This is a genomic window from Streptomyces sp. NPDC051576, from assembly GCF_040681835.1.
Lineage (GTDB): Bacteria > Actinomycetota > Actinomycetes > Streptomycetales > Streptomycetaceae > Streptomyces.
The window spans coordinates 112,333-170,003 of the sequence record NZ_JBFAZO010000006.1 but is presented as its reverse complement, the minus strand read 5'-3'; the positions used below and the strand labels follow the sequence as shown (position 1 = coordinate 170,003).

44 protein-coding genes (2 of these 44 only partly in view) are annotated in these 57,671 nt (G+C 71.2%); 24 read left to right on the top strand and 20 right to left on the bottom strand.

Features of this window, described 5'->3' with window-relative positions:
• A protein-coding gene (locus tag AB0M63_RS21425) for an ABC transporter ATP-binding protein (RefSeq protein WP_355914191.1) crosses the window boundary here: on the top strand, positions 1-1,834 show its 3' portion. 95 nt of this gene lie to the left of the window's left edge; the window shows 1,834 of its 1,929 coding nt (coding positions 96-1,929); the start codon falls outside the window, past its left edge; its stop codon occupies positions 1,832-1,834.
• Positions 1,835-1,892: 58 nt separating this feature from the next.
• Here the strand turns inward: AB0M63_RS21425 and AB0M63_RS21420 are convergent, their stop codons facing one another.
• From AB0M63_RS21420 to AB0M63_RS21400, 5 genes are all read right to left on the bottom strand, one after another.
• Positions 1,893-3,203, bottom strand: coding sequence for a sigma-70 family RNA polymerase sigma factor (locus AB0M63_RS21420; protein ID WP_366020477.1), 1,311 nt, complete (start codon positions 3,201-3,203; stop codon positions 1,893-1,895).
• Positions 3,204-3,284: 81 nt separating this feature from the next.
• Positions 3,285-5,186 carry a DNA primase gene (gene dnaG, locus AB0M63_RS21415; protein WP_355914185.1) on the bottom strand — a complete coding sequence of 634 codons (1,902 nt, stop codon included), beginning with the start codon at positions 5,184-5,186 and terminating at the stop codon, positions 3,285-3,287.
• Positions 5,187-5,221: 35 nt separating this feature from the next.
• Positions 5,222-6,499, bottom strand: coding sequence for an FAD-dependent oxidoreductase (locus tag AB0M63_RS21410; RefSeq protein WP_355914183.1), 1,278 nt, complete (start codon positions 6,497-6,499; stop codon positions 5,222-5,224).
• 93 nt (positions 6,500-6,592) lie between these two features.
• The gene (locus AB0M63_RS21405) at positions 6,593-7,894 is read right to left on the bottom strand and encodes a deoxyguanosinetriphosphate triphosphohydrolase (RefSeq protein WP_366020476.1); all 1,302 of its coding nucleotides are present in this window, start codon (positions 7,892-7,894) and stop codon (positions 6,593-6,595) included.
• Between the two features lie 145 nt (positions 7,895-8,039).
• Positions 8,040-8,795, bottom strand: a complete 756-nt coding sequence (locus AB0M63_RS21400; RefSeq protein WP_366020475.1) for a sirohydrochlorin chelatase — start codon at positions 8,793-8,795, stop codon at positions 8,040-8,042.
• A 232-nt stretch (positions 8,796-9,027) separates the two neighbouring features.
• Here AB0M63_RS21400 and AB0M63_RS21395 point away from each other — a divergent pair, with 232 nt between their 5' ends.
• Positions 9,028-9,714 (top strand): ElyC/SanA/YdcF family protein, encoded by a 687-nt coding sequence (locus tag AB0M63_RS21395; RefSeq protein WP_366020474.1) that lies wholly within the window; start codon positions 9,028-9,030, stop codon positions 9,712-9,714.
• An 18-nt stretch (positions 9,715-9,732) separates the two neighbouring features.
• On the opposite strand, the gene AB0M63_RS21390 is transcribed toward AB0M63_RS21395, so the two are convergent.
• Positions 9,733-10,149, bottom strand: coding sequence for a gamma-glutamylcyclotransferase family protein (locus AB0M63_RS21390; RefSeq protein WP_366020473.1), 417 nt, complete (start codon positions 10,147-10,149; stop codon positions 9,733-9,735).
• A gap of 170 nt (positions 10,150-10,319) precedes the next feature.
• Here AB0M63_RS21390 and AB0M63_RS21385 point away from each other — a divergent pair, with 170 nt between their 5' ends.
• Positions 10,320-11,963, top strand: a complete 1,644-nt coding sequence (locus AB0M63_RS21385) for a M4 family metallopeptidase (RefSeq protein WP_366020472.1) — start codon at positions 10,320-10,322, stop codon at positions 11,961-11,963.
• Between the two features lie 134 nt (positions 11,964-12,097).
• Complete coding sequence (locus AB0M63_RS21380) at positions 12,098-13,267, top strand: acyltransferase (protein ID WP_366020471.1); 1,170 nt, start codon at positions 12,098-12,100, stop codon at positions 13,265-13,267.
• 89 nt (positions 13,268-13,356) lie between these two features.
• Here AB0M63_RS21380 and AB0M63_RS21375 read toward each other — a convergent pair whose 3' ends face one another.
• Positions 13,357-14,874, bottom strand: coding sequence for an MFS transporter (locus AB0M63_RS21375; protein ID WP_366020470.1), 1,518 nt, complete (start codon positions 14,872-14,874; stop codon positions 13,357-13,359).
• A gap of 152 nt (positions 14,875-15,026) precedes the next feature.
• Here AB0M63_RS21375 and AB0M63_RS21370 point away from each other — a divergent pair, with 152 nt between their 5' ends.
• A complete protein-coding gene (locus AB0M63_RS21370) occupies positions 15,027-15,758 on the top strand; it encodes a TetR/AcrR family transcriptional regulator C-terminal domain-containing protein (RefSeq protein ID WP_366020469.1) in 732 nt (243 codons plus the stop codon).
• A gap of 182 nt (positions 15,759-15,940) precedes the next feature.
• Here AB0M63_RS21370 and AB0M63_RS21365 read toward each other — a convergent pair whose 3' ends face one another.
• On the bottom strand, positions 15,941-16,537 hold the full coding sequence (locus AB0M63_RS21365; RefSeq protein ID WP_366020468.1) for an NAD(P)H-dependent oxidoreductase: 597 nt from the start codon (positions 16,535-16,537) through the stop codon (positions 15,941-15,943).
• A gap of 265 nt (positions 16,538-16,802) precedes the next feature.
• On the opposite strand from AB0M63_RS21365, the gene AB0M63_RS21360 reads away from it, so the two are divergent.
• Together AB0M63_RS21360 and AB0M63_RS21355 are read left to right on the top strand one after the other, a co-directional pair.
• Positions 16,803-17,321, top strand: coding sequence for a hypothetical protein (locus tag AB0M63_RS21360; RefSeq protein WP_355914153.1), 519 nt, complete (start codon positions 16,803-16,805; stop codon positions 17,319-17,321).
• Positions 17,322-17,445: 124 nt separating this feature from the next.
• Entirely contained in the window at positions 17,446-18,063 is a 618-nt protein-coding gene (locus AB0M63_RS21355) for a class F sortase (RefSeq protein WP_366020467.1), read from the top strand.
• Positions 18,064-18,091: 28 nt separating this feature from the next.
• Here AB0M63_RS21355 and AB0M63_RS21350 read toward each other — a convergent pair whose 3' ends face one another.
• Genes AB0M63_RS21350 through AB0M63_RS21335 form a run of 4 tightly spaced genes read right to left on the bottom strand, consistent with a single transcriptional unit; the run spans position 18,092 to position 21,411 of the window.
• On the bottom strand, positions 18,092-18,874 hold the full coding sequence (locus AB0M63_RS21350; RefSeq protein WP_366020466.1) for a TSUP family transporter: 783 nt from the start codon (positions 18,872-18,874) through the stop codon (positions 18,092-18,094).
• A gap of 60 nt (positions 18,875-18,934) precedes the next feature.
• Positions 18,935-19,582, bottom strand: a complete 648-nt coding sequence (locus AB0M63_RS21345) for a response regulator transcription factor (protein ID WP_366020465.1) — start codon at positions 19,580-19,582, stop codon at positions 18,935-18,937.
• A 32-nt stretch (positions 19,583-19,614) separates the two neighbouring features.
• Positions 19,615-20,898, bottom strand: a complete 1,284-nt coding sequence (locus AB0M63_RS21340; protein WP_366020464.1) for a sensor domain-containing protein — start codon at positions 20,896-20,898, stop codon at positions 19,615-19,617.
• Positions 20,899-20,907: 9 nt separating this feature from the next.
• A complete protein-coding gene (locus AB0M63_RS21335; RefSeq protein ID WP_366020463.1) occupies positions 20,908-21,411 on the bottom strand; it encodes a hypothetical protein in 504 nt (167 codons plus the stop codon).
• A 278-nt stretch (positions 21,412-21,689) separates the two neighbouring features.
• Between AB0M63_RS21335 and nirB the strand changes: the two genes are divergently transcribed.
• From nirB to AB0M63_RS21310, 5 genes are all read left to right on the top strand, one after another.
• Complete coding sequence (nirB, locus tag AB0M63_RS21330; protein WP_366020462.1) at positions 21,690-24,305, top strand: nitrite reductase large subunit NirB; 2,616 nt, start codon at positions 21,690-21,692, stop codon at positions 24,303-24,305.
• A complete protein-coding gene (gene nirD, locus AB0M63_RS21325) occupies positions 24,302-24,661 on the top strand; it encodes a nitrite reductase small subunit NirD (RefSeq protein WP_366020461.1) in 360 nt (119 codons plus the stop codon). Before nirB ends, nirD begins: the two co-directional genes overlap by 4 nt.
• 111 nt (positions 24,662-24,772) lie before the next feature.
• Positions 24,773-25,717 carry a hypothetical protein gene (locus AB0M63_RS21320; RefSeq protein ID WP_355914131.1) on the top strand — a complete coding sequence of 315 codons (945 nt, stop codon included), beginning with the start codon at positions 24,773-24,775 and terminating at the stop codon, positions 25,715-25,717.
• Between the two features lie 30 nt (positions 25,718-25,747).
• On the top strand, positions 25,748-26,437 hold the full coding sequence (locus AB0M63_RS21315; protein ID WP_355914128.1) for a hypothetical protein: 690 nt from the start codon (positions 25,748-25,750) through the stop codon (positions 26,435-26,437).
• Positions 26,421-27,311, top strand: a complete 891-nt coding sequence (locus AB0M63_RS21310) for an inositol monophosphatase (protein WP_355914125.1) — start codon at positions 26,421-26,423, stop codon at positions 27,309-27,311. The genes AB0M63_RS21315 and AB0M63_RS21310 overlap by 17 nt, the downstream gene beginning before the upstream one ends.
• Here AB0M63_RS21310 and AB0M63_RS21305 read toward each other — a convergent pair.
• Positions 27,308-28,600 carry an SLC13 family permease gene (locus AB0M63_RS21305; protein WP_366020460.1) on the bottom strand — a complete coding sequence of 431 codons (1,293 nt, stop codon included), beginning with the start codon at positions 28,598-28,600 and terminating at the stop codon, positions 27,308-27,310. The two genes, AB0M63_RS21310 and AB0M63_RS21305, sit on opposite strands and share 4 nt — an antisense overlap.
• Before the next feature lie 101 nt (positions 28,601-28,701).
• On the opposite strand from AB0M63_RS21305, the gene AB0M63_RS21300 reads away from it, so the two are divergent.
• From AB0M63_RS21300 to AB0M63_RS21290, 3 genes are all read left to right on the top strand, one after another.
• Positions 28,702-34,590: a TIR domain-containing protein gene (locus AB0M63_RS21300; RefSeq protein WP_366020459.1), complete on the top strand. Its 5,889-nt coding sequence runs from the start codon at positions 28,702-28,704 to the stop codon at positions 34,588-34,590.
• A 61-nt stretch (positions 34,591-34,651) separates the two neighbouring features.
• Positions 34,652-35,236: a TetR/AcrR family transcriptional regulator gene (locus AB0M63_RS21295; RefSeq protein WP_366020458.1), complete on the top strand. Its 585-nt coding sequence runs from the start codon at positions 34,652-34,654 to the stop codon at positions 35,234-35,236.
• A 78-nt stretch (positions 35,237-35,314) separates the two neighbouring features.
• Positions 35,315-36,085, top strand: coding sequence for a glucose 1-dehydrogenase (locus AB0M63_RS21290; RefSeq protein ID WP_366020457.1), 771 nt, complete (start codon positions 35,315-35,317; stop codon positions 36,083-36,085).
• A 10-nt stretch (positions 36,086-36,095) separates the two neighbouring features.
• Here AB0M63_RS21290 and AB0M63_RS21285 read toward each other — a convergent pair whose 3' ends face one another.
• Positions 36,096-37,028: an oxidoreductase gene (locus tag AB0M63_RS21285; protein ID WP_366020699.1), complete on the bottom strand. Its 933-nt coding sequence runs from the start codon at positions 37,026-37,028 to the stop codon at positions 36,096-36,098.
• 91 nt (positions 37,029-37,119) lie between these two features.
• On the opposite strand from AB0M63_RS21285, the gene AB0M63_RS21280 reads away from it, so the two are divergent.
• A complete protein-coding gene (locus AB0M63_RS21280; RefSeq protein WP_366020456.1) occupies positions 37,120-37,590 on the top strand; it encodes an excalibur calcium-binding domain-containing protein in 471 nt (156 codons plus the stop codon).
• 90 nt (positions 37,591-37,680) lie between these two features.
• Here the strand turns inward: AB0M63_RS21280 and AB0M63_RS21275 are convergent, their stop codons facing one another.
• The 3 genes from AB0M63_RS21275 to AB0M63_RS21265 form a co-directional block, all read right to left on the bottom strand.
• Positions 37,681-38,472, bottom strand: coding sequence for a hypothetical protein (locus AB0M63_RS21275; protein ID WP_366020455.1), 792 nt, complete (start codon positions 38,470-38,472; stop codon positions 37,681-37,683).
• Positions 38,473-38,747: 275 nt separating this feature from the next.
• Positions 38,748-41,468 (bottom strand): pyruvate, phosphate dikinase, encoded by a 2,721-nt coding sequence (gene ppdK / locus AB0M63_RS21270; protein ID WP_366020454.1) that lies wholly within the window; start codon positions 41,466-41,468, stop codon positions 38,748-38,750.
• Positions 41,469-41,885: 417 nt separating this feature from the next.
• The gene (locus AB0M63_RS21265; protein WP_366020453.1) at positions 41,886-43,088 is read right to left on the bottom strand and encodes an ROK family protein; all 1,203 of its coding nucleotides are present in this window, start codon (positions 43,086-43,088) and stop codon (positions 41,886-41,888) included.
• Between the two features lie 120 nt (positions 43,089-43,208).
• Here AB0M63_RS21265 and AB0M63_RS21260 point away from each other — a divergent pair, with 120 nt between their 5' ends.
• The 3 genes from AB0M63_RS21260 to AB0M63_RS21250 all read left to right on the top strand — a co-directional run bounded on the left by AB0M63_RS21260 (position 43,209) and on the right by AB0M63_RS21250 (position 49,471).
• The gene (locus AB0M63_RS21260) at positions 43,209-44,690 is read left to right on the top strand and encodes a hypothetical protein (protein ID WP_355914101.1); all 1,482 of its coding nucleotides are present in this window, start codon (positions 43,209-43,211) and stop codon (positions 44,688-44,690) included.
• Positions 44,687-46,624 (top strand): glycogen debranching N-terminal domain-containing protein, encoded by a 1,938-nt coding sequence (locus AB0M63_RS21255; RefSeq protein ID WP_366020452.1) that lies wholly within the window; start codon positions 44,687-44,689, stop codon positions 46,622-46,624. Before AB0M63_RS21260 ends, AB0M63_RS21255 begins: the two co-directional genes overlap by 4 nt.
• Before the next feature lie 1,278 nt (positions 46,625-47,902).
• Positions 47,903-49,471, top strand: a complete 1,569-nt coding sequence (locus AB0M63_RS21250) for a sulfatase-like hydrolase/transferase (RefSeq protein ID WP_366020698.1) — start codon at positions 47,903-47,905, stop codon at positions 49,469-49,471.
• Positions 49,472-49,485: 14 nt separating this feature from the next.
• On the opposite strand, the gene dusB is transcribed toward AB0M63_RS21250, so the two are convergent.
• Positions 49,486-50,664, bottom strand: a complete 1,179-nt coding sequence (dusB, locus tag AB0M63_RS21245) for a tRNA dihydrouridine synthase DusB (protein ID WP_366020451.1) — start codon at positions 50,662-50,664, stop codon at positions 49,486-49,488.
• Positions 50,665-50,772: 108 nt separating this feature from the next.
• Here dusB and AB0M63_RS21240 point away from each other — a divergent pair, with 108 nt between their 5' ends.
• On the top strand, positions 50,773-52,218 hold the full coding sequence (locus AB0M63_RS21240; RefSeq protein ID WP_366020450.1) for an MFS transporter: 1,446 nt from the start codon (positions 50,773-50,775) through the stop codon (positions 52,216-52,218).
• 88 nt (positions 52,219-52,306) lie between these two features.
• Here the strand turns inward: AB0M63_RS21240 and AB0M63_RS21235 are convergent, their stop codons facing one another.
• Entirely contained in the window at positions 52,307-53,194 is an 888-nt protein-coding gene (locus AB0M63_RS21235) for a helix-turn-helix transcriptional regulator (protein ID WP_366020449.1), read from the bottom strand.
• A 101-nt stretch (positions 53,195-53,295) separates the two neighbouring features.
• Between AB0M63_RS21235 and AB0M63_RS21230 the strand changes: the two genes are divergently transcribed.
• From AB0M63_RS21230 to AB0M63_RS21215, 4 genes are all read left to right on the top strand, one after another.
• On the top strand, positions 53,296-54,723 hold the full coding sequence (locus tag AB0M63_RS21230) for an MFS transporter (RefSeq protein ID WP_366020448.1): 1,428 nt from the start codon (positions 53,296-53,298) through the stop codon (positions 54,721-54,723).
• Positions 54,724-54,853: 130 nt separating this feature from the next.
• The gene (locus AB0M63_RS21225) at positions 54,854-55,060 is read left to right on the top strand and encodes a hypothetical protein (protein WP_366020447.1); all 207 of its coding nucleotides are present in this window, start codon (positions 54,854-54,856) and stop codon (positions 55,058-55,060) included.
• A gap of 94 nt (positions 55,061-55,154) precedes the next feature.
• Positions 55,155-56,303 carry a serine hydrolase domain-containing protein gene (locus tag AB0M63_RS21220; protein ID WP_366020446.1) on the top strand — a complete coding sequence of 383 codons (1,149 nt, stop codon included), beginning with the start codon at positions 55,155-55,157 and terminating at the stop codon, positions 56,301-56,303.
• Between the two features lie 530 nt (positions 56,304-56,833).
• Complete coding sequence (locus AB0M63_RS21215; RefSeq protein WP_366020445.1) at positions 56,834-57,529, top strand: haloacid dehalogenase type II; 696 nt, start codon at positions 56,834-56,836, stop codon at positions 57,527-57,529.
• Here the strand turns inward: AB0M63_RS21215 and AB0M63_RS21210 are convergent.
• On the bottom strand, positions 57,526-57,671 hold the final stretch of the coding sequence (locus tag AB0M63_RS21210) for a TetR family transcriptional regulator (RefSeq protein ID WP_355914071.1). 439 nt of this gene lie beyond the right edge of the window; only the last 146 of its 585 coding nucleotides appear in the window; the start codon falls outside the window, past its right edge; the stop codon is at positions 57,526-57,528. The genes AB0M63_RS21215 and AB0M63_RS21210 overlap by 4 nt on opposite strands.

Here is a 57,671-nt window from a genome sequence, read left to right as displayed (position 1 = left end):
CAGGCCGGAGCGGCTGACCATCGGCATCCTGCTGGTGTGCGTGGTGTTCAGCGTGGGGCTGAACGTGGTGGGGCCGAAGATCCTCGGCAACGCCACCGACCTGGTCTTCGCGGGCATCATCGGGCGGCAGATGCCGGCCGGGACCACCAAGGCGCAGGCCCTCCAGGCGATGCGCGACCGCGGCCAGGGCTCGATCGCGGACATGCTGAAGAGCACCGACTTCACGCCGGGCAAGGGCATCGACTTCACCTCGGTGGGGCACGTGCTGCTGCTCGCGCTGGGCACGTTCCTGGTGGCGGGTCTGCTGATGGCGGTGGCGACCCGGATGGTCAACCGGGCGGTCAACCGGACCATGTTCCGGCTGCGCGAGAGCGTGCAGACGAAGATGTCGCGGCTCCCGCTGTCGTACTTCGACAAGCGGCAGCGCGGCGAGGTGCTCTCGCGCGCGACCAACGACATCGACAACATCGGGCAGACGCTCCAGCAGTCGATGGGCCAGCTCATCAACTCGCTGCTCACCATCATCGGTGTGCTCGCGATGATGTTCTGGGTGTCGTGGCTGCTCGCGCTGGTCGCGCTGGTGACCGTGCCGCTGTCGTTCCTCGTCGCCACCCGCATCGGCAAGCGGTCGCAGCCGCACTTCGTGCAGCAGTGGCGCACGACCGGCAAGCTCAACGCGCACGTCGAGGAGATGTACACCGGGCACACCCTGGTGAAGGTGTTCGGGCGGCAGGAGGAGTCGGCGCACCTGTTCGCCGAGCAGAACGACGCGCTCTACGAGGCCGGGTTCAAGGCGCAGTTCAACAGCGGGGTCATGCAGCCGCTGATGATGTTCGTCTCGAACCTCAACTACGTGCTGGTGGCGGTCGTCGGCGGTCTGCGGGTCGCCTCGGGCGCCCTGTCCATCGGTGACGTGCAGGCCTTCGTGCAGTACTCGCGCCAGTTCTCGATGCCGCTCACCCAGGTCGCGTCGATGGCGAACCTGGTGCAGTCGGGCGTCGCCTCGGCCGAGCGGATCTTCGAACTCCTCGACGCCGAGGAGCAGCAGGCCGACCCGATGCCGAGCGAGCGCCCCGAGGAACTGCGCGGCCTGGTCGCCCTGGAGCATGTCTCCTTCCGCTACGACCCCGACAAGCCGCTCATCGAGGACCTCTCGCTGACGGTGGAACCGGGCCACACGGTCGCGATCGTCGGCCCGACCGGCGCCGGCAAGACCACGCTGGTCAACCTCCTCATGCGGTTCTACGAGGTGTCCGGCGGCCGCATCACCCTCGACGGCGTCGACATCGCGCGGATGTCCCGCGACGAACTCCGCGCCGGCATCGGCATGGTGCTCCAGGACACCTGGCTGTTCGGCGGCTCGATCGCCGACAACATCGCGTACGGCGCCTCGCGCGAGGTCACGCGCGGCGAGATCGAGGAGGCGGCGCGGGCGGCGCACGCCGACCGGTTCGTCCGTACGCTGCCCGAGGGCTACGACACCGTGATCGACGACGAGGGCACGGGCGTCAGCGCCGGTGAGAAGCAACTGATCACCATCGCGCGGGCGTTCCTGTCCGACCCGACGATCCTGGTGCTCGACGAGGCGACCAGCTCCGTCGACACCCGTACCGAGGTGCTGATCCAGAAGGCGATGGCCAAACTCGCCCACGGACGCACGTCGTTCGTCATCGCGCACCGGCTCTCCACGATCCGGGACGCGGACACGATCCTGGTCATGGAGAACGGCTCGATCGTCGAACAGGGCGCGCACGCCGACCTGTTGGCGGCGGACGGGGCGTATGCCCGGCTGTACAAGGCGCAGTTCGCGCAGGCGGTGGCCGAAGTCGACTAGGGCGGGGTGGAGTTCGGAGGTTCAGAGGGGCGCTCACCTTCGGGTGGGCGCCCCTTTCTCAGTCCAGGTATCCCCTCAACTGGTCCGCGAACGCGTGGTCCCGCAGCTTGTTGAGGGTCTTCGACTCGATCTGCCGGATCCGCTCCCGGGTCACCCCGAAGATGCGGCCGATCTCCTCCAGGGTGCGCGGGCGCCCGTCGGCCAGCCCGTACCTGAGCTGTACGACCTTCCGCTCGCGCTCCCCCAGCGTCGACAGGACGGCGTCCAGGTGCTGGCGCAGCAGCAGGAACGCGGCCGACTCGACGGGGCTGGTGGCGTCGCCGTCCTCGATGAGGTCGCCGAGGGCCACGTCGTCCTCCTCCCCCACCGGTGCGTGCAGGGAGACGGGCTCCTGGGCCAGGCGCAGGACCTCGCTGACGCGTTCCGGGGCGAGGTCGAGGTGGTCGGCCACCTCTTCCGGCGTCGGCTCGTAGCCGCGCTCCTGGAGCATCCGGCGCTGGACGCGGACGACCCGGTTGATCAGCTCGACGACATGCACCGGGACGCGGATGGTGCGGGCCTGGTCGGCGAGGGCACGGGACATGGCCTGGCGGATCCACCAGGTGGCGTAGGTGGAGAACTTGTAGCCGCGGGCGTAGTCGAACTTCTCGACCGCCCTGATCAGCCCGAGGTTGCCCTCCTGCACGAGGTCGAGCATGGTCAGTCCGCGGCCGACGTACCGCTTGGCGACGGACACGACGAGCCGCAGGTTGGCCTCGATGAGCCGGCGCTTGGCCATCCGGCCCATGACGACCAACTTGTCCAGGTCGAGGGCGAGTTGGCTGTCCAGGTCGACGGCGCTGCCGAGCCGCTCCTCGGCGAACAGGCCGGCCTCGACGCGGCGGGCGAGTTCGACCTCCTCGGCCGCGGTGAGCAGCGGGATGCGGCCGATCTCACGCAGGTACTGGCGGAACAGGTCCGAGGAGGGGGCGCCGGTGTCGGCGACCCGGCCGCGGGGCCGTTCGGCGGGCTCGGGGGCCTCGGCGGTCTCCACCGCTTCGGCCGTCGGTTCTTCGAGCTCGGGCGGACTCTCCGGTTCCGCGCTTTCGGGGTGGTGCGCGGCACGGCTCTGCGGGGGGACGGTGGCGAGGACATCGGTCTCCGCCGCCGGTTCCGCCGCGCCGTCCGTCGTGCTGGTCTCGGTCTGGTCGAGGGTCTGGGTCTGCACGGGGGCGACCTCCAGGATGATCGCTGCCAAGGGGTACGGCAGCGGTACTTCGGGGGCGGAGTCGGCGGCCTCACCGCTGTCCGTCCCGTACTCGATGAGCGGAACCGCGGGGGTGTGGGACCCGCTGGGGACGGATCGGCCGCGCTCCGAGGACTCAGGCACCGGAACCCAGTGTGGAGTACGACACATCGCCGCCACGAGGGGCGTGCGGTGACTTTTTGAGTCCGTTCCGTGACTACGTGCTCAGAGCGCGGAGGGGCCTTCGGCTTGCAGGGCCCGTTCGTATCTCGTGAGGATCATCATCTCGTTCTGGATGGCAGCGGCCTGGGCCGGATCAGCGGAACTGAGACGCGTCAGAAGGCTTTGCAGGTCAGCGAGTCGACGAGCCACAGCTCGGCGGCGGACCGTCACCAGTTGCAAACCCGCGTAGTGCTCATCGACCGTCTTGCGCATGATCGTCTCAACTGCCAGTTCCGTCACCATCGCACGCACGGCGTCGTCGGGAGCCGCCTCCCGAACCCTGATCAGGTACTCCTGCGGATCCTGAATGCCGTACTCGGCGCCGCCCGCATCCACGATGGCCTGGCGCACAGCAGCATAGGGAGCCGCCGTGAACTCGTCGGCACCGTAGGCGTCGAACGCTGGAGACACCAACTCCGGGCGTTGGAGCGCAAGTTTGAGGAGTTCCCGCTCGGTGGCGAAGACGGGGTTGCGGAGGGTCAGGGCCGGGCCTCCAGTCGCAGCCCGCGGAGCGCTGTCGTACTGCTGCCCGGCGCCGCCCCGGGCCGGCGCGGGGCCCTTGCCGCCGCGGTCACGGGCCCAACGGGCCAGCTGGGCGACCCGCTTGACCACGAACTGGGTGTCGAGGATGCCGAGCATGCCGGCGAGCTGGACGGCGACCTCGTGCTGGGCGCCGGTGTTCTTGATGCGGGCGACGATGGGGGCGGCCTCGTCCAGGGCGGCGGCGCGGCCGGCGGGGGTGTCGAGGTCGTAGCGGACGACGATCTGGCGGAGCGCGAACTCGAAGAGCGGGGTGCGGGGTTCGACCAGGTCGGCGACCGCCTCGTCGCCCTTGGCGAGGCGCAGCTCGCAGGGGTCCATGTTGTCGGGGGCGATCGCGATGTACGTCTCGGCGGCGAACTTCTGGTCGTCCTCGAAGGCGCGCAGGGCCGCCTTCTGGCCGGCCGCGTCGCCGTCGAAGGTGAAGATCACGCGCGCCGAGCCGTTGTCCATCAGGAGCCTGCGGAGGATCTTGATGTGGTCGCCGCCGAAGGCGGTGCCGCAGGTGGCGATGGCGGTGGTGACGCCGGCGAGATGGCAGGCCATGACGTCGGTGTAGCCCTCGACGACGACCGCGCGGGACGACTTGGCGATGTCCTTCTTGGCGAGGTCGATGCCGTAGAGGACCTGGGACTTCTTGTAGATCGCGGTGTCGGGCGTGTTGAGGTACTTCGGGCCGTTGTCCGACTCGTAGAGCTTGCGGGCGCCGAAGCCGACGACCTCGCCGCCGATGTCGCGGATGGGCCACATCAGGCGGCCGCGGAAGCGGTCGATGGGGCCGCGGCGGCCCTCCTGGGCGAGGCCGGACAGGAGTACTTCCTTGTCGGTGAAGCCCTTGCCGCGGAGGTAGCGGACGAGGTGGTCCCAGCCCTGCGGGCTGTAGCCGACGGAGAAGTGCTCGGCGGCGGACTGGTCGAAGCCGCGCTCGGCGAGGAACTTGCGGCCGGTGTCCGCCTCGGGGCTGACGGCGAGCTGCTCCACGTAGAAGTCGGCGGCGACCTTGTGGGCCTCGACCAGGCGGATGCGCTCGCCGCGCTGGTGGGCGGGGTTGTACCCGCCCTCCTCGTACCGCAGTGTGATGCCGGCCTGGGCGGCGAGGCGCTCGACCGACTCGGAGAACGTGAGGTGGTCGACCTTCATCACGAACGTGATGGTGTCGCCGCCCTCCTGGCAGCCGAAGCAGTGGAAGAGTCCCTTGCTCGGGCTGACCTGGAAGGACGGCGACTTCTCGTCGTGGAAGGGGCAGAGGCCCTTGAGGTTGCCGCCGCCCGCGTTCCGCAGCTGGAGGTACTCGGACACCACGGCGTCGATCGGGACCGCGTCCCGAACCGCCTTCACGTCCTCGTCGTTGATCCTTCCGGCCACGCGTGAATTCTACGGGGCCGGACTGACACCAGTGACTACCTGGACGCGGGGCTGCCCAGGCTGTCCAGTGGAACGTGTGGGTCCGCGAGGGCCTCGGTGTCCACCCGGGTCCGGGAGCGGATGAGTTGCTGGATGGGCTCTGTGACGTCCCACACATTCACGTTCATCCCGGCCAGCACGCGGCCCTCCTTCAGCCAGAAGGCGATGAACTCGCGCTTGCCCGCGTCTCCCCGGATCACCACTTCGTCGTAGGAGCCCGGGGGTGCCCAGCCGGAGTACTCCATACCCAAGTCGTACTGGTCGGAGAAGAAATAGGGCACGCGGTCGTAGGTGACGTCCTTGCCCAGCATCGCGCGGGCCGCCGCCGGGCCGCCGTTGAGGGCGTTGGCCCAGTGCTCCACGCGCAGCCGGGTGTCGAAGAGGGCGTGGTGGAAGGCGGCCACGTCGCCGGCCGCGTAGATGTCGGGGTCGGAGGTGCGCAGCCGTTCGTCGACCGCGATGCCGCCGCCGTGCGCGCGGTCGGCCAGCTCCAGGCCGGCCGCCTCGGCGAGCGCGGTGCGCGGGGCCGCGCCGATGGCCGCGAGGACGTCGTGCGCGGGGTGCTCCTCGCCGTCGTCGCTGCGGGCGGCGAGGACCATGCCGTCCTGGCCGACGATCTCGGTGAGCACGGCGCCGAAGTGGAAGCGGACGCCGTGCTCGGCGTGCAGATCGGCGAAGAGCTGGCCGAGTTCGGGGCCGAGGACGCCGTGCAGCGGGGTCTGGGCGGGCTCGACGACGGTGACCTCGGCGCCGTACTCGCGGGCCGCCGCGGCGACCTCCAGGCCGATCCAGCCGCCGCCGGCGATCACCAGATGGCCGTTGTCCCGGCCCAGGGAGGCGAGGACGCCCTTGAGGCGCTCGGCGTGCGAGAGGCGGCGCAGGTGGTGGACGCCCGCGAGGTCCGTGCCCGGGATGTCGAGGCGGCGGGGCTCGGCGCCGGTGGCGATGAGGAGCTTGTCGTAGTGGACAAGGGTGCCGTCGTCCCCGAAGCGGACCGTCTTCGCGCCGCGGTCGATGGCGTCGACGGTCTGGCCGAGGTGCAGCTCGATGTCGTTGCGCGCGTACCAGGCGGGTTCGTGGACGAAGACGCTGTCGCGCTCCTCCTTGCCGAGGAGGTAGCCCTTGGACAACGGCGGACGCTCGTACGGGTGGTCGCGTTCGTCGCAGATCAGTATCACGCGCCCGGTGAAGCCCTCCGTTCGGAGCGTCTCGGCCGCCTTGGCGCCGGCCAGGCCTCCTCCGACGATGACGAATGTCTGATCCGCGTCGACCACTTGATGCCTCCTCGTAATGGTGCCGCCATATGCGAGCGTCCCGCACGCAGCGTGATGCGGGAAGGGGGTGTGACCCGATCAGGCCACGGAGGGTCACATTCGGGCTTGTTCCGCGTCACTGTGCCCCAGCGATGTGAGATGCGCGTGAAGAGACCGCGCCGACGCGTCGGTCAGCGAGGCGATCTGATCGACGATCACCCGCTTGCGGCCACGGTCGTCCCGCGCCTCGTCGAACTGGGCGCGGAACTGCGGCTCCAGACCGTCGGGCGCGCGCGTCGTGAGCACCTCGGCGAGCTCGGCGACCACGATGCGCTGGTCGGCGCGGATCCGTTCCTGCTCGGCGCGCTGCATGACGTACCGGTCGGCGACCGCCTTGAGGACCGCGCACTCCAGCCGTGCCTCGTGCGGTACGACGAGTTCGGCGTCGTAGCGGGTGAGGCGGCCGGTGCCGTACGCGGCCCGCGTGGCGGTCTCGGCGGCCAGGCAGAAGCGGCCGATGAGCTGGCTGGTGGCGTCCTTGAGGCGGGCCTGCGCCACGGCCGAACCGTCGTAGCCGTGCGGCCACCACTCCTGGTCCTGGAGCCGGTCGAGCGCCTCGGCGAGTTCGGCGGGGTCGGTGTCCGCGGGGACGTAGCGGCCGAGGGCGACGGCGAAGACCGCCTGCCGTTCGGGCTCCGCGTGCAGGTAGTTGGGGTCGATGTGACCGGCGTGCAGACCGTCCTCGACGTCGTGCACCGAGTACGCCACGTCGTCCGACCAGTCCATGACCTGGGCCTCGAAGCACGTGCGCGTGCCGGGGGCGCCCTTGCGGACCCAGTCGAAGACGGGTCTGTCGTCGTCGTAGACACCGAACTTCGGGGATGCGGGGTCGGTGGGGTGCGCTCCGCGCGGCCAGGGGTATTTGGTGGCGGCGTCGAGGGTGGCTCGGGTGAGGTTGAGGCCTACGGAGCCCTCCGGAGTGAACCTTTTGGGCTCGATACGGGTGAGGAGTCTGAGCGACTGGGCGTTGCCCTCGAAGCCGCCGCAGTCGTCCGCGAACTCGTTCAGCGCCTGTTCGCCGTTGTGGCCGAAGGGCGGATGGCCGAGGTCGTGGGAGAGGCAGGCCGCCTCGACGAGGTCGGGGTCGCAGCCGAGGGCGGCGCCGAGTTCGCGGCCGACCTGGGCGCACTCCAGGGAGTGGGTGAGGCGGGTGCGGGGGCTGGCGTCCCAGGCCTGGCTGCGGGTTCCCGGTGTGACCACCTGGGTTTTGCCGGCGAGCCTGCGGAGGGCGGCGGAGTGCAGGATGCGGGCGCGGTCGCGTTGGAAGGCGGTGCGGCCGGGGCGTTTGTCGGGCTCTTGTGCCCAGCGGTCGACTGACGTCGGGTCGTAAGCAGGGGGTTCTGCGGTGCCGTCCATGCTTCGACAGTAAGCGGGGGGAGTGACAAAACGGGAGTTGCGGGGCGCCCAGGGGAGTGCCGGGTTCGGTTTCGTTGGCGGGTGCGGATGCGCTGTGGGTGCGCAGTTCCCCGCGCCCCTGAGCGAGCTAGCCCTTACCGGGGTATCAAGCCGACGCCAGCTCCGGTTCCCTTGCCACCTGGATTGTCAGGCTCTGGTCGTAGCGGTGGAGGATCAGGTGGGCCATCGCGGGGTGGGCTCCCAGGGGGGCCGAGGCGATCCAGGGGGACTGTTCCGCGCACTGGGTGGCGAAGCGGCCGGGGGCCGTGAAGCAGGAGGCGACCGCTACCCGGTGACGGCCCTGGGCCGCGAGGGTGTGTACCGCTTCCTGGACCGTGGGGGTCGCCGCCGAGGCGTATGCGGGGATCACGGGGACGCCCAGGCGGTCGGCGAGGAGGCGGGCCGTGTGGTTGGTGTCCAGTTTGGATTCCGGGTCCCGGGAGCCCGCTGCGGCGAGGACCACGGCGCTGTCCCGGCGGGTGCGCCAACCCGCTTCCAGCAGGCGGTCGTAGAGAGTCTCCACCAGGAGGGGGTGCGGGCCCAGAGGGGCCGCCACGCGCGTGCGTGCCCGCGCCTCGGCCGCCATCTCGGGGATGTCCTGCTTGACGTGGTAGCCGCGGGCCAGGAGGAGGGGGACGAGGACGGCGTCCCCGGTGCCGAGTTCCGCGAGGGTGTCCGGGAGGCGGGGCTCGTTGAGTTCGATGTGGCCCAGGTGGACGGGGAGGCCGGGGCGCAGGGCTTGGACCCGCTCCATGAGGGCTTTCACGGTGCTCAGGGCGCGCGGGTCGCGGCTGCCGTGCGCCACCAGGACCAGGGCGGGCGAGCCCGGGCGCCGCTTGCCGTTCAGGGAGACGAGGTTCATGCAGCGATGGTGGCAAGGGGAGGTTGCCGCCCTGTTGCCCGAGAATCACGGGTGTTTTCCGGGGGTTCACGGTGGGGTGTGGGGGGTGTGTGAGGTGACGTGACCTGCTGTTTCGGGGATTCACCGTGAGGCCGGTCACACCGCGGACGGCGAACCGGAAGGCCTTGCGGCGCGTCTGTGACTCTCGAACCCGGACGGGGAGGGGCCCCCTTTGAAGCGTCTGATGCGTCTGATGCACCACCTGAGACCTCGCCGACTCCGGCTGCCACGCACGCGTGCCGGGTGGCGGCACCTCGTGCAGGGGGTGGCCTTCGGGTGTGTCCTGGCGCTGCTTCCGGCGACCTGGCTGTGGGTGTCGACGGCCGACCGGCTCAGGACGCTTCAGGACGCGCCGCGCACCGATGTGGCCGTGGTGTTCGGTGCCGGGCTGTGGGACGGCGAGCCGTCGCCGTATCTCGCGCACCGGCTGGACGCGGCGGCGACGCTGTACCGGGAGGGCCGGGTGAAGGTCGTCCTGGTGACCGGCGACAACAGCCGCAAGGACTACGACGAGCCGGACGCGATGCGGGTCTATCTGGCGAAGCACGGGGTGCCACGCGCGCGCGTGGTGACCGATTACGCCGGCTTCGACACCTGGGACTCGTGCGTCCGCGCCAAGAAGATCTTCGGCGTCGACCGGGCCGTGCTCATCAGCCAGAGCTTCCACATCCGGCGGGCGGTGGCGCTGTGCGAGGCGGCGGGCGTCGACTCGTACGGCGTGGGTGTCGACGACACGCACGACGCGACCTGGTACTACGGCGGCACCCGCGAGGTGCTCGCGGCGGGCAAGGCGGCGCTGGACGCGGTGTTCCACCCCGATCCGCAGTTCCTGGGGCACAAGGAGACGGGGGTCGCGCGGGCGCTGGTCTCGGGCAAGTAGGGCCCGTGCGGGGGCGGTTCAGCGGCGGTCGAGCCAGTCGCCGCCCTCGATCGGCCTGCCGTGGGCGCGGAGGGCCGCGGTGACGGTGGGGGCGGCGAGGTACACCCAGGCGCGCACGGCCGTGCCGTCGGCGTCGCGGGTCACGCGGCGTTCGACGCGCTCGTAGAGGTTGCGCGGGTCGCCGGGGGCGTAGTCCTCAAGTCGGTCCAGTTCCCGGAGGAGTTGGGGGTAGGCCTCGGGGCGTGCGGTGACGAGTTCGCCGACGACCACCGAGCCGGGGTTCTCGACGGCGTACGGGTAGCCGGGTCCGTCGTAGAGGACGGCGTCGTGGAGTCGGGCCCGCTCCTCCGACCGCGTGCGGCCGCGCAGGAAGAGGTCGTGGTTGGGCTCGCCGGGGCGGAGGGTGCCATAGACGAAGAAGGGGAGGGTCGTCACTCGCTGTCTCCATCTCCTTCGGTCGTCTCTACGGAAGCCTCGCAGAAACGGTTCGCACCCCTCACACCAGGCGATGTGCGCGCTATGGACACGACATGTCATGGCCCCTTAAATCTCAGTCAACATCAACATCGCCCCCACGCCCCCCACTTGTGTTACCGAGGAGACCGATGAGTCGGACACGGCACATCCGAGGTTCCCGTCTCGCCACGGCCGGTGTCGCGGCCGGTGCCGCGACCCTGCTGGCCGCCACGCTCGCCCCCACCGCCCACGCGGCCGACCGGCCGGCCCGGACCACCGCGCTCGCGAACGCCGCGTCCGCGCTCCTTGCACATGCCGCGAGCCTGGGCCTCACGAGCGCGCAGGACACGTCGGTCCGGGACGTGATCGTCGACGCGGACGGCACCCAGCATGTCCGCTACGACCGGACGTACCGTCAACTTCCGGTCCTAGGCGGCGACTTCGTGGTCCATCTGGCCGCGAACGGCAGCTATCGGAGCGCGGACCGCGCGACCCGGAACTCCATATCCCTGTCGTCCGTGACGCCGGACGTGGCCGCGCCGAAGGCGGCGGACCTGGCGGTGAACGCGCTGCGGGCCGCCAATCTGGGTGAGGTGCTGAAGGGAGTGACCGCCAAGCCCCAGTTGGTGGTCGACGCCCTGCACGGCTCCCCGAGACTCGCCTGGCGGACCGACGCGGTCGCCAAGGACTCGCTCGGCAACCCGGTCGCCCGCACGGTGCTGACCGACGCCCGCACCGGCGCCCAGATCGACGCCTGGGACAGCGTGGAGACGGCGACCGGCGACGGGCGTTCGCTGTACAGCGGGACGGTGCCGCTGGAGACGACGCTGTCGGGATCGACGTACCAGCTCAAGGACGCTACGCGCGGCGGGACTTACACCGGTGACGCGGCGAACAAGACCGACCTGTGCGTCCTCGGCATCTGCATCAGCCGCGCCCCGTCCACGCTGTTCACGGACACCGACAACCACTGGGGCACGGGGGCGACTTCGGACCGTTCGTCGGCGGCGGTGGACGCGCAGTACGGCACCGACGAGACCTGGGACTACTACAAGAACGTTCATGGCAGGAACGGCATCGCGGACGACGGCAAGGGGTCGTACAACCGCGTCCACTACGGCAACAGCTACAACAACGCCTTCTGGGACGACAGTTGCTTCTGCATGACGTACGGCGACGGTGACGGGACGCAGCTCGGTCCGCTGGTGGCGCTGGATGTCGCCGGGCACGAGATGACGCACGGTGTCACGTCCAAGACGGCGGCGCTGACCTACACGGGCGAGTCCGGCGGGCTCAACGAGGCGACCTCCGACATCATGGGGACGCTGGTGGAGTGGTACGCCGACAACTCCTCGGATCTCGGCGACTACCTCATCGGCGAGAAGGTCGTCCGCTCGGGCTTCGGCCGGTCGGCGCTGCGGTACATGGACAAGCCGTCCAAGGACGGGAACTCCGCGGACTGCTGGAGTTCGACGGTCGGGAACCTCGACGTCCACTACTCCTCGGGCGTCGCCAACCACTTCGCGTATCTCCTCGCGGAGGGCAGCGGCGCGAAGACCATCAACGGCGTCAGCTACAACTCCCCCACCTGCGACGGCTCTTCGGTGGGCGGCATCGGCCGGGACAAGCTCGGGGCCATCTGGTATCGGGCGTTGACGGTCTACATGACGTCCTCGACGAACTACGCGGGGGCCCGGACGGCGACCCTCAGCGCGGCCAAGGACCTTTACGGGGCGGGCAGTTCGGAGTACGACGCGGTGGCCGCCGCGTGGAGTGCGGTCGACGTGGGGTGAGACGGGGGGTTCTTCGGAATCCGCCTACAACCATCGGCACACCACGCGGGTCTCTTCCTGTGAACCGTGAGACTTCCGATTCGCGTGGGTTTGGCGTGCCTGCTCCCGAACCCCCAGAGCCGATATGGACCGACATGTCTATGTGCGCAGGGGCGACGGAGCAGGCAGCATCGCCATCGAGAAGGCGGCGAGCACCAAGACACGCCTCCCTCATTTTACAGCAACGGCCGCCCTCACAGCGGCGGTTGTACGCCATCGACGGCATGCGGCTGCTCGCCGCCCTGTTCGTGGCCGCTCACCACTACGCCGGGACCTGGCGGGTCAACCAGCCGGACAACGTGATCTGGGACCGGCCGGTGTCCGACATCATGCCCACGGTGTTCCGGTTCTCGGCCTACGGCTGGATCGGCGTCGAGATGTTCTTCGTGATCAGCGGCTTCGTGATCTGCATGTCCTGCTGGGGCCGTACGCCACGGCAGTTCTTCACCTCGCGGGTGATCCGGCTCTACCCGGCGTACTGGTTCTCCATCGCCTTCACCACGGGCGTCCTGGTGACGCTGCCCGGCGTGTGGGACCGGCAGAAGCTGCGCGAGATCCTGCTCAACTTCACGATGCTGCAGTCGGGTTCGGGGGTCTCGAACGTCGACGGCGTGTACTGGACGCTCTGGTCGGAGCTGCGTTTCTACCTCCTCTTCATGGCCGTCGTCGTCACCGGCCTGACCTACCGCAAGGTCGTCCTCTTCTGCTGCTTCTGGGGCGCCGCCGCGATGCTCACCCCGGCCGCCCGCTTCCGCCCGCTGACGCTGCTCGTCAACCCGGAAGGCGCTTGGTACTTCATCGCCGGCCTGGCCCTGTACCTCATCTACCGCTTCGGACCGGACCTGTTGCTGTGGGGCATCCTCGGACTGGCCTGGCTGATGGGCCAGTTGGAACTCGGGCATCGCATAGACACCGTCGAGCATGTCTCCAGTTGGCGGGCGAGTGTGCTTCTCTTCACCGTGTTCCTGCTGGTCATGGCAGCCATCGCGCTCGGCGCGACCGACCGCGTCCGCTGGAAGTGGCTCACCACTGCCGGTGCGCTGACGTACCCCTTCTACCTGATGCACTACCTCGCCGGCACGACACTCATCAACCGCTTCCACGACACCATGGATCCCCGACTCCTGGTCGCCTCCGTGATCACCGGTTTCCTGCTGCTGAGCTGGCTCGTCCACCGGCTGGTGGAGCGGCCGGTGGCCCGACTGCTGAAGAACGGGCTGGACACGTCGTTCGCGCGACTGCGGAACACGGTGAACACGCCGTGATGTCCAGGGGGCCCGGGGGGGAGCCCGGACAACGTCACAAGGCCGTTGCCCGCAGTGGGCAACGGCCTTGTTGTGCAGGTGGGTTGAGGTCAGGCGATCAACTCCCGTTCCTCCGTGGCCTCTTCGGCGGTGATCGGAGCCTCCCCCGCACCCCGCTTCCCGTCCCGCATCACCACGGCCGCCAGTACCGCCGCCGCCACAACCCCAACCGCGCTGACCGTGAAGGTCGTTGACATGGAGTGCGTGAAGGCCTCCCGGGCCGTGCGGACCAACCCCGCGTCCCCGTGCGCCGCCGCCAGCGCCCCGCCGATCGAGTGGCGGGCCTCCTCGGACGTACCGGAGGGCATCTCGTCGGCGAAGCCGCTGGAGAGGAGGGAGCCGAGGATGGCGATGCCCAGGGCCGTACCGGCTTGCTGGATGGTGTCGTTGAGCGCCGAGCCGACGCCTGCCTTGTCCTCGGGAATGGTGCCCATCAGCGCGCCCACCGCCGCCGGCATCGCGAGGCCCGCACCCAGGCCCAGCAGACCGAGGGCGAGGGCCGGGACGGTGAAACCGGTGTCGGCGGTGACCGTCGTCAGCAGGGCGAAGGACGAGGCCATCGCCAGCATCCCGGCCAGGATCAGATAGCGATGGCCGTACCGCGCGGTGAACTTGGCGCCGGCCGCGTTGCCGACCAGTGCGGTGACCGCGAGCGGGACGAAGGCCAGGCCCGCCTTGACGGGTGAGTAGCCGAGCACGAACTGCAGGTACTGGGTGAGGACCAGCAGCAGACCGCCGTTGCCTATCTGGACCAGGGTCAGGGAGAGCGAACCGCCGCTGAAATTGCGGTGCTTGAAGAGGACCAGGGGGACCATCGGGGTCGGCGTGATGTTCTCCCAGGCGACGAAGCCGGCGAGGGAGGCGACGGCCACCACCAGGGTGACCAGCCCGCGGCCCGCGAACGCGCCGTGCTGCGGGATCTCGATGATCCACCAGATCAGCGCCGTCATACCGACCACCGACAGCACCGCGCCCAGCGGATCCGGCTTCTGCCACGGGCCCTTCGACTCCGGCATCAGGGTCACACCGGCGACCAGGGCGAGCGCCACGACCGGGACGTTGAGGACGAAGATGGAGTGCCACGAGAAGTGGTCGATCAGTACGCCGCCCAGCACCGGGCTGCCGACCAGCGCGAGCATCGACACCGAACCCCAGGCCGCCATCGCCTTCCCGCGCTCCTCCGCGTCGAAGACCGTGATCAGGATCGAGAGCGTCGATGGCATGATCAGCGCTCCGCCCACCCCCATCGCCACCCGTACGGCGATCACTTCACCGGGGCTCGTGCAGAAGGTCGCCGCGAGTGACGCGGCTCCGAAGAGCACCAGCCCGATCAGCATCACCCGTCGGCGGCCGAAGCGGTCACCGAGGCTGCCGGAGGTCAGCAGGAGGCCGGCGAAGACCAGGATGTAGGAGTCGAGGATCCACTGGGTGTCCTGGGCGCTCGCCCCGATGCTCTCGGTCATGGACGGGACCGCCACGGTCAGCGCCATGCTGTCGACCACCAGCACCAGCGAGCTGAGGCACAGCACGACGAGGATCCACCAGCGCCGGGGGTTTCGGGTCTCCATGGGGCTTCCCTTCGGGTCGTCGGCGTCATCGGCCGACCGTGTGCGTACACCGTTCCTTCGTTGCGAACACTGTACGCACGACGGAACGGTGTGCGCAACCCTTGAACTCTGTACGCTGGCCGCGAACGTCGTACGCACGAAGGAGCCCCCTCATGGTCGCCAGGGCCGAGCCGAACCCCATCCCCTCCGTGTGGGCCCGTGAGCGGCCCGCGCCCGACCAGCCCGCGCTCAGCCGGGACGCGATCGTCCGCGAGGCGATCGCGATGCTGGACGCGGACGGCATCGAGGCGCTGAGCATGCGCAAGCTCGGCGCCCGCCTCAACGCCGGCGCGACCTCCCTCTACCGGCATGTCGCGACCAAGGACGAGCTGATGGAACTGGCCGTGGACGAGGTCGCCGCCGAGATCCGCGTCCCGGACGCGGACACCCCCGACTGGCGCGCGGCCGTCACCGAGGCCGCCGGCTCCTTCCGTACGACGGCCCTGCGGCACCCCTGGCTGTCGTCGGTGCTCGGGCAGGCGGGGCTCGCCTACCTCGGCCCCAACCTCATGTCCTTCTCCGAGCGGCTGGCCGCGCTGTTCACGGCCGTCGGCTTCCCCGAGCCGAGCGGCGCGATCGACGCCGTCCTGTCGTACACGATCGGCATGAGCACCACGGAGGCCGCCTGGCTCACCACGGTCGCCCGGTCCGGGGAGACCGAGGCCGAGTTCATCGCCCGCCTGATGCCGGCCGCGCAACAGGCCGCGGCCGGCCACGCCCATCTCGCCGGCTCCTACGCGGAGCCGGCCAGCACGACCACGGACCCGGTGGCGCTGCGCGACAGCAAGTTCGCCTACGGCCTTGAGGTGGTCCTTGACGGGCTGGGGCTGCGGTTGGGGCGCTAGGTCTCCTCCGCCGGGTCGGCGGCCGGCTCCGGGCAGACCTCGGTCGGCATCCGCAACTCCGCGCCCGTCGCCGCGAGTTGCCCGCCCGGCCGGTCGGATCGACCGCCGCGCAGGCGCCCTTGTCCCGGCCGCGCGGCAACCCGCCCCAGGGCGCGCCGAGTTGCCGGACCCCGAAACGGGCTCTACGCGGAATACGGCCGCGCCTCCCTCGCCTCCCTCAACGCCCGCCCCCACCACACCAGTTGGTCCAGCATCGCCTTCGCCGCCGCGTCCGGGGCCGTGGGGTCCTTGAGGACGCCCCGGTCGTCGAAGGACGTGCCCGCGTTGTGGAAGGAGACGGTGTCGCGGACCGTGACGGCGTGGAGTTCGGCGAAGACCTGGCGGAGGTGTTCCACCGCGCGCAGGCCGCCCGCGAGGCCGCCGTAGGAGACGAGGGCGACGGGCTTGGCGCGCCACTCGGTGAAGTGCCAGTCGATGAGGTTCTTGAGGCCGGCCGGGAAGGAGTGGTTGTACTCGGGGGTGAGGACGACGAAGGCGTCCGCGCCGGCCAGCTTGGGGGTGATGTCGGCGAGTGCGGCGGTCGTCTCCGGGGTCCGGGCGAGGCTCGTGGGCAGGTGGCCGGTCTCGGCGACGTCGACGACCTGGAGGGTGAGGTCGGCGTGGTCGCGGACGTGGGCGAGGAGCCAGTCGGCGACGACCGGGCCGAAGCGGCCGTGGCGGTTGCTGCCGATGACGACGGTGACGGTCAGGGGGCGCGCGGGAGCGGTGTCGGTGTTCATGCGGGCAGCCTGATACCTCAACCATTCTTGAGGTCAAGCGCGACGGTCGGTCACCCGTTCACCCGCGCGGCTTGCGCTCTTCGGGTTCTTCTCCGGGAGGGGGTCGCCGTACCCCCATGACCTGCTGAAACGGCGGCGGAACGGGCTGCCGTGGCGGCTCCCTGACACCCATTCACCACATTTCTGACGCCCCCTCAGGAAGCGGGCTCGGGCCGGTGCCACTTACCTCGGAAGGGCAGCCAACCACAGCTCGGAGGAGCACCGAATGCGACGTACGGCCCGTCTGCTGACCGGTACCGCGCTCGCCGTCGCCGCCGCGGGTCTCGCGACCGCGCCGGCCTACGGCGGCGAGAGCGGCAGTCTGGAGGTGTTCCCGTCGAGCGCCGTGCCCGGCGGCGACGTCACGGTGAACACGGCGGCATGCGGCGACGACGGTACGGCGGCCGGTGACGCCAGCGCGGTGGGCGCCGGCACGTTCACGCTGGCGCCGAGCGCGCACGAGGACGACGCGATCGGGCAGTTCAAGGTGCCGCCGAGTGCGCAGCCGGGGACGTACGAGATCGTCGCGAAGTGCACGGACGGCCGGCAGGTCTCCGGCGATCTGATGGTGACGCTGGCCTCGATGCGGCAGCAGGTGCAGCCGCACGGAAGTGTGAAGACGGGGGTCGGTGGTGCCCTGGGCCCCGACCCCGTACAGACCGCGGCCGGTGTGGCGGCTCTCGCCGTCGCCGCCGCGGGCGGTACCTGGCTCCTGCATCGCCGGGCGAGAGGCGACAGGATCTGACGGACACCCTCCGCTGTCCGTCCGCCGGTACCGCAAGTCCCCTCCCCCTCCGGGTCCGACGCCCCTCGTGGCCCGGAGGGGGCGCGGGGCAGCAAGGCCCTGGTCACTGGGAGAGGGGTGCGCAATGCGTTTCGGCAACACCGCGATAGGGGCCGTCACCGTGGTCGCCCTGTGCACGGGCGCGTGGCTGCTGACCAACGGCAGCGAGACGCATGCCCCGCCGCAGCCGTCCGCCGCCGAGGGCCGCCCCGATCCGTCCGCCGGGCACACCGCGGCCCGTGCGCTGCCGCCATCGCCGCCGGACCGCATCCGTATCCCGGCCATCCATGTGAACGCCCCGCTGATGGGCCTCAAGCTGACGAGCGCCGGCAGCCTGGACGTGCCCCCGGCCGCGAGGAAGAACCTCGCCGGCTGGTACGAGGCCGGCACCACCCCCGGTGAGACCGGCACGGCGGTCGTCGCGGGCCATGTCGACAACGCCGACGGGCCCGCGGTCTTCTACGACCTCGGCGCCCTGAAGAAGGGCAACAGCATCGAGCTGGACCGGCTGGACGGCAGCGTCGCGCTGTTCACGGTCGACGCGGTGGAGGTCTACCAGGCCAGCCACTTCCCCGACCAGAAGGTGTACGGCGCCGCGCGGCGGCCGGAGTTGCGGGTGATCACGTGCGGGGGCGGGTACTCGCGGTCGACCGGCTACCAGGGGAACGTGGTCGTGTTCGCGCACCTGAGCGGCAGCCGCTAGACCCTGGCCCAGGCCTTAGGCCCAAGCCTTAGGCCAGCCACTGTTCGTACGCCAGGTTCGTCACGAGGGCGAAGACGACTGTCAGCAGGACGACCCGGACGAACCCGCTGCCCTGCTTCAGTGCCGTGTGCGCGCCGAGCATTCCGCCCGCGAGGTTGAACACCGCCATCAGCGCGGCGAGTTGCCACAGGACCGCGCCCTGCCAGGCGAACATCGCGAGGGCGCCCGCGTTGGTGCAGCAGTTGACGATCTTCGCGGTGGCCGAGGCGGTGACGAGGTCCAGGTGGAGCACGGCGGTGAGGGCGAGGACCAGGAACGTGCCCGTGCCGGGGCCGACGAGGCCGTCGTAGAAGCCGATGCCCAGGCCCGCGAGGCCGATCGCGGCGAGGACGCGGCGGCGGGTGACCGGGCCGGGGGCGGGGGCCGTGCCGAAGGCGGGGCGGAGGATGACGAAGGTGGCGACCGCGAGCAGGACGACCATGATGACCGGCTTCAGTACGTCGGTGCTCATGCCGGCCGCGAAGAAGGCGCCGGCCGAGGAGCCTGCCAGCGCCGCCAGGCCGATGCGGACGGCGAGGGCGATGTTCACGGGTGCCTTGCGGGCGTAGGTCACCGCGGCGCCGGACGTGCCGACGATGGCGACGGCCTTGTTGGTGCCGAGTGCGGTGGCGGCCGGGGTGCCTGCGGGGAGGCCGAGCAGCAGGACCGGGAGCAGGAGGAGTCCGCCGCCGCCGACCACGGCGTCGATCCAGCCTGCCGCGAGGGCGGTGACACACAGGACGGCGACCATGGTCAGCGATATGTCGGGCATGATCGCGACCCTAGGGACGGGATGCGTGTGCCGTCCAACCACTTGTGGGGATGCCGAGCCTCAGCGGCCGTTCTCCAGATAGCGGAGTACCGCCAGCACACGGCGGTTTCCGGTCTCCGAGGGGGGCAGGTCGAGCTTCGCGAAGATATTGGCGACGTGCTTCTCGACCGCGCGCTCGGAGACGGTGAACGCGGTGGCGATGGCGTGGTTCGTGCGGCCCTCCGCCATCAGCGCGAGGACCTCGCGTTCGCGGGGCGTGAGGGTGTCGAGGACGGTGGATCGGCGGCTGGCGCCGAAGAGTTGGGCGACCACCTCGGGGTCGAGCGCGGTACCGCCGGCCGCCACCCGTTCCAGTGCGCCTACGAACTCGCCGATGTCCACGACCCGTTCCTTCAGCAAATACCCGAACCCGGCGGGGTTGCCCAGGAGTTGGGCCGCGTGGGTCGTCTCGACGTACTGCGAGAACAACAGCACGCCGGTCGTGGGGTGTTGCCGCCGAAGTCGTACGGCCGCCTGTACGCCCTCGTCGGTCTGGGTGGGCGGGAGGCGGATGTCGACGACCGCCACGTCGGGGGCGTGGGCCGCCACTGCGGTGAGGAGCTCTTCCGCGTCGCCCACCGCCGCCACCACCTCCACGCCCCGCAGCTGGAGCAGTTGGACCAGGCCGTCGCGCAGCAGGGCCGAGTCCTCGGCGATGACGACGCGCATACCGCTCCGTTCGGGTCCGTGCAGGTGGGGAGTCACGTGTGGGGCAGTTCGACCGTGACCACCGTAGGGCCTCCGGGTGGGCTGTCGCAGGTCAGTGTGCCGTCGACGGTACGGATCCGGGCCAGCAGGCCGGTGAGCCCGGACCCGGCGCCCAGCACCGCGCCGCCCTGCCCGTCGTCGCTGACCCGCAGGCGCAGGAGTCCGTCGCGGGCGGTGACGTCGACGGCGGCAGCCGTGGCGCGGGCGTGTTTCGTGGCGTTGGCGAGGAGTTCGGCGGCGCAGAAGTAGGCGATGGTCTCGACGGCCGGAGTGGGGCGGGTGCCTATGTCGGTGGTGAGGGTGACGGGGAGCGCGCTGTCGGCGGCGAGGGTGGTGAGGGCGGCGTGCAGACCCTCGTCGAGTACGGGCGGATGGATGCCCTTGACGAGGTGGCGCAGGTCGGTGATGGCCTGGGTGGCATTGCCCCGGGCGGTGTCGACGACGGAGAGGACGCGGTCGGGGGCGGCGCCGGTGGTGATCAGTTCGCGGATCGCGGTGAGGTGCATGGCGAGGGCGACCAGGCGGGCCTGGGTGCCGTCGTGCAGATCGCGTTCGATACGGCGGAGGGTCTGGGCGGCGTCGTCGACGGCTCGGGCGCGGGTCTCCTCCAGGGTGCGGATACGGCGGGTCGCGGGATCGGGGCCGAGCAGCACGGTCACCAGGGCGCGGTGCGGGCCGAGGGCGAAACCGAGGAGCCGGGGTGCGCAGGCCAGAAACAGCAGTCCGACCGCCAACGGGATCAACCAGCGCGGCCAGGAGTCGACCTGGTAACCGAAGAACGCCAGTGACACATGGTGCCCGGAGCCGTCGGCGCTGTGCACCGTGTTGTAGTTCCAGCGCTTGAGCAGCGGGTGCAGGGTGAGCAGGATGCCGTAGACGTATCCGATGACCACGGCGGAGAACGCGGGAATGGCCGTGAACAGCGTCAGCAGCGCGCAGCCGACGGCCCGCCAGCCCGCTCGGTCCAGCAGTACGCCCCGCCGCCACCCGAGTACCCCGCTGCCCCCGTCCGCCGCGCTCGGCGGTTCGATCTCCAGGCCGAGCAGCCGCCGCGCGAGCCCCCGCTGCACCGCCCCCAGCGCCAGCGCGCCCCGCACGGTGACGGCCAGCAGCCACAGCCCCAGCGTGGTGACCGACAGCGCGCCGCCGAACGCCAGCCCTACGAGGGTGAGGAAGAAGCCGACCAGGGCGAGCGGGAGGGCGAGCACGCCGTAGAGCACGGCGGCCAGGGCGCGGAGGCCGAAGGTGGCGGTGGCCAGGGAGCGGAGGCGCGGCATGGGTTCAACCTAGGAGAGGAGCGACCTGGCGACACGGAGCTGGACGGCGGTCAGGCCCCGCACCACCCACGGCATCAGCAGCAGGAAGCCGATGCCGCCCACTATCGCGTGGAAGGCCCAGGCACCGGCGAAGGTCGGGCCGCCCCACGCTCCGGAGTAGTCGGAGCCGACGCGCAGTGGCCAGCCGATGTTCAGCGGGACGATCGCCCAGCCGTACAGGGTGATGAAGGCGGTGACGAGATTGAGGAGGACGGTGAGCAGGGCGTGGCGCAGGCCGCCGCCGCGGGCGGTGCCCGGCACCTCCGTGTGCAGGAAGCGGCGGACGAGATTCCGCTGCCAGCGGGCCGTGGGGGCGCCGAGGAGGGAGAGCGGGACGCAGATCAGGCCCAGCGGGAGGGCGAGCAGGGCGTAAGCGGTGCGGCGCCGTGTCTCCGCGGTGAAGGGCGCCCGTAGGACCTGCTGGACCGGCCCCGCCCCGATGGAGCGATCCTGTACATTCCGGACACTGTCCATCGTGCTTCCTCCCGGCCGTGAACTGGTGTGAGCTGCTGCGAGCCGCCATGAACCCGATGCCTCCAGCCTTCCGCCGCCGCCCGCCGTACACGATGGTGCCTGCACGGAAGTGCGGGGTTCGGTTAACCGAACCGGGCCGTCCCACCCCGGCCTCACACTCCGCCCCGGGCGCGCGCACGGAACCCTCACACCCCCCGCGCGCTTCCGCTGAGGGCAGCGTTCCTCACGGGAAACAGATGCGATGCGGTCGGGTAACACCGACGTCGCAGGCTCCTGGCATGACCTCGAATCCCCGTGCGGTACCCACCATCGTGCTTGTCGGCCACGGCATGGTCGGTCAGCGCTTCCTCGAAGCGCTCGCCGAGCGCGGCCTGACCGCGACACACCGCGTGGTCGTGCTCTGCGAGGAACCACGTCCTGCATACGACCGCGTCCAGCTCACCTCGTACTTCTCGGGCCGTACGCCCGAGGAACTCTCGCTCACGGACGCGGAGTTCATCAAGGACCACGGGATCGAGCTGTATGTCGGCGATCCGGCCGAGAGCATCGACCGGGCCGCGAAGACGGTAACCGCCCGCTCCGGCATGGCCGTCGAGTACGACACCCTCGTCCTCGCCACCGGCTCGTACCCGTTCGTGCCGCCCGTCCCGGGCAAGGACTCCGACGGCTGTTTCGTCTACCGCACGATCGAGGACCTGCTCGCGATCGAGGAGTACGCGAAGTCGCGGGCGACCACGGGTGCCGTGGTCGGCGGCGGACTGCTCGGACTTGAGGCCGCCGGTGCGCTCAAGGGGCTCGGACTGACCACGCACATTGTGGAGTTCGCGCCCCGGCTGATGCCGGTGCAGGTCGACGAGGGCGGTGGCGCGGCCCTGCTGCGCACCATCGAGGACATGGGCCTGAGCGTCCACACCGGGACCGGTACGCAGGAGATCCTGGCGGACGAGTCGGGTGCCGTCACCGGCATGAAGCTGTCGGACGGTTCCGAACTCGCCACGGACATGGTGGTGTTCAGCGCCGGTGTCCGCCCCCGCGACCAACTCGCCCGCGAATCGGGCCTGACGGTCGGCGAGCGCGGCGGTATCACGGTCGACGAGCAGTGCCGTACGGTCGCCGACCCGCACGTCTTCGCGATCGGCGAGTGCGCGCTGGCCGCGGACGGCCGGGTCTACGGCCTGGTGGCCCCCGGTTACGAGCAGGCGGAGACGGTCGCCGCGACCATCGCGCAGGACGAATCGGCTTTCACCGGCGCGGACTTGTCGACCAAGCTGAAGCTGCTCGGCGTGGACGTGGCGTCCTTCGGCGACGCGCACGGCGCGACCGAGGACTGCCTCGACGTCGTCTACTCCGACGCGCGGGCCGGCACGTACAAGAAGCTGGTCATCGGCCGGGGCGGCGAGCTGCTGGGCGGCATCCTGGTCGGCGACGCGGACGCCTACGGCACGCTGCGCGCGTTCACCGGGTCCGTACCGCCCGTCTCCCCCGAGCAGTTGGTGCTGCCGGCCGGTTCCGGAGAGGCCGTCCAGCTCGGCCCGTCCGCGCTGCCCGACGCGGCCGTCGTCTGCTCCTGCCACAACGTCACCAAGGGCGCGATCCGCGGCGCGGTCACCGAGCACTCCTGCACCAGCGTGCCCGAGGTGAAGAAGTGCACCAAGGCCGGTACCGGCTGCGGGAGTTGCGTCAAGGTGCTCGGCCAGCTCGTCACCGCCGAGCTGGAAGCGAACGGCGTCGAGGTCGACAAGGGCCTGTGCGGCTGCTTCGCGCAGACCCGCGAGGAGTTGTACGAGATCGCCCTCGCGCTCCGCATCAACACCTACCAGGAGCTGCTGGACCGCTACGGCCGTGACGAGGCCCGGGGTGGCGACGGCTGCGAGACCTGCAAGCCGACGGTCGCCTCGATCATCGCGTCCCTCGCACCGACGATCGGCGCGAGCGGCTATGTCCTGGACGGCGAGCAGGCGGCTCTGCAGGACAGCAACGACCACTTTCTCGCCAACCTCCAGAAGAACGGCTCCTATTCGATCGTGCCGCGCATCCCCGGCGGCGAGATCACCCCCGAGAAGCTCATCGTGATCGGCGAGGTGGCCCGGGACTTCGGCCTCTACACAAAGATCACCGGCGGCCAGCGCATCGACCTCTTCGGCGCCCGCGTCGAACAACTCCCGCTGATCTGGGCCAGGTTGGTGGACGCCGGCTTCGAGTCCGGCCACGCCTACGGAAAGGCCCTGCGGACCGTCAAGTCCTGCGTGGGCCAGACCTGGTGCCGCTACGGCGTCCAGGACTCGGTCCGGATGGCGATCGACCTGGAGCTGCGCTACCGGGGCCTGAGGTCCCCGCACAAGCTCAAGTCGGCGGTCTCCGGCTGCGCCCGCGAGTGCGCCGAGGCCCAGTCGAAGGACTTCGGCGTCATCGCCACCGCCAACGGCTGGAACCTCTACGTCGGCGGCAACGGCGGCGCGACCCCGCGCCACGCGGACCTGCTGGCGCAGGACCTGAGCGACGCCGAACTGGTGCGCCTGATCGACCGGTTCCTGATGTTCTACATCCGTACGGCCGACCGCCTGGAGCGCACCAGCGTGTGGCTGGAGCGGATCCCGGGCGGCCTGGACCACGTCCGCGAGGTGGTCGTGGAGGACTCGCTCGGCATCTGCGAGGAGCTGGAGTCGCTGATGACCGCGCATGTCGCCGGCTACCGCGACGAGTGGGCCGAGACCATCAACGACCCCGAGAAGCTGGGCCGGTTCGTGTCCTTCGTGAACGCGCCCGACACCCCCGACCCGGTCGTCGGCTTCGTCCCCGAGCGCGACCAGATCAAGCCCGACCTGCCCCTGCTGACCATCGGCATGCGGCCCCAGCAGACCGCAGACGTCCTGGAAGGAAGCGCCCAGCGATGACCCTGGCTCCCGAGACGACCGACCTGAAGGTCCAGATCCGGCTGGACTCCGAAGACGATGCCTGGTTCACGGTCTGCGACCTGACCCAGCTCACCCCCGGCCGCGGAGTGGCGGCCCTGCTGCCCGACGGCCACCAGGTCGCCCTGTTCCGCGACCGCTCCGGCGCCCTCTACGGCATCGACAACCGCGACCCGTTCGGCGGCGCGGCGGTCCTCTCCCGCGGCCTGACGGGCACCCACCAGGGCCGCCCGTTCGTCGCCTCGCCACTGCTGAAGCAGCGGTTCGACCTGGTCTCCGGGGAGTGCCTGGACGACGGGGCGGTGCGGGTGGCGGCGTACGAGGTGCGCACCGCCTAGCGACAGCCTTCACCTGGCCTCAGGACTCGCTCCGGCGCGGCTGGATTTGGCGCATAGCTGGCCAACCCTCCTTTCTCCTACGATGGAAGCCGCTGTCGGGGGAGGGTGGACGTGACGCGCGGCGCATCGCAGGGCACCGGGCATCGGCTGGAGGACGGCATCGCCTGGGCGGTCCGGAACGCGGACGGGATCGTCGGCTTCGCCGTCGCCATCGTCGTCGGGCTGCTGGATGTCCTCAACGAGAACATGGACGACAACATCGTCTCCGGCGCCACCCTGCTCGTACTCGCGGCGCTCGTGCTGGGCACGCTCACCGAGCGCCGCCGCCGGATGGCCGACCTGCGGGCCGCGACCGCCGGGACCGGCCAGGCCATCGCGGATCTGGCGATGGTCCGCACGCTGTCCGGCGCCGAGGTCGCCCTCGCCCACGAGCAGGCCCGGCGCACCACCGCCCGCTGGGTGTTCAAGGGCGGCACCGGCACCTATCTGCGCGCCGTCACGCTGCCCGAATGCGTGCTGGAGGCACAGCGGCAGCGCCGCGCCCTCAGCATGAAGATCGACATCATCAACCCCGCGGACGACCGGGTATGCGCCGCCTACGCGCGCTTCAGAAGCACGTTCGGCGTCGCCGAGTGGACCGTCGAGCGCACCCGCAAGGAGGCGTACGCCACCGTCGTCGCCGCCGTGTGGCACCGGCAGCGACTGGACACGCTGGAGATCGACGTCCATCTGTCCTCGGTCGCCCCGGCGCTGCGCTTCGACCTCTCCGACACCGCCCTGATCATCACGCAGGACGACCCGACGCGGGTGAGCCTGTACGTCGAGCGGGACCGGCCGCTCTACGCCTACTACGTCACCGAGCTGCACCAGAGCCGGGAACAGGCGGTCAAGCTCGATCTGCGCGACGCCGTGCCCCTCGCGGACGACCCGACGGTGGACGAGGTCGGACGCCTGCTCGACGGGCTCGGTCTGCCGCTGCCGTCGGCCTTCACCGACCGTGACGTCGGCGACATCATCGACAAGGCGCTGCACGCGGAGAACCCGTACCGCAGGTGAGCGTCGTGTTCCGGCCAAGGAGGAAGGAACATGGACTATCCGGCCCTGGAACGGGCCGCCCGTCGACACGCCACCGCCGAGTTGATGCGGCACGCCGTATCGGAACTGGACCGGATCGCCTCCGGCCGCCGCGCCCTGCACGCGGTGCGCCATCCACTCGGCTTCGTGTGCCTGCCAGTCCTGCGCGACGGCCACGACGGCGTCTGCGTCCACCTGTTCGGCACACCCGAGCCGCTGCCTCCACCGCCGGCCGAGCCTGACCCCGCCGCGCCCCAAGTGCACTGCCACAGCTGGGACTTGATCAGTACGGTGCTCTACGGCCGACTCGGCAACCAGCGCATCGACGTCGAGGACCTCGAAGGCACCGGCACGGCGGGCGAGCCCACCTACCGGGTCTTCGAGGTGCTCAGCGACCCCTCCGGCGTGGACCGGCTGTGGCCCACCGAGCGGCTGGTCCGGTGCCGACCGGCCGCCGAGCACACCAGTGCGCGCGGCCAGACCTATGCCTTGCCGGCGGGGGAGTTCCACACCACCGTGGTGCCGGACGGACGCCCCACCGCCACCCTGGTGCTGGGCCGGACCCTGCCCGGCCGGCCGGACCTCTCGGTGGGTCCGCTGTCCGCCCCGGGACACCGCATGGTCCGCCGGACCTGCGACTCGACCCAGACCGCCCGGATCGCTCGGGCCGCCCTCAGGAGGATCCATGAGCCCGAACCCTGACGGTTACGCCGACGAGCACCGTACGGCCGTGGCCGCGGCCGAGGAGGCCGGTGCGCTGCTGCGCGCACACTTCCCCGACGGCTTCGTCGCCCGGCCCAAGGGTCAGCTCGGCGATGTCGTGACGGACTTGGACATCGCCGCCGAGGAACTCGTGGTCGGCCGGATCCGGAAGAGGTTCCCGTACGACCGGATCCTCGCCGAGGAGTCCGGCGAGTTGTCCGTCGACGGTGCCGGTTCCGGCAACGGCGGCAGCGGCCGCACCTGGCTCGTCGATCCGCTCGACGGCAGCAACAACATGGTGATCGGGCTGCCCGTCTACGTCGTCGGCGTCGCCCTGTGCGTCGACGACCTGCCCGTGGTCGGTGTCGTGCACGATCCGATGACCGGGCGGACGTGGTCCGCGCTGCGGGGCGGGGGCGCGCACGGCCCGGCCGGACGGTTCGCCGTCGCCCAGAACGGCCGCCCACCCTTCTCCGCCGGACTGCTGCTGGCCTGGACGCAGGGCCACGCGGTCTCCCGCGACGACTCCGTGGCCTGCGCCCTGCGCCACACCCTCGAACGCCGCTCCCGCCGTCTGCTGCAACTCTGGGCACCCCTGGTCGCCTGGGCCATGCTCGCCCGCGGCGACATCGACGGCTTCGTCGGCTACCGCGCGGAGGCCATCGACCTGCCCGCCGGCGCACTCCTCGCCCGCGAGGCCGGGATCGCCCTGCGGCACCTGGACGGCGCCGAATTCGGCGGCGGCTTCGGGGGCCCGGACACGGGCCGCTGCTTCGTCGCCGCCCGCCCGGAGCTACTGCCTCAACTCCTCACCCTGGTCGGCCCGTTCACCCTGGCACCGGGGGTGTCGAGGCCTGACCCCGGCACCCCCTAACGCGTCAGCGCCAGCGCCCCGACCGCCGCGGTCACCGCGCACACCGCGAGGACCGCGCCGGTGCCCAGCAGGCGGGGCACCGGGACCCGGACACCGAAGGCGTGGCAGCGCTCGTACCACAGGAGGGTCGCCAGGGACGCCCACGGCGTGATCACCGGGCCGGCGTTGGTGCCGACCAGCAGGGCAAGAAGCTGGTCGTGGTTGGGCAGCGGCACCGCCGCCTCGCCGGCCAGGTAGACGGGGAGGTTGTTGAGCACGTTGGACAGGCCGCCGCCGACCACCGCCGCGCGGAACAGGCCGAGCGTGCCGCCGTCGTGGCCGACCGCCGAGGCGAGCAGACGGTGCAGCCCGTGCGCGTCGAACGTCTCGACCACCAGAAACATGCCGGGCACCATCACCAGCAGCCGCCACGGCACGAGCGAGAGCCGCAGGGCGGAGCGATCGCGAACCGCGAAGGCGGCCACGGCGACGGCCGCGGCGGTCGCGGACGCCATCCACAGCGGGACGTCGGCCACCAGGATGGCGAGCAGGAAACCGGCGCAGGCGAGCGCGCAGGCACGGAACAGCACCGGGTCGGCGGGGCGGTGGACGAGCGGGGGGACGTAGCGCTCGGCCGCGTCGTCCTGGCGTACGTCCGACGCACGCGCCGCCCCCGGACCCGACACCGCCGCGACGACCAGGCCGGTCCCCTCCGTCGCCGGTGCCCCACGCCTCCCCCGGCGCCAGAAGAACAGCCACAGACAAGCCATCGTCACGGCCAGCGCGGCGAGTTGCGGCGCCCACATCCGGCCCGCGAGCCCCAGCGGCGACAGCGCGACCCGGTCGGCGGCCAGCAGGTTGGTCAGGTTGGACACGGGCAGCAGCAGGCTCGCCGTGTTGGCGAGCCACACCGTGGTCATCGCCAGCGGCACCGGTGCGATGCCCACGCGGGAGGCGAGCGCCAGCATCACCGGCGTCAACAGGACTGCCGTGGTGTCCAGGTTCAGAGCGATCGTCGTGACGGCCGCGAAGGCTACACACAGCAGGAACAGCAGGGGATAACTGCCCCGCCCGGCCCGCGCCACCCGCGCCGCGACCACATCGAACACCTCGGCCCTGCTGGTCAGTTCGGCCAGCACGATCACCGTGCCGAGGAACGGCAGCAGCGGTGCGATGCGGGACATGGCGTCGGACGCGGACGCCATGGGCAGCAACCCCACGGCCACACACAGCAGTCCGGCCACGAGCAGACCGATCGCCACCCGGTCCAGGACATGCAGACGCCAAAGTCGCAGGAATAAGCCACGCACGGTTGGAAGGGTCGCACATTTGTGCCCCGCTGTGACCGGGGCACCGTCGAACGTCTGGAAAGGGGCGGCGCCGGGCTCTCGAGTCACGGCATCATCTATACATGGTGGCTCGTCAGGACTACCCGGGGGACGCCGGGCCATTGGACTTCTTCATCAGCTACTCGCCGGCCGACGAACGCTGGGCGTCCTGGATCGCCTGGACCCTGGAGGAGGCCGGATACCGGACGGTGCTCCAGGCCTGGGACTTCGTGCCGGGCACCAACTTCGTCGACTTCATGGACCGCGGCGTGAGCGAGTCCGCCGCCGTCATCGCCGTACTCTCCCGCAACTACGAACGCTCCCGGTTCGGGCGGATGGAATGGCAGGCCGCGCTGCGCGCCGACCCGGACGCGCCGGAGCGGCGGCTGCTCACCGTGCGGGTCGAGGACATCCCCGTCGAGGGGCTGCTGGCCACCATCACGTACGTGGACCTGGTACCGATCGCCGACCCGTCGGCGGCCAGGGAACTGCTGCTCGTCCGGGTCCGTCAGGCCCTCGACGGGCGGGCCCGGCCCAGCGCCCGGCCGCACTATCCGGGGGCGAACGGCCGTCCCGTGTCCGCCGTTACACCCTCCGCCCCCGTGCCCGCGCGGCCGCTCGGCGGGCCCGGCTGGGCAGGGCGCCGCAGACCGGCCGCCGCGCCCACGTATCCACGGGTGTCCGGGGAGGCGACCGAGCGGGACGCGGTCACCGTGCTCCAGCTGGCCGGTCCCGCCTTCGGGCGCGGCCAGGACCCCGCCGAGCTCCAGTCCGCGATCTACGGCGACCTGATCGAGCTGAACGACGCCGGGGCGCCCGAGCCCGATCTACTCGTCGTCACCGGTGACCTCACCGCCTCCGGCAGCCGACGCGAGTTCGAGCAGGCCCTCACCTTCCTCACCGGGCTGCGCGCGCTGCTCGGGCTCGAACCGCACCGGGTCGCCCTCGTGCCCGGCGGCCAGGACGTCAACCAGGCCGCCTGCCAGGCCTACTTCAGTACCTGCGAGGCCGACGAGATGCCGCCCCGGCCGCCGTACTGGCCCAAGTGGCGGCACTTCGCCCGGCTGTTCCAGGAGCTGTACCAGGGCCTCGACGTCGTCTTCGACAGCGACCAGCCCTGGACCCTCTTCCCCATGCCCGAGCTGCACACCGTGGTGGCCGGCCTCAACTCCTCGATGGCGTACAGCCATCGGCGCGACGACCAGTACGGGCTCGTCGGCCGCGAGCAGGCCGCCTGGTTCGCGCAGGCGTTGCGCCCGCACGAGACAGAGGGATGGCTCAGGATCGGTGTCGTACGGCATGCGCCGGGCGCCCCCCGGCCCGGCTCCGGGCCGGCCGCCGCGGTCCGCCGGGCCGGTGCGCCGGGTACGGCCCCTCTGGACGGTGCCGGGCCGCTGCGGGATACCGACGTGCTGACCCGGCTCACCGCGCCCCGGCTGCATCTGCTGCTGCACGGCCCGGCCGGCCCCGGCGCGCTCCCGGCCCTGGACACCGCCCACGCGGAGGTGCCGGTGATCGGCGCCGCGCCGCCCGGCGGGCACCAACTGCTGCGGGTCTCCCGGGACGGTCTGGCCGTCTGGGAGGGGCCGGACGAGCCACGGCGGCACACGGTCCGGTGGCGGCGGGCCGAGCGGGCCTTCGGGACCGCCCCCGGCTCCGGAACCGCGCCGGGTGGCGAGGGCGCTCCGGATGCCGGGACCACGCCGGACGGCGCCCCCGGTCCGGACCTGGTCGCACCCGAGCCCGAGCCGCGTGCCGTGCAGAGCCCGGCCGAGATACTGCTCGCCCGCGTCGCCGAGGTGTGCCGCACCCGCTACGAGGGTGCCCAGATCCGCCGGGTGGACGGGCCGGTGCCCCAACTGCTCGTCACCTGGACCCAGTCCGGCTTCGTCCGCCAGCAGCGCGTGGCCGTGCACACCGGCACCCCGACCGCCCAGGACATCGACCGGTTCGTCTCCCTCGTGCACGCCGCCGCCGAGACCGAGGCCGAACTCGTCCACGACGGCCCGCCGCCCGCCCGCGAGCTGCGCGACGCGGCCCGCCGCCGGGGCGTGCGGGTGCGCAGCTTCACCGAGTTCCAGGGCCTGCTCGATCTGCGCGGATACGTCGCGGCGCAGAGCGAGCGGCTGCGCACCGACACCCGCTACCCGCCGGGCATGTATCTGCCGCAGCGCTACCGGGAGGTGGAGCGCCTCGACGCCGAGGAGCGCGACGGGCTCGTCGACGAGATGCTGCGGCTGCTCGACTCCGACCAGGGCCGCTTCCTGCTGCTCCTCGGCGACTTCGGGCACGGCAAGACCTTCGCGCTGCGCGAGCTGGCCCGCCGGCTCCCCGCCGAACTCCCGCACCTGGCCCCGCTGCTGATCGAACTGAACGCGCTCGACCGGGCCTACTCCTTCGAGGGTCTGGTCGCCGCCCACCTCGCCGCCCACGGCGTCGACAACATCGATCTGCGCGCCTTTCGCTACATGCTCCACCAGGGCCGCATCGTGCTCCTCTTCGACGGCTTCGACGAACTCGTCAACCAGGTCACCTACGACCGCGCCGCCGAACGCCTCCAGGTGCTGCTGGACTCCGCGGTGGACCACGCCAAGATCGTGGTCTCCAGCCGCACGCAGCACTTCCGCTCCCAGGACCAGGTGCTCACCGCGCTCGGCGAACGCGTGGGCCTGCTCCCGCACCGCCGGGTGCTCGCCGTCCAGGAGTTCACCCCCCAGCAGATCCGCGCCTACCTGGTCAACCGCTACGACGGCGACGAACGCGCCGCCGACCACCGCCTCGCGCTGCTCGACGCCATCCCGGACCTGCTCGCCCTGTGCCGCAACCCCCGCCTGCTCGGTTTCGTCGCCGACCTCGACGACGACCAGCTGCGCGCGGTCGCCGGAGCCGGGCGCGCCCTCAGCCCCGCCGGGCTCTACCAGGAGGTGCTCACCGCCTGGCTGGCCTTCGAGTCACAGCGCGGCAGCGGCAGTCCTGGCCGGGCACCCGGGCTCTCCCTGGACCAGCTGTGGGACGCGGTCACATCGCTCGCCCTGCGGCTGTGGGAGAGCGGGCAGGACTCACTTCGCCTGGACGAGCTGACCGATGTCGCCGAGACACTGAGCGGGCTCGCCGACGCCCGGCTGTCTGTGCCGCAGACCGCCCACGCCATCGGCTCCGGCAGCCTGCTGGTGCGCAGCGACGACGGCGTGTTCCGCTTCATCCACGGCTCGGTGGTGGAGTGGCTCGTCGCCCGCGCGTGCGCCCGCCAGCTCACGGACGGCGACGGCACGCTGCTCGGCCGACGCCAACTCAGCGCGCTGGCCGTGGAGTTCCTCTGCGACCTCGCCGACCGCCGGAGCTGCCAGACCTGGGCCGAGCAGGAGTTGTCCGGCCCCTCCGGGGACACCGGCGCGGACGCCGCCCGCGCCAACGCCGTGAAGATCCTCAGTCGGCTGCGCATGCCCGCCCACACCGATCTGCGCGGCGCGGCCCTCGCCGGGGAGGATCTCTCCCACCGCGACTTCTCCGGGGTCGACCTCAGCAGCGCCGACCTCACCGACGCCCGGCTGATCGGCGCCAACCTCTCCGGTGCCGTGCTGCGCGGCGCCCGGCTGATCGGCGCCCGCCTCGACGGCGCGGACCTGACCGGCGCCGACCTGCGCGGCGCCGACCTCAGACGGGCCCGGCTGATCCGCGCCGACCTGACCGGCGCCCGGGTCGAGGGAGGCCGCTGGCAGCGGGCGGGGCTGATCGCGGCGACCACCGGCACCCTGGCCGGCGCCCCCGAACTCGCCGCCGCCGCGATCGCCCCGGGCATGGCCGTGGACTCCGGCTTCCGGCCCTCCGCCGTCGGCGTCCCCTACGGCTTCGACATGCGCACCAGCCGGCTGCCCGAGCCCATCTCCTACAGCGCCGACGGCGATCTGCTCGCCGTCGGCAGCGAGGACGGCGGCGTCCTGGTCTGCGACGCCGCCACCGGCACCCCGCTGCGCACCCTGCACGGCCACACCGGCCGGGTCTACGCTGTCAAGTTCCGCGCCAGGGTGCTCGCCACCGGCAGCTCCGACGGCACCGTACGGCTGTGGGACCCGGTCTCCGGGCGCTGTCTGCACCGCCTGGAGATCCATCCCCAGGGTGTCTGGCCGGTCGCGCTGGACGCCGACGGCAGCCTGCTGGTCACCGGGGACGCCGACGGCGTGGTCACCGTCTGGGACAGCGCCACGGGCACCGCGCTGCACCGGCTGCCCGGCCACCGCTCGCCCGTCTACACCGTGGCGTTCGCACCGGACAGCACCACCCTCGTCACCGGGGACGCCGTCGGCGCCGTACGGCTGTGGGACCTTGGCACCGGCGAGCGGACCGGCGAACTGTCCGGCCACAGCGGCGCGGTGTTCCGGGCCCGGTTCGCTCCGGACGGCACCCTGCTGGCCACGGCCGACCAGGGCACCGACCGGGAGGGCGGCACGGTGCGGATCTGGGACCCCGCCACCGGCACCCAGCGCCGCGCCTTCACCGGGCACTCCGGACGCGTCTACACCCTCGACTTCCACCCCGGCGGCTCGCTGCTGGTAAGCGGCGACACGCAGGGCGAGGTACGGCTGTGGGACCTGGCCGGTGGACGCTCTGCCGGGCTGCTCGGCGGCTGCCGGGGCGCCGTGTACCAGGTGCTCTTCGACCTCGACGGGACGCTGCTCGCCGCCGGGGACAGCGCCGGGGTGGTCCGGCTGTGGCGGGTCGACCCGCAGGCCGACCCCGTCGCCGCACCTCTGCACCGGCAGCCCGCCGAGCACCGCGGCTCGGTGTGGGTGTGCAAGTTCCGCCCGCACGGCGACCTGCCCGCCCAGGGCCCCGGCGCGCTGCTGGTCACCGGCGGCAACGACGGCGTCGTACGGCTGTGGGAGCCGGTCACCGGCCAGGGCCGGCGCATCCTGCGCGGCCACGGACGCAAGATCGGCACCCTGTCCTTCAGCTCCGACGGATCGCTGCTGGCGGCCGGCGGCAACGACGGCGTGGTCCGCGTGTGGCACGCCGCCTCCGGCCGCCGGATGCGCGAACTGACCGGCCAGAGCGACCGGTTGGTATCAGCGGCGTTCGGGCCCGAGAGCGCGCTGCTGGCCACCGCGAGCAGTGACGGTGACATCTATCTGTGGAACGCGGCCACCGGCGAGTACCAGCGCGAACTGGACGTCGAGACCGACCATGTGTGGGCGGAGGCGTTCAGCGCCGACGGCCGGATCCTCGCCACCGCCAACGACGACGACACCGTACGGCTGTGGTACCGCTCCACCGGAGCCCATGTCGCCACCCTCACCGAGCACTACGGCCGGGTCCGCACGATCGCCTTCCGCGCCGACGGCGCGGCCCTCGCCACCGGCTGCGACGACCGCAAGGTGCGCGTGTGGGACATGGACGGCCACCGCCTCATCGCCGAACTCGGCGGCCACACCGACCGCGTGTACGCCGTCGCCTTCGCCGCCGACGGCTCCTGGCTGGCCAGCGCGTCCTGGGACGGTACGGCGGTGATCTGGCGGGACGGTGAGATCGACCACCGGCTGACCGGGCACACCGGCAAGATCTGGACGGCGGCGGCCCATCCCCGGCGCGCCCTGCTGGCGACGGCGGGCGACGACAGAGCTATCCGCCTGTGGAACCCGGACACCGGCGAGCAGACGGCAGCCCTGACGGGCCACACCGGGCGGGTTCTCGCGGTCGCCTTCAGCCCCGACGGCTCCCTGCTGGCCGGCGCGGGCGAGGACGGCACGGTCCGCCTCTGGGACGTCCCCGCCGACGCCCCCGCCACCCTGCGGGCCACCCTGATCGGCGTCCCCGACGGCTGGGCCGCGCTCTCGCCCTCGGGCGCCTACAAGTACGAGGGCGACGTCACCGGCGAGTTCTGGCACGCGGTGGGCATGTGCCGGTTCGAGCCCGGGGAGTTGGACGGGCATCTGGCGGGGGTGCGGCAGGTACCGCTGGACTCTCCGCTTGGGTGAGCTCCGGGCAGCGCCAGCCATTACTTGACCGATCGTTCCGGATAAACCTAGACTGCGACCCATGGCCAGAACCAAGGAGTTCGACCCGGACGCCGCACTGCAGGCAGCCCTGGAGCTGTTCTGGCGGCGCGGCTACGAGGCGACGTCGATGTCCGACCTGGTCGACCACCTCGGCATCGGGCGCGCCAGCATCTACGCGACCTTCGGCAACAAGCGCGAGCTGTACCTGAAGGCCCTGGAGCGCTACGACCGGGCGGGGCTCACCCCGATGGTGCGCGAGCTGTCCCAGCCGGGCCCCGCGCTGCCACCCGTACGAGCGGTCGTACGGCGGTACGCGACCGAGGCGGCGAACGATCAACTCCGACTGCTGGGCTGCCTGGTGACCAACACGGCGGCCGAACTCGCCCCGCACGACCCGGCCGCGACCCGGCTGGTCGAGCGCAGCTGGGACCAGCTGGAGGCCGTGCTGCGCTCGGCGCTGATCCGGGCCCAGGCGCAGGGCGAGCTGTCCGCCGACCGCGATCCGCTCACCCTCGCCCGCATGCTGCTGGTGCTGATGCAGGGGCTGCGGGTGGTCGGCAGGGCGTCCGGGGATCCGGCGCGGGTACGGGACGCGGCGGAGCAGGTGCTGGCGTTGCTGGACTGACGACACCATCGCACCCGCTTCGGGTGCGTTTTTTCATGGACTCATACTGAACCGATCGGTCAAGAAAGAAGCCCACTCATGAGCAACCGTGCCCGCTTCTCCGGCAGGACCGCCCTCGTCACCGGCGCCGGCTCCGGCATCGGGCGGGCCATCGCCCTCGCGTTCGCCGCCGAGGGGGCGAACGTCGTCGCCGCCGGACGGCGGCGGGAACCGCTCGACGAGACCGTCGCCCTGATCGAGACCGGGGGCGGCAAGGCCCTGGCCGTGAGCGCCGACGTCTCGAAGGCGGCCGACGCGGACGCCCTGGTGCGCGCCGCCGTGGACCGGTACGGCTCGCTCGACGTGGCCGTCAACAACGCGGGGGTCTTCCGGGGCGGGGTCCCCTTCGCCGACCTCACCGAGGACGACTGGCGCACCCAGCTCGACATCAACGTGACCGGCGTCTTCCTGGCCCTGCGTGCCGAGATCGCGCAGATGCGCGCCCAGCCGTCCGGCGGCGCGATCGTCAACGTGGCCTCCACCTTCGGCGTGCACACGAGCAGCCCCGGCGCCGCCGCCTACGCCGCCTCCAAGGCCGCCGTCGCCGTCCTCAGCAAGGGCGCCGCCGTGGACCACATCCGCGAGGGCATCCGTATCAACGTGGTCAGCCCCGGCGCCACCGACACCCCCATGTCCCTGCGCCCCGGCGAGACGGAGGCCGACCGGGCCGAGCGGGTGCGGGCCACGCTTCCGCTCGGCCGCATCTCAGCCACGGCCGAAGTCGCCGCCGCCGTCCTGTACTTGGCTTCGGACGAGGCGGGGTCGGTGGTGGGGACGGATCTGGTGGTGGACAGCGGGGCCACTGCGTGAACTCCGTTTCTCACACCTTGAGTTGGCCGTACACGACTCCCGTCAATTCCTCTGAAGCCCCCCAAAGCCGTTGCCCCATCGCATCGTTGAGGGTCCACGGCGCCCGCCAGGAACGTGCCGGCGCCCCGCGCCACATCGCGAGGCGTGGGCCGTGGAAGGAGTCGGGGCGTACGTCGGGGGCGGTCGCCGCGTAGAGGGAGGGGAGCGCGCCGGCCTCCGCCGACTGGGCGAAGACCCGGTTGCCGAGTTCCGCCATGCGCTCGGCGGACCTGCGGCCCTCCGCCCGAGGCCCCGCCGCCTGGAGGTTGGTGGCCGCGTACCCGGGATGGGCCGCCGCCGCGACCGCGCCCGAACCGGCCGCCGTGAGCCGTCGCGACAACTCGTGGGTGAAGAGGAGGTTGGCGGTCTTGGAGCGGGAGTAGGCGGTCCAACGGTTGTATCGGCGCTCGCTGTTGAGGTCGTCGATGTCGATGTTGGAGAGGAGGTGCATGAAGCTGGAGAGGGTGACGATGCGGGCGTCGGGGGCGTCGAGGAGCGCCGGCAGGAGGAGGCCGGTGAGGGCGAAGTGGCCCAGGTGGTTGATACCGAAGTGCGTTTCGAAGCCGTCCGCCGTCGTGCCGTACGGCATCGCCATGACGCCGGCGTTGTTCACCAGCAGATCGAGCCGCTCGTACGGGAAACCGGCCGCGAACTCCCGTACGGAGGCGAGGTCTCCGAGGTCCAGCCGTCCGAACTCGGCCTCGGCGCCCGGCACTTCGGCCACGATCCGGTCGGCGGCCTCGCTTCCGCGCACCTCGCTGCGGCAGGCGAGCACGACCCGGGCGCCCTTGCGCGCCAGCTCGCGCGCGGTGACGTAGCCGAGTCCGCTGTTGGCTCCGGTGACGACGGCGACGCGACCGCTCTGGTCGGGGATGTCCCGCACGCCCCAACCCGATGAATTCATCACGGAACAGTCACCTTTCCTTCACATGCCACGGCCCGGCCCTACGGTCGTCGTCTACACGTGTCCGCATGACACACCTTGGGGGGAACATATGACCAACCCGTACATGCCACCACCGCTGCCCCAGCCCGTCCGGCCCGCGCCCCGATGGGCCCGGAAACGGTATGTGCTCCCCGCGCTCGGGCTGGCCCTCTTCATCGGCGTCGGTATAGGCGCTTCCGGTCAGGACACCAAGACGGACACGACGGCCGACGCGAAGCCCGCCGCCGCCAAGCCGCAGCCGACGACGACCGTCACCGCGACCGCGACGGAGACCACCGCCCCGTCGCCCGCGCCCACGGTCACCACGACGAAGACGGTGACGAAGACCGTCAAGGTCACCAGAACCGTCACCGCCCAGGCCGCCGCGGGCAGCGGCTCCGGCAGCGGTTCCGACGACAGCAACGTGTATTACACGAACTGCACCGCCGCCCGCGCCGCCGGCGTCACGCCCCTGTACACGGGCGATCCGGGCTACGACTCCCACCTCGACCGCGACGGAGACGGCGTCGCCTGCGAGTGACGGCGGTGGAGGAGCGGGGAGGGGCGGCGGCCCGTAGAGGGGACTCGGGGGCCGCCGCCCCTCAGAGGGCACTCCCAGAGCGCTCCCGGGTCACTTCACATCGATGTAGTCGGCCCAGCCGGTCGTGGCCGTGGTGAGGCTCGTGCCTGCGAAGTCGTAGCGGTACGCGCCGTCCGCCGTCGCCTTCACGGTGGCGGTGGCCCAGCCGTTGCGGTCGGTCTTGAGCTTCTTCAGCGTGACGAAGGGGCCGGTCGTGCCCTTGCGGTACTGGAGCAGCACCTGGTGCCCGATGAGGGGCACGTTCTTGCGCTGCTCCCAGCCGGCGACGTTCATCTGGGCCTTGACCGTGAGGTTCGCGCCCTTCTTCACCTGCTGCGGGGTGGCGACGGTCTGGGACATGTACGTCTGGCGCTTGATGCGCGCGAGGTAGGCACCCTCCCCGCGGGTGGTGTTGCCGGCGCCGTCGACGGCCACGGGGGTGATGGTCCAGACACCGGCGAGGGCGTTGCTGCGGAGGTTGACGCTCGGGTCGGCGGTCAGGAGGGCCTCGCAGACGGAGGTCATCTCGTTGATCTTCACGCACTGGCTGTTCCCGACCATGAGCCCGTCGGCCTTCGCCCGGCTCTCTCCGTGCCACAGCTCGTACGACACGCTCTTGACGCCGGACGGGTCGCTGACCGTCGCGGAGACCGAGAACACCCGCTTCTGCGTGGCCGCGACGCCGACGGTGTAGTCGAAGTTGTGGTTGACGTCGATGTTCACGAACTTCGTGGCCGAGTCGTCCTGGGCGGCCCCGGCGGTCGGCGCGGCGAGCGCGGCCACGGCCAGGACGGTGCTGAAGGCGGCGGCTGTGGTGGCGACGGCGATGGTGCGTCTGTGCATGGTGTGGTTTCCCCATGTTCGATGAATCGGGCGAATTGGGTGATCACTTCACCTGCGTCAGACCAGGGGGATGTGCGGGGAGTTGTGCACCCTCGCCGACATGGCCCAGCTCTTCACCCTGCCGTCGCCTTGAGTTGGCGGTATCCCGGGCTGTCGGCCAACTCCGCGATGCCGAAGGGGCGGCACCCCCGCACAGGGTGCCGCCCCTTCTGGTGTGCCGGAACCGTCGCCGGGTCGGTGAGGGTCAGGATGACCGGCGGCGGTTCCGGGGTCGGTCAGCGGTGGTCGCTGCCCTGTGCCGCGCAGGCAGCCCGGCCCGCTTCCAGCCGCGCCACCGGGATGCGGAACGGCGAGCAGGAGACGTAGTCCAGTCCCACCTCGTGGAAGAAGTGGACCGACTCGGGGTCGCCGCCGTGTTCGCCGCAGACGCCGAGCTTGAGGTCGGGGCGGGTCTCGCGGCCGGCCTTCGCCGCGAGTTGGACCAGGGAGCCGACGCCGTCGCGGTCGATCGTCTCGAACGGGCTGACGCCGAAGATGCCCTTCTCCAGGTAGGCGGTGAAGAAGGAGGCCTCTACGTCGTCGCGGCTGAAGCCCCACACCGTCTGGGTGAGGTCGTTCGTGCCGAAGGAGAAGAACTCGGCCGCCTCGGCGATCTGGCCCGCCGTGAGGGCCGCTCGCGGGAGTTCGATCATCGTGCCGATGGACAGCTTGAGCTGGGTGCCGGTCGCGGCCTCCACCTCGGCGACGACCTGGTCGGCCTCCTCGCGGACGATCTCCAGCTCCTGGACCGTGCCGACGAGCGGGATCATGATCTCGGCGCGCGGGTCGCCCTTGGCCGCCTTGCGTTCGGCCGCCGCCTCGGCGATCGCCCGTACCTGCATGGTGAACAGGCCGGGGATGACCAGGCCGAGGCGTACGCCTCGCAGGCCCAGCATCGGGTTCTGCTCGTGCAGGCGGTGCACCGCCTGGAGGAGGCGCAGGTCGTTCTCGTGGGACTCCTGGCGGGACTCCGCGAGGGCGACGCGGACCGACAACTCCGTGATGTCCGGGAGGAATTCGTGCAGCGGCGGGTCCAACAGGCGGACGGTGACCGGGAGTCCGTCCATCGCCTTGAACAGCTCGACGAAGTCCGCCTTCTGGAGCGGCAGCAGCCCCTTCAGGGACTCCTCGCGCTCGGCCTCCGTGTCGGCCAGGATCAGCCGTTCCACCAGTTCGCGGCGGTCGCCGAGGAACATGTGCTCCGTACGGCACAGGCCGATGCCCTGGGCGCCGAAACGGCGGGCGCGCAGCGCGTCCTCGGCGTTGTCGGCGTTGGCGCGCACCCGCAGGCGGCGCATCCGGTCGGCGAACCCGATGATCCGGTGCACGGCCTCGACCAGTTCGTCGGCGTCGTCGGCGCCCGCGTGCATCCGGCCCTCGAAGTACTCCACGACGGGGGACGGCACGACCGGGACCTCGCCCAGGTACACCTTGCCGCTGGACCCGTCGATGGAGATGACGTCGCCCTCCTCGACGACGTGCCCGCCGGGGACCGTCATCCGGCGCCGCTTGGTGTCGACCTCAAGCTCCTCCGCGCCACAGACACAGGTCTTGCCCATGCCGCGCGCGACGACGGCCGCGTGGGAGGTCTTGCCGCCGCGTGAGGTGAGGATGCCCTCGGCCGCGATCATGCCGTCGAGGTCGTCGGGGTTGGTCTCGCGGCGGACGAGGATGACCTTCTCGCCGGAACGCGACCACTTCACGGCCGTGTACGAGTCGAAGACCGCCTTGCCGACGGCCGCGCCCGGCGAGGCCGCGATGCCCCGGCCGACCTGCTGGACCTTGGCCTCGTCGTCGAAGCGCGGGAACATCAACTGCGCCAACTGGGCGCCGGTGACGCGCTGGAGGGCCTCCGCCTCGTCGATGAGCCCCTGGTCGACGAGCTGGGTGGCGATCCGGAAGGCGGCACCGGCGGTGCGCTTGCCGACGCGGGTCTGGAGCATCCACAACTGGCCGCGCTCGATGGTGAACTCGATGTCGCAGAGATCCTTGTAGTGGTTCTCCAGGGTCTCCATGATCCGCATGAGCTGGTCGTACGACGTCTTGTCGATCTGCTCCAGCTCCGCGAGCGGGACGGTGTTGCGGATGCCCGCGACGACGTCCTCGCCCTGGGCGTTCTGGAGGTAGTCGCCGTAGACGCCCTGGTGGCCGGAGGCGGGGTCGCGGGTGAAGGCGACGCCGGTGCCCGAGTCGGGGCCGAGGTTGCCGAAGACCATCGAGCAGACGTTGACGGCGGTGCCGAGGTCGTGCGGGATGCGTTCCTGGCGGCGGTAGAGCTTGGCGCGGTCGGTGTTCCAGGAGTCGAAGACCGCGTGGATGGCGAGGTCCATCTGCTCGCGCGGGTCCTGCGGGAAGTCGCGGCCGGCCTCGGCCTTGACGATCCGCTTGAAGCGGGTGACCAGCTTCTTCAGGTCGGCCGCGTCCAGCTCGGTGTCGACCGTGACCTTCTTGGTCTCCTTGGCCTTGTCGAGGGCCTCCTCGAAGAGGTCGCCGTCGACGCCGAGAACGGTCTTGCCGAACATCTGGATCAGGCGGCGGTAGGAGTCCCACGCGAAGCGCTCGTCGCCGGCCTGCTTCGCCAGGCCCTGCACGGACTTGTCCGAGAGGCCGATGTTCAGGACGGTGTCCATCATGCCGGGCATGGAGAACTTCGCCCCGGAACGCACCGATACGAGGAGGGGGTCGTCGGCCTGCCCGAGCTTCTTGCTCATGGTCGCTTCGAGGGCGTCGAGATGTGCGCTCACCTCGTCACGCAGTGCCGCCGGCTCCTCGCCGCTGTCGAGGTAGGTCTTGCAGGCCTCGGTGGTGATGGTGAAACCCGGAGGGACGGGAAGGCCCAGGTTCGTCATCTCGGCGAGGTTGGCACCCTTGCCGCCGAGGAGGTCCTTGAGGTCCTTGTTTCCCTCGGTGAAGTCGTAGACGAACTTCACTACGTGGGGTTCTTTGTTTTCCGACACGGGTCTCGACTCCTCGGGACGCGGGTGGCTGCCCTGACGGCCAGGAACATACCCAGATCGAAGGCGCCTGGGTACGTCCACTTGCATGTCATGCGTCCGTAACCAGTCGTCCGCCAGCGGATCCAAAGTCAAAGCTTGACAAGCGATGGCCGCCGTTTGTTTTCACTTCTTGAACGCAACGCCGCCCAAAGGCGGGATTAGCCGCTCACCTGAGCGGGTTGCGGCTCGCCTGTTTTCGATCGATGAACGATCAAGGGGTGGCACGGAGTGCCACCCCTTGGAGAAGTGCAGCCGCGCAAGATCCGCTCACCTGAGCGCCGCCCTTATCAAAGGTGGCGAGAATCACGCTTCCACACCCGGCCGGATTTCACCATGCGGACGGCCGGCCGGACCGGTCCCGGAACGGAAACGCGGACGTCACATGCCCAGCGCGAGCAGCCGCTCCTCGACCCGCTCCGGCGCGTACAGATGCTCCACGACCAGCGCCCCGGCCCCCACCAGACCGGCCCGCTCACCGAGCGCCGAGGTGACGACCTCCAGATGAGCGGTGGAGCGCGGCAGCGCCCGCTGGTACAGCAGCTCCCGTACGCCGGTGAGGAAGGGCGTTCCGGCCAGGTCCCCCGCGATCATCAGCACGCCGGGGTTGAGCAGCGTCACCACGGTCGCCAGGACGTCCCCGACGCTCCGCCCGGCCTCCCGCGCCAGCGCCATCGCCTCCGGGTGCCCGGACGCGAGCAGATCCCGTACGTCCGAGCCGGAGGCCGCGCGCACCCCGGCCTCCGCGAGCCGCCGCGCCACGGCACCACCGCTCGCCACGGCCGCGAGACAGCCGTAGGAGCCGCACCGGCACTGCGCCCCCGCGCCCTCGGGGACCCGGATGTGGCCGATGTCCCCCGCTCCCCCGTCGATGCCCCGGAAGATGGAGCCGCCGACGACGACCCCGGCGCCGATGCCCGTGGACACCTTGACCAGGACGAAGGCCGAGCAGTCGGGGTGGCCGGTGCGCTGTTCGCCGTAGGCCATGAGGTTGGCGTCGTTGTCGACGAGGACCGGCACTCTGGGGGCGCCGGTGTGTTCCGTGAAGGCCCGGGCCAGGCGGCCTCTTATGTCGTAGCCGTCCCAGCCGGGCATGATCGGCGGCTGGACGACCCGGCCGGTCTCGCTGTCGACGGGCCCGGGGACCGCGAGTCCGATGCCGCAGACCTCGGACGGCCGGTGGCCGGCCTTCTCCAGCAACTCGGCGAACCAGCGGCCGAGTTCACCGAGTACGACGTCCGGGCCGTCCTCGATGACCAGCGTGCCGCCGTGCTCGGCGAGGATCTCGCCGGTGAGGGTGAGGACGCACGCGCGCGCGTGGCGGGTGTCCAGGTCCGCCGCGAGGACCACGGCATGGGCGTCGTCGAATTCGAGGGTGATCGAGGGTCTGCCGCCCAGCGGGGAGCCCACCGGGCCGCCCGCGCCCTCGCGCAGCCAGCCCGCGCGGAAGAGCCGCTCCAGGCGCTGACCGACGGTCGCGCGGGAGAGTCCCGTCACCTGTTGGAGGGCGCCGCGGGTCGTGGCGCGCCCGGTCCGCACCAGTTCGAGCAGATCTCCGGCGCTCGCCTGACCTCGTCCCGTCATGCGCACCCCCTTGTGTTTCTCAACCCTGCATTACATATTGAGTTTTGCGTGTTAAATAGACGTAACCCTACGGTAGCCAAGACCGAACCGGTCGGCACGACGTCTTTCGTGGAGCCCCGAGTGGATCGCACTGCCCAGCTCACCGTCCTGCCCGCGGAGCGCGACCTCGTATACGATCCGCCATCCTTGTCCGGTTCGCCGCACCTCAGGGCGGCCGCCGTCCTGGAAGGGAACTGGACGGGAGCGTCCACGGTCCCCTCCCGCGGCCTGTATCCGCACCAGTGGTCCTGGGACTCCGCGTTCATCGCGATCGGGCTGCGGCACCTGTCGCCGCTGCGGGCGCAGACGGAGCTGGAGACGCTGCTCGCCGCCCAGTGGGGCGACGGCCGGATCCCGCACATCGTCTTCAACCCCTCCGTACCGCTCGACGCGTACTTCCCGAGCCCCGACTTCTGGCGCTCCTCGACCGCGGGGCGCGCAGCGGGCGCCCCGCGCACCGTACAGACCTCGGGCATCGTGCAGCCACCGGTGCACGCGCTCGCCGCCTGGCTGGTGCACCGCGCCGACCCGGGTCTCTCCCGCGCGCGCGGCTTCCTCGCCGGTGTGTATCCCCGGCTGGCGGCCTGGCACCGCTATCTGCTGCACCGGCGGGACCTGGGCGGGGGCGGGCTCGCGTCCGTCGTGCACCCCTGGGAACAGGGTATGGACAACAGCCCTTGCTGGGACGCCCCGTTGAGCCGGATCACCCCGGCCCCGGCCCGCTCCTTCCGCCGCGCCGACCTCGACCACGGAGCGGCCGAGGACCGGCCCACGGACCTCGACTACGGCCGTTACGTACGCCTCGCGACGGACTACCGGGACGGCGAATACGCCGACGGAGCAAGCGAGTTCGCGGTGGAGGACCCGTCCTTCAACGCCCTTCTCATCGCCTCCGAGCACGCACTCGCCCGTATCGCACGGGAGTTGGGCGCGACGGGCACGGCCCGGCACGCGCGCGCGGAGCGGTTGACGGGCGTGCTGGTCGAGCGGCTGTGGGACCCGGCGGAGGGCATGTTCTTCTGCCGGGACGTACGGGGCGAGGGCCTGATCCCCGAGCGGAGCGTCTCCGGCCTCATCCCGCTCCTGCTCCCCGACCTGCCCCGGGACATCGCCTCGGCGCTCGTCCGTACGGCGTCCGGCCCGCACTTCGGCCTCGGCGACAGCACCGAACTCCCGCCCAGCTACGACCTGTTGGGCGAGGCCTTCGATCCGCACCGGTACTGGCGCGGGCCGGCCTGGTTCAACACCAGCTGGCTGCTGGAGCGCGGCCTGCGGCTGCACGGCGAGCGGTCGCGCGCGGACGCGCTGCGGACGGCGTTCCTGAAGACCGCCGACGCCACCGACTTCGCCGAGTACGTCGACCCGTACGACGGCGAGGCGTGCGGCGCGACCGGCTTCAGCTGGACCGCAGCACTGACCCTCGATCTGCTCCACGAGCCCCCCGGACACGGCGTGTCCGGCACGGGTCTCGCCACGTTCGACATGCGTGACACCGAAGTGAACGGCACAGAGGCCAAGGCCGCCAAGGGAGTCAAGGGCGTCAAGGGAGGGGACCGGGGATGACGGACCGACACCATCTGCTCGTGCACGGCGGGACGTTCGCGGCCGTGGGCGACGGCGGGGACATCAGCGGCGTACGGGGCGGCAGTTCCCCGGACGGGTTATTCGTACGGGACGCCCGGCACCTGAGCCGTTGGCAGTTGACGGTCGACGGCGCGGTGCCCGAGGCGCTCACGCCCGTGTCCGACGGGGACATGGCGCGCTGTGTGCTGGTCCCGCGCGGTGGCCGGCAGGAGCCGCCCGCGCACACGCTCTTCCGTGAACAGGCCGTGAGCGACGGCGCGTTCGTCGAGTCGCTGAGGGTGACCAGCAACCGCCCGGTGCCGACGACGGTCCGGCTCGCGGTCACCGCGGACGCCGACTTCACGGACCAGTTCGAGCTCCGCTCCGACCACCGCACCTACACCAAGATCGGCGCCACCCGATCCCGCCAAGTCCTCGACGACGGCGTCGAGTTCGCCTACCAGCGCGGCGAATGGCGTTCCCTTACGACGGTCACGGCCGAGCCCGCTCCCGACAGCGTCGAGGAGACCGGCACCGGCGCCCGCCGCCTGGTGTGGACCCTGGACCTCGAACCGCACGGCACCGCCGAACTGGCCCTGCGCGTGATGGCCCGCCCGCACGGCGACAAACGGGCGCGGCGGGTACCCCGCTCCCCGGCCGCGCTGAACGATCAACTCCTCGCGCTGGAGGGGGAGTACATCGAGGGTGTCTCCTTCCCCACCGGCTGGCCGGAGCTGGCCGCCGCCTGCGCCCGGGGCCTGGCGGACCTGGCCGCGCTCCAGGTCCCGGCGACGGGCCCGGACGGCGAGGAGCTGCGGGTACCGGCGGCCGGGGCACCGTGGTTCCTGACCCTCCTGGGCAGGGACGCGCTGCTGACGTCGCTCTTCGCACTCCCCTACCGCCCCCAACTCGCCGCCGCCACACTGCCGGCGCTCGCGGCGACGCAGGCGACGGCCGTGGGCCCGGAGTCGGTGTCGCAGCCCGGCAAGATCGTGCACGAGGTGCGGCACGGTGAGTTGGCGCACTTCGGGCAGGTGCCGTACGGGCGTTACTACGGCTCGGTGGACGCGACCCCGCTGTTCCTGGTGTTGCTCGGCACATATGTCGAGCAGACCGGCGATACGGCCCTGGCCCGCCGCCTGGAGCCCAACGCCCGTGCCGCGATCGGCTGGATGCTGGACCACGGCGGCCTGACCTCGCGGGGCTATCTGGTCTACCGCGCCGACCAGGGCGGCCTCGCCAACCAGAACTGGAAGGACTCCCCCGGCGCCATCTGCGGGGCCGACGGGGTCCGCGCGAGCGGTCCGGTCATGGCGGCGGGCGCGCAGGGATACGCGTACGACGCGCTCCGCCGTACGGCGTGGGTCGCGCGGACGGTGTGGGAGGACGAGACGTACGGGGCCCTCTTGGAACAGGCGGCGGCCGATCTGCGGGACCGTTTCCAGCGGGACTTCTGGATGCGGGACCACTCCTTCCCGGCGCTGGCCCTGGACGGCGAGGGCCGCCAAGTCGACGCGCTGGCATCCGACGCGGGCCACCTGCTGTGGTCCGGCCTCCTCGACAAGGAGTACGGCGAACTGGTCGGCCGCAGACTCCTCGCACCGGACTTCTTCTCCGGCTGGGGCGTCCGCACGCTGGCCTCCGGCCAAGCGGCCTACCACCCCCTGTCGTACCACCGGGGTTCGGTCTGGCCGCACGACAACGCGCTGATCACCCTGGGCCTGGCCCGCTACGGCCTGCACGACGAGGCCCGTACGGTCGCCCACGCGCTGGTCGACGCGGCGACGGCGGCCGGCCACCGCCTCCCGGAGGTCCTCGCGGGCTACGGCCGCGACACCCACCCGGGGCCGGTTCCGTACCCGCACGCGTGCGTGCGTGAGTCACGGTCGGCGGCGGCGCCATTGGCGCTGCTCACGGCGGTCGGGGGCGCGTGACACAACGGTGATAAGGCGTTTGCCGGGTGTTTGCCCAGTTCCGTGAACGGGCGCATGAGGCAACTCGTACGGAATGACGGCGGCCCTGCCTCCCCGTAAGGGTCGCCGCTCCGATCACGGGCTCCGCATGGAAGGACCTTCGGGTTGCCTCAGCACACGAGCACACGCCAGACACCGAACACGGCCGGGGCAGCCGATGGCAAGGTACTGCCGCCGGACAACGACACGGACGCTACGCCGACACCGGGTGGCGCGATAGCCACGGAGGAGGCTGCGCCGGTCGCGGTTTCCACGGGCGGCGAGGGTAAGTCCGGGGTGGGTGAGAGGGCTTCGGCCGGGGTGGACAGTAAGTCCGCTGTCGGGGCTGAGGCTTCGGCGAAGCTGGAGAGCACGTCCGGGGACGGTGCCGGGACTTCAACGAAGCCGAAGAGCACATCCGGGGACGGTGCCGGGACTTCAACGAAGCCGAAGAGCACATCCGGGGCCGATGCCGAGACTTCGGCGGGCGCGGAGGGCTCGACCGGGCTTTCCGGGGGCGCGGAGACGGAGGCCGACTCCGCCACCGGCGCCGAGCCACAGGCCGGCCCTTCGGCGAACGTCGAGAGAGGGACCAAGGCCGCGAGCTCCTCCGGAGGCAAGGCCGAGGCCGACCTTGCCGCAGGAGCGGAGGCCCACGCTCACGCGGGCCCGAAGACGGAAGCCGGACTGCCGGCCGGCCCCAAGCGCAGGACCGAGCCCCCGGCGGGCGTCGAGACCAAGGTCGCAACCTCTGCGGGTGCGGAGACCGAGGACGGTTCCTCTGCCGGCGCCAAGGCCAACGGCAGCTCTTCTGCCGGCCCCGAGGACGAGGATGGTTCTTCTCCCGCCGCTGAGACCGAACCGGCCGAAGGCGCCTCGGACGAGAGGCCCGTAGACGCGCACCCCGGACTTCCGGAAGAGGCCGCGCCCGCAACCGTGTCCGATGCCGTGGAGTCCCGGAGCGCTGAGGACACCGAAGACCTCGACGCCGAGGCCCCCGAGAAGGCCACCGCGAGCGTCCCAGCCGGCGAAACCGAAGCCTCGCCCACCGAAACGGCCCCCGCCGACCAAGGCCTCACCCCTGACCCCACCGATTCCACCACCCCCCGCCCCACCCGCCCCAGCCCCCGCTCCTGGAGCAGTCGGCTCGGGCTGCGGCGGCGTGTGCGGGCCTGGCGGGAGAAGCATCCCGTAGCCGCTCTCACGCTCTCCTGGGTCCTCACCTTCCTTGCCGCCGTGCTCGTCTACATCTGCCTGGAGATGCCGAACACCCTGGGCCAGTTGCGGCTCATGGAGTTCGCGCGGATACCCGCGGAGGCGATCATGGCGGCGGTGATCCTGCTGAGCCTGCCGCGTCGGGCGCGGATCGTCCTGGCCGCGTGCTTCGGCGCTCTCGTCGGCGCCATCGCGGTGCTGAACATGTTCGACATGGGCTTCAACGAATACCTGGGCCGGCACTTCAACATCATCCTGGACTGGAGCCTGTTCGGGGACGCCCGCGGATATCTGAAGGACACCTTCGGCGGGACGGCCACGCAGTTCATCACGGTCGCGGTGATCGCCCTCATCGTCGTGCTGATCGTCCTCGTCGCGCTGGCGATGGTCCGGCTGAGCAACGTGCTCGTCACCTACAAGGCCCACGCGACCCGGAGCACCCTGATCGCCGGCACGGTCTGGATCACCTGCTCCGCGTTCGCCCTGGAGTTCCACGGCATCCCGCTCGCCGCCGACCACACGGCCGGCGTCATCAAGTACCAGGTGCGGGCGATGCAGGAAACCCTGCGCGACGAGGCGGAGTTCAAGAAGGTGGCCAAGGTCGACGCCTTCGGCAACACCCCGGGCAGCCAGCTCGTCCCGGACCTGCGCGGCAAGGACATGATCTTCACCTTCATCGAGAGCTACGGCCGTAGCGCGATCGAGGACCCGATCATGGCGCCCGGCGTCGACTCGACCCTCGCCGCCGACACCAAGGCGCTGTCGAAGGCGGGCTTCGCCGCGAAGAGCGGCTGGCTGACGTCGGCTACGTACGGCGGCAGCAGCTGGCTCGGCCACTCCACGACCATGTCGGGCCTGTGGGTCAGCAACCAGCAGCGCTACCGCACGGTGATGGCCAGCGACCACCTGAGCCTGACCGACGCCTTCAAGAAGACCGGCGACTTCGACACGGTCGGGGTGATGCCGGGTGTGCAGAAGGGCTGGCCCGAGCAGAGCTTCTACGGCCTCGACAAGGTCTACAACGCCTTCCAACTGGGCTACCAGGGACCGAAGTTCAGCTGGTCGACGATGCCCGACCAGTACGCGCTCCAGCAGTTCCAGAACCAGGTGCACAGCAAGCCCCGCACCGACGGCAAGTCGCTGATGTCGATGATCATCCTGACCTCCAGCCACCAGCCGTGGGCGCCGATCCCGAAGCTCGTGCCGTGGGACAAGCTGGGCAACGGTTCGATCTTCGACTCGATCGAGAAGGCCGGCAACAAGGCGTCCGACGTCATCGCCAACACCACCAAGTCCCGCCAGGAGTACGGCAAGTCGATCCAGTACTCGGTGAACTCCCTCACCCAGTGGCTGGAGCGCTACGGCAACGACAACACCGTGCTGGTCTTCCTCGGCGACCACCAGCCGATCTCCCGGGTCAGCGGCAGCCACGCCAGCCGTGACGTCCCGATCTCGATCGTCGCCAAGGACCCCAAGGTCCTTGAGAAGATCGACAGTTGGAACTGGACCGACGGCCTGCGCCCCGCGCACAACGCCCCGGTGTGGAAGATGAGCGCGTTCCGCGACAAGTTCCTCACGGCGTACGGCTCGACGCCCCACCCGAAGAAGAACTGACCGACGAACGGGTATCAGCCCCCGGACGTGTCCAGTTCCGCGTCCTCGCCGATCCCCGCGCAGTCGTACGGGTCCTTCAGCCAACCGTCCGGCAACACCACCCTGTTGTTGCCGGACGTACGGCCGCGGGGCCCGTCCGCGCCCACCGGCCAGGGCTGGTCGAGGTCCAACTCGTCCAGGCCGGAGCGGAGTTCGGCGAGCGACGACGTGATGGCGAGGCGCTTGCGCATCTCGCTGCCGACCGCGAAGCCCTTGAGGTACCAGGCGACGTGCTTGCGGAAGTCGATGACTCCGCGCGCCTCGTCCCCGATCCACTCACCGAGCAGGGTCGCGTGCCGCACCATGATGGCGGCGACCTCGCGCAACGACGGCTTTAGACTGCATCCATCAGCGCCTCCGGCACGGGCCCGTTCCCGCCCCTCGAACGCGGCCACGAGGTCGGCGAACAGCCACGGCCGCCCAAGGCAGCCGCGCCCGACCACGACCCCGTCGCACCCGGTCTCCCGCACCATCCGCACCGCGTCCTGCGCCGACCAGATGTCGCCGTTGCCGAGCACGGGGATCTCCGGCACATGCTCCTTCAGCCGGGCGATCGCGTCCCAGTCGGCGGTGCCGCCGTAGTGCTGGGCGGCGGTGCGGCCGTGCAGGGCGATGGAGGTGACGCCCTCCTCGACGGCGATGCGGCCGGCGTCGAGGAAGGTGATGTGGTCGTCGTCGATGCCCTTGCGCATCTTCATGGTGACGGGCAGGTCCCCGGCCCCGCTGACGGCCTCCTTGAGGATCGCCCGCAGCAGGTTCCGCTTGTACGGCAGCGCGGAGCCGCCGCCCTTGCGGGTGACCTTCGGCACAGGACAGCCGAAGTTGAGGTCGATGTGGTCGGCGAGGTCCTCCTCCGCGATCATGCGGACGGCCTTGCCGACGGTCGCCGGGTCCACGCCGTACAACTGGATCGAGCGCGGCTTCTCGGTCGCGTCGAAGTGGACCAGTTGCATGGTCTTCTCGTTGCGCTCGACCAGCGCCCGGGTCGTGATCATCTCGCTGACGAACAGGCCCTTACCACCACTGAACTCCCTGCACAGGGTGCGGAAGGGCGCGTTGGTGATCCCGGCCATGGGGGCCAGGACGACGGGCGGCGAGACGGTGTGCGGGCCGATCCGCAGGGGGGACACAGGCAGGGACACGGGCGTGGACATTGCTCCATTGTCCCGCACGGCGCCGACTGCCCGTGCCTGTCCCCGTCCGAAGATCGTGCAGTGGTCATTAGTTAGACGCACTATCGAGTTTCGCGTACGATGGTGCGCATGCCCGAGCTCAGCCACCGCCGCCGCATGCTGGTGCTCGCGATCTGCTGCATGAGTCTGCTGATCGTGAGCCTGGACGTGACCATTCTGAACGTCGCCCTGCCCGCGATGCAGACCGATCTGCACGCGAGCACCTCCGGCCTTCAGTGGACGATCGACGCGTACACCCTGGTCCTGGCCTCGCTGCTGATGCTGGCGGGCTCCACCGCCGACCGGATCGGCCGCAAGCGGGTCTTCGTCGTCGGACTGGTGGTCTTCAGCCTCGGCTCACTGCTCTGCTCCCTCGCCCCCGACCTGGACGCGCTGATCTGGTTCCGCATGATCCAGGCCGTCGGCGGCTCGATGCTCAACCCCGTCGCGATGTCGATCATCACCAACACCTTCACCGAGCCGCGCGAGCGCGCCCGGGCGATCGGTGTGTGGGGTGCGGTCGTCGGCATATCGATGGCCGCCGGTCCGCTGATCGGCGGCCTGCTGGTGGACTCGGTCGGCTGGCGCTCGATCTTCTGGATCAACCTGCCGGTGGGCGTCGCCGCGCTGCTGCTCACCCTGAAGTTCATCCCCGAGTCCCGCGCGCCGAAGGCCCGCCGTGCCGACCCGGTCGGCCAGCTCCTGGTGATCGCCCTGTTCGGCTCCCTGACGTACGCGATCATCGAGGCGCCGGACTCCGGGTTCACCGCGATCCTGCCCTTCGCGCTGCTCGCGCTGGCCGCCCTCGCCGGTCTCCTCTGGTACGAACCGCGGCGCGACGAACCCCTCATCGACCTGCGCTTCTTCCGTTCGGCGCCATTCAGTGGGGCCACGGTGATCGCCATCAGCGCGTTCTCGGCGCTGGGCGGCTTCCTGTTCCTGTCCACGCTGTATCTGCAGAACGTGGTCGGTCTGGACGCGCTGCACGCGGGCCTGTGGATGCTGCCGATGGCCGTGCCCACGTTCCTGTGCGCACCGATCTCGGGGCGGCTGGTCGGCAGTCGGGGCCCGCGCATACCCCTGCTCATCGCGGGCTCCGCGATGACCGTGAGCGCGCTGCTGTTCGCCGGGTTCGAGGCGGAGACGTCCAGAGTCTCCCGGTTCATCGGGTACCTGCTGTTCGGCATCGGCTTCGGCTTCGTGAACGCGCCGATCACCAACACGGCGGTGTCCGGGATGCCCCGGGCCCAGGCGGGCGTCGCTGCGGCCGTCGCCTCCACCAGCCGGCAGTTGGGGCAGACGCTCGGAGTCGCGGTCGTCGGGGCCGTACTGGCATCCGGGGTGACGGCGTCGTCGTACAAGGACACGTTCGTGTCGGCGGCCCGGCCCGGGTGGTGGATTCTGGTGGCGTGCGGGCTGGCCGTGCTGGTGCTGGGGGCGGTGACGAGCGGGGTGTGGGCGCGGCGGACCGCCGAGCGTACGGCTGACGAGCTGTCGTCGGTCGAGGTACGCGAGGCGGCGGGGATCGGCGCCTAGCCACCTCACCGGAGCCGCCTGGTCACCTCACCCGGGACGCCCGGTCACCTCACCCGAGACGCCTGGTCACTTCACCCGAGACGCCCGGTCACCTCGCCCGAGCTATCGCGTGCAGCCTCTCCAAACGCTCCCGTGACTCCTCGTCCGCCGGTGCGTACGTCACCATCCTCGGGCCCCTCGCCGGGCCCAGCCACAGGTCGGTGTGGTCCACCGTGATGCGGCCGACGTGGGTGTTGCGGAACTCCTTGCGGCGGGGGCTGGCGCCCATCACCTCGTGGCGGTCCCAGACCTCGCAGAACTCGGGGGACTCCGTGCGCAGCCGCTTGAGCAGCGTCTTCCAGGTGGGGTCGGCGAGATGCTCGGCCATCGAGCCCCGGAAGCGGGCGGCCATGAGCCGCTGGCTCTTCTCCAGGTGCACGATCGAGGACCGCCACTCCTCGTGCGTGTAGGACAGGATCATGCAGTTGCGGTCCTCGGGCGGCACCGCGTCCAGGTCGCACAGCAGCATTCCGTAGGTGCGGTTGTAGGCGAGGATGTCGTAGCGGCCGTTCTGCAGACAGGCCGGGATCGGGTCCAACTGGTCCAGCATGGCCCGCAGGGCGGGGGTGACGACCGGGCATTCCGTCGCCGGTCGCGGGTCGTTCGCGTCGGCGAGCTGGAAGAGGTGGGCGCGCTCGCTCGGGTCGAGCAGCAGCGTGCGGGCCAGCGCGTCGAGGACCTGCACGGAGACCTGGATGTCCCGGGCCTGTTCGAGCCACGTGTACCAGGTGACCCCGACCGCGGCGAGCTGCGCGACCTCCTCGCGGCGCAGCCCCGGGGTACGGCGCCGGGTGCCGCGCGGCAGGCCGACCTGTTCGGGGGCGATGTGCTCGCGGCGGTGGCGCAGGAACGCGGCGAGTTCATGGCGCCGGATGGTGGACGCGGTCTGCGGAGTCGCTGTTCGCCCGGTCGCCGTCTCCTGTGCCATGGTCGTCATCGCTCCAGTCTGCCGCCGCCCGGACCCTGTTTCCAGGTAGTCCTGCTACCAGGATAAGGAGACTCTGGTACCAGTCTGGCCGGAGGCGCAGGCTCGACTGCGTGACCGAAACCATCACTTCCCGCACCGTCCGATCCCCGGCGGCGGCACCCGTGCTCGGCGGCCTCGGACTGTTCACGGTGCTGCTGGCCGCGGCGCTGCCCCTCATCGACTTCTTCATCGTCAACGTGGCCCTGCCGACCATCGGCAGGGACCTCTCGGCGAGCGAGGCTGTCCTCGAACTCGTCGTCGCCGGCTACGGAGTCTCGTACGCCGTGCTGCTCGTCCTCGGCGGCCGGCTCGGCGACCTGTTCGGCCGCCGCCGGCTCTTCCTCGGCGGTATGGCCGCCTTCGGCGTGACCTCGCTGGCCTGCGGCCTCGCACCCACCGCCTGGACGCTGGTCGCCGCGCGGATCGCGCAGGGCGTGGCGTCGGCCGCGATGCTCCCGCAGGTCCTCGCCACCATCCAGGCCGCGACCCAGGGCCCGCGCCGCGCCAGGGCAATGGGCCTGTACGGCGCGACCGCCGGCCTCGCCATGGTGGCCGGGCAGATCCTCGGCGGGGTCCTGGTCGCCGCCGACATCGCCGGTACCGGCTGGCGCGCGGTGTTCCTGGTGAACGTGCCGGTCGTCATCGTCGGCCTGGTCCTGGCCGCCAAGGTCGTACCGGAGACGCGTTCGCAGCATCCGGAGCCGATCGACGTCCCCGGCACCTTCCTGCTGGCCGCCTCCCTGCTGGCGCTGCTGGTGCCGCTGACCGAGGGCCGGGCGGCGGGCTGGCCGCTGTGGACGTGGCTGTCGCTGGCCGCGTTCCCGGGGATCGTGTCCGCGTTCTACGCGGTGGAGCGCAGGGCGGACCGGCAGGGCCGTACGCCGCTGGTGCCGCCGAGTCTGCTGGCGCTGACCTCGCTGCGGCGCGGTCTGGTGATGATCCTGCCGTTCGCGATGGGCTTCAGCGGGTTCATGTTCGTGATCGCGGTGGCGTTGCAGCGCGGGGCGGGTCTCGGCCCGGTCGCCGCGGGGCTTGCGCTGGTCCCGCTGGCGGTGACCTTCTTCTTCGCCTCGCTCGCCGGGCCGCGTCTGGTGGCCCGGTACGGCACCCGGGTCGTGACGGCCGGTTCCGTCATCCAGGCGGTGGGCCTGGGCCTGATCGTGCTGGCCGCGTGGCGCTCCTGGCCGCACCTCGGCTTTGTCGAACTGCTCCCCGGAGCGGCGGTCGCCGGCGCCGGTCAGGCGCTCCAACTGCCCATCATCTTCCGGATCATCCTGTCCGAGGTGCCGACGGCCCGGGCCGGTGTGGGCGCCGGCGTGATGGTCACCACCCAGCAGTCGGCGCTGGCGCTCGGCGTGGCCACGCTCGGCACCCTCTTCCTGTCGCTGATCCCGGGCATGGGCATGCGGGACGCCCTGGTGATCACGTTGTTGGCACAGCTGGCCGGGGTGGTGCTGACCGGGCTGCTCAGCCTGCGGCTGCCGCGCACGATCGGCTGACCGCCGGAGGACACCGGGGTCACACCGGGTCGCACCGGGGCTGACATGTTCACAGCTTGGACAACTCGTCGTGAATTGAGCCCTGTTGATGTTGGTCTTGCTGCACACTCCTTGCCGGAGGCGAGACATCATGCTGGAGATCAACACGAGCAAGGTGAGCCGCTGGGACCAGCACGGACGCGAGCATGTCGTCCGGGTGCTGCGCACCGGCGCGAAACGCATCATCAGTTGCGAGACGTGCGGCTGGAAGAAGAGCGCGCAGTTCCTGCCCTGGCTGAAGGCGCAGGAGCATCTCGCCGAGGAGCACCAGGCGACGGTGGACCCGTCCGACCACTGACCGGGGAGCCGGCCGGGGAGCGATGAGTTCGGGAGGCGAGGAGAGTCGTATCCGACGTGTTCGACCATGACTCCCCGGACCGGAAGGCCGACCGATGAGCAATCTCCACGACACCCTGCGGCGACGCGTCGACGACGGCACCGTGCCGGGGGCGGTGGGCCTGGTGGCCCGTGGCGACGACGTCGAGGTGGTTGCCGTCGGCTCCGCCGATGTCGAGGGCACCGCCCCGATGACCCGCGACTCGATCTTCCGGATCGCCTCGGTCTCCAAGCCGGTCACGGCGGCGGCGGTCCTGGCGCTGGTGGAGGACGGGCGCCTGACGCTGGACGCCCCGGTGGAGGAGTGGCTGCCCGAGCTGGCGAAGCCGACAGTGGTCCGCACCCCCTCCTCGCCGGTCGAGGACGTGGTCCCGGCGGACCGTCCGATCACCGTCGAGGACCTGCTGAGCTTCCGCGCCGGATGGGGCTTCCCGGACGACTTCTCCCTGCCGGCCGTCCAGGCGCTGCTCGCCTTCCAACAGGACGGCCGCGCCCCCTATCTCCAGCCCGGCCCCGACGAGTGGCTCGCCGCCCTGTCCCGGATCCCGATGGTGCGCCAGCCGGGCGCGGCCTGGCTCTACAACACCTGCTCGGACCTCCAGGGCGTCCTGGTCGCCCGCTCCTCCGGCTCGTCCTTCCCCGACTTCCTCGCGGAGCGGTTCTTCGGACCGCTGGGCATGACGGACACGGCGTTCGCGGTCCCGGAATCGAAGCGGGACCGGTTCACCACCGCCTACACACCGGGCGGGCAGGGCACCCTGGAGCAGGCGGACACCCCGGACGGCGGCTTCAGCCGGCCCCCGGCCTTCCCGTCGGGTGCCGGTGGCCTGGTCTCGACGGCCGACGACCTGCTGGCGTTCGGCCGGATGCTCGCGCACGACGGCCTCGCGCCGGACGGCACCCCGGTCCTCTCCCCCACCTCCGTGAGCCGCATGACCACCAACCACCTCACCGCCGCCCAGCGCGACGCCTCGACCCTGTTCCTGGAGGGCCAGGGCTGGGGCTACGGCGGCCAGGTCGACGTCACCCCGATCGACCCGTGGAACGTCCCCGGCCGCTACGGCTGGGTCGGCGGCACCGGCACCACGGCCCATGTCGTCCCCCCGACGGACACGGTGACCGTCCTGCTGACCCAGGTGTCGATGACCGGCCCGACACCGACACCGCTGATGCGGGAGTTCTGGGGGTGCGCGGCGGGCGTTTAGGGGCTGCGCGCGGAGGAGCCGGCCGAGGGCGGGTGGTCCATGAGCGACGCTTCCCGCTTGGCGAGGTCGACGAGTCGGCGAGGTCGCCGTAGCGGACGGCAGGCGGCAGACGGCGGATGGCGAGCGGCGAGCGGCAAGCGGCGAGGTCGCCGTAGCGGACGGCAGGCGGCGGACGGCGAGCGGCAAGCGGCAAGCGGCAAGCGGCAAGCGGCGAGGTCACCGTAGCGGTCGGCGGCCGGCAGGCGGCGAGCGGCGAGCGGCGAGCGGCAAGCGGCGAGCGGCGAGGTCACCGTAGCGGACGGCGGACGGCGAGCGGCAAGCGGCAAGCGGCAAGGTCGCCGTAGCGGACGGCGCCGGTGAGGGCGGCGACAACCCGCGGTCGCGGAGCGAGACCGGCTGCGACGCCGGGGCCGAAGTGCTCGGTCAGGCCCGTGGCCCGAGGGCCGTGCGGTCCGGGAATGCGGTCTGCTTCCGGCCGGTTGGGGCAACAGCAGCTTCCACGCCCCTGCCTCTCCCAGGAGATCCCTCCCATGTCAGAGCCAGAGCTGACGATCGATGCCGTCGTGTTCGACGTGCTCGGCACACTCGTCGACGAACCCGCCGGTATCCGCACCGGTATCCGCGCACTCGACCCGTCGCTCGACGAGCCCCGGATCGAGCAGCTCCTGTCGTTGTGGCAGCAGCACGTCGACCGCGAGCAACGTCGCGTCGTCGACGGTGTCCGGCCCTACCTCCCGAGCGACCTCCTCGACCTGGAGGCCGCCCGGCTCGTCGCCGATGCCGCCGGAGTCGACGACCCGGCCGCCGTGGCGGCGCTGGCCCTGGCGGGTCGCGGACTCCCGCCGTGGCCCGACACCGTGGCGGGGCTCGCCCGGCTCGCCGAACGGTTCCCGCTGATCGGACTCTCCAACGCGAGCCGGACGGCGCTGCTGGAACTCGACGCCCATGCCGGACTCCGCTGGCACCAGGCACTGTCCGCCGAGGAGGCCCGGACCTACAAGCCGGACCCGGCGGTCTACCGGCTGGCCGTCACCGTTTCCGGACGGCCGCCCGAGCGGCTGCTGATGGTCGCGGCCCACGCCTGGGACCTGCGCGGAGCACAGCGCCTCGGCCTGCGCACCGCTTACGTCGCCCGCCCCGTCGGGGACCCGCCCACACCCTCGGACCGGTTCGACCTCTACGCCGACGACCTGGCCGGCCTCGCCGACCAGCTCGACCGTATCTAGCCCCGCAACCCCCGCAGCAACAACTCCACCATCTCCCCGAACTCCCCCTCCACGCCCGGCTTCCGCCACTCCCGCGCATACGACGGGTCATGGAAGCGGCCGGTGGCCTGGAACACCGTGCGGGCGGCGACGGCCGGGTCGG

Bases quoted from the DNA above. Each gene is read 5' to 3' on its own strand.
- AB0M63_RS21405 (WP_366020476.1), bottom strand. From the start codon at position 7,894: ATGGACGGCACCGCAGAACCCCCTGCTTACGACCCGACGTCAGTCGAC.
- AB0M63_RS21400 (WP_366020475.1), bottom strand. From the start codon at position 8,795: ATGAACCTCGTCTCCCTGAACGGCAAGCGGCGCCCGGGCTCGCCCGCC.
- AB0M63_RS21395 (WP_366020474.1), top strand. From the start codon at position 9,028: ATGCACCACCTGAGACCTCGCCGACTCCGGCTGCCACGCACGCGTGCC.
- AB0M63_RS21385 (WP_366020472.1), top strand. From the start codon at position 10,320: ATGAGTCGGACACGGCACATCCGAGGTTCCCGTCTCGCCACGGCCGGT.
- AB0M63_RS21380 (WP_366020471.1), top strand. From the start codon at position 12,098: ATGTCTATGTGCGCAGGGGCGACGGAGCAGGCAGCATCGCCATCGAGA.
- AB0M63_RS21375 (WP_366020470.1), bottom strand. From the start codon at position 14,874: ATGGAGACCCGAAACCCCCGGCGCTGGTGGATCCTCGTCGTGCTGTGC.
- AB0M63_RS21370 (WP_366020469.1), top strand. From the start codon at position 15,027: ATGGTCGCCAGGGCCGAGCCGAACCCCATCCCCTCCGTGTGGGCCCGT.
- AB0M63_RS21365 (WP_366020468.1), bottom strand. From the start codon at position 16,537: ATGAACACCGACACCGCTCCCGCGCGCCCCCTGACCGTCACCGTCGTC.
- AB0M63_RS21360 (WP_355914153.1), top strand. From the start codon at position 16,803: ATGCGACGTACGGCCCGTCTGCTGACCGGTACCGCGCTCGCCGTCGCC.
- AB0M63_RS21355 (WP_366020467.1), top strand. From the start codon at position 17,446: ATGCGTTTCGGCAACACCGCGATAGGGGCCGTCACCGTGGTCGCCCTG.
- AB0M63_RS21350 (WP_366020466.1), bottom strand. From the start codon at position 18,874: ATGCCCGACATATCGCTGACCATGGTCGCCGTCCTGTGTGTCACCGCC.
- AB0M63_RS21345 (WP_366020465.1), bottom strand. From the start codon at position 19,582: ATGCGCGTCGTCATCGCCGAGGACTCGGCCCTGCTGCGCGACGGCCTG.
- AB0M63_RS21340 (WP_366020464.1), bottom strand. From the start codon at position 20,898: ATGCCGCGCCTCCGCTCCCTGGCCACCGCCACCTTCGGCCTCCGCGCC.
- AB0M63_RS21335 (WP_366020463.1), bottom strand. From the start codon at position 21,411: ATGGACAGTGTCCGGAATGTACAGGATCGCTCCATCGGGGCGGGGCCG.
- nirB (WP_366020462.1), top strand. From the start codon at position 21,690: ATGACCTCGAATCCCCGTGCGGTACCCACCATCGTGCTTGTCGGCCAC.
- nirD (WP_366020461.1), top strand. From the start codon at position 24,302: ATGACCCTGGCTCCCGAGACGACCGACCTGAAGGTCCAGATCCGGCTG.
- AB0M63_RS21315 (WP_355914128.1), top strand. From the start codon at position 25,748: ATGGACTATCCGGCCCTGGAACGGGCCGCCCGTCGACACGCCACCGCC.
- AB0M63_RS21310 (WP_355914125.1), top strand. From the start codon at position 26,421: ATGAGCCCGAACCCTGACGGTTACGCCGACGAGCACCGTACGGCCGTG.
- AB0M63_RS21300 (WP_366020459.1), top strand. From the start codon at position 28,702: ATGGTGGCTCGTCAGGACTACCCGGGGGACGCCGGGCCATTGGACTTC.
- AB0M63_RS21295 (WP_366020458.1), top strand. From the start codon at position 34,652: ATGGCCAGAACCAAGGAGTTCGACCCGGACGCCGCACTGCAGGCAGCC.
- AB0M63_RS21290 (WP_366020457.1), top strand. From the start codon at position 35,315: ATGAGCAACCGTGCCCGCTTCTCCGGCAGGACCGCCCTCGTCACCGGC.
- AB0M63_RS21285 (WP_366020699.1), bottom strand. From the start codon at position 37,028: ATGAATTCATCGGGTTGGGGCGTGCGGGACATCCCCGACCAGAGCGGT.
- AB0M63_RS21280 (WP_366020456.1), top strand. From the start codon at position 37,120: ATGACCAACCCGTACATGCCACCACCGCTGCCCCAGCCCGTCCGGCCC.
- AB0M63_RS21275 (WP_366020455.1), bottom strand. From the start codon at position 38,472: ATGCACAGACGCACCATCGCCGTCGCCACCACAGCCGCCGCCTTCAGC.
- AB0M63_RS21265 (WP_366020453.1), bottom strand. From the start codon at position 43,088: ATGACGGGACGAGGTCAGGCGAGCGCCGGAGATCTGCTCGAACTGGTG.
- AB0M63_RS21255 (WP_366020452.1), top strand. From the start codon at position 44,687: ATGACGGACCGACACCATCTGCTCGTGCACGGCGGGACGTTCGCGGCC.
- AB0M63_RS21250 (WP_366020698.1), top strand. From the start codon at position 47,903: ATGCCGAACACCCTGGGCCAGTTGCGGCTCATGGAGTTCGCGCGGATA.
- dusB (WP_366020451.1), bottom strand. From the start codon at position 50,664: ATGTCCACGCCCGTGTCCCTGCCTGTGTCCCCCCTGCGGATCGGCCCG.
- AB0M63_RS21240 (WP_366020450.1), top strand. From the start codon at position 50,773: ATGCCCGAGCTCAGCCACCGCCGCCGCATGCTGGTGCTCGCGATCTGC.
- AB0M63_RS21235 (WP_366020449.1), bottom strand. From the start codon at position 53,194: ATGACGACCATGGCACAGGAGACGGCGACCGGGCGAACAGCGACTCCG.
- AB0M63_RS21225 (WP_366020447.1), top strand. From the start codon at position 54,854: ATGCTGGAGATCAACACGAGCAAGGTGAGCCGCTGGGACCAGCACGGA.
- AB0M63_RS21220 (WP_366020446.1), top strand. From the start codon at position 55,155: ATGAGCAATCTCCACGACACCCTGCGGCGACGCGTCGACGACGGCACC.
- AB0M63_RS21215 (WP_366020445.1), top strand. From the start codon at position 56,834: ATGTCAGAGCCAGAGCTGACGATCGATGCCGTCGTGTTCGACGTGCTC.